The following is a 57671-nucleotide window of genomic DNA, read 5'->3' as shown; positions in this document are numbered from 1 at the left end:
TTACCCGACCTTTCGATTTGGTGAGGTGCCCCATCACTTCAAAAGTGGTAGAAAAAAAGATCGCCTGACGCTGCTGTTGGTTAGCAAACCAGGCCCCGCGACGGCTGCGTGCCTTATCAAACATATGACCGATAAGAAAACCTATCACCACCCCCCAAAAGCCGCCGCCTGAGATTAACCCCAAAGCAACACCGAGTACTTTTCCCCAATACTGCATATACTCCCCAAATCATCATGCTGTCGTCTAGAATTTGCTTTATCATACCCGCCATTGATAGCGCTGCCTAACGGCATACTGCTAATGGGCTGGATTAACACTAGCGCTGTGGTGATGAGTACGTTAGTCTCTGACCGTTTGCCTTCGCTATACCCTGATGACGGAACAACAAATAACACGTATGAAAAAACGTATTCCCACCTTGCTGGCCACACTGATTGGTTCAGCCCTTTATAGCCAACAAGGTATGGCTGCCGACCTTGCCTCGCAGTGTATGCTGGGTATCCCAAGCTACAATCGTCCATTGGTTAAGGACGACGGCAATAGCCAGCCGGTAACAATCCAGGCCGATCACGCCAAAGGTGACTACCCGGACAATGCCGTTTTTACCGGGAATGTTGACGTTCAGCAGGGTAACAGCCGCCTGCAGTCAGACGAAGTTCAGCTTCACCAGAAGCTGGTCGAAGGTCAAACGGATCCCGTCCGCACCGTAGATGCCTTAGGTAATGTGCATTACGACGACAATCAGGTCATCCTGAAAGGTCCTAAAGCCTGGTCAAATTTAAACACCAAAGATACTAACGTCTGGGACGGTAATTACCAGATGGTTGGCCGCCAGGGTCGCGGTACCGCAGACCTCATGAAACAGCGCGGCGACAACCGCTACACGATTCTCGAAAACGGGACGTTCACCTCCTGCCTGCCGGGTTCCAACACCTGGAGCGTGGTTGGTACTGAAGTGATTCAGGACAGGCAGGAAGAAGTGGCGGAGATTTGGAACGCCCGCTTTAAACTGGGCCCGGTACCGGTGTTCTACAGCCCTTACCTGCAGCTGCCTATTGGCGATAAACGCCGTTCGGGCTTCCTGATCCCCAGCGCTAAATACAGCACCAACAGCGGCATTGAGTTCGCGCTGCCCTATTACTGGAACATTGCGCCAAACTTCGATGCCACTATCACGCCTCACTATATTGATAAGCGTGGCGGTATCCAGTGGCAGAACGAATTCCGCTACCTGACCCAGGCAGGTTCAGGCTTGATGGAGTTTGACTATCTCCCGTCGGATGACGAATACAAAAACGAGCAGGGCGTTGCGCCGGGCGAAAAAGATCGCCGCTGGCTGTTCTACTGGAACCACAGCGGGGTCATGGACCAGGTGTGGCGTTTCAACGTCGATTACACCAAGGTCAGCGACTCGCGCTACTTCAACGACTTCAGCTCACCCTATGGTAACAGTACCGACGGCTACGCCACGCAAAAATTTAGCGTCGGCTACGCTAATCAGAACTTTGACGCGACGCTGTCCGCTAAACAATTCCAGGTCTTTGCCAACCAGCTGGGTACATTCACCAGCTCTTACCGTGCAGAGCCGCAGCTGGACGTCAACTTCTACCAGAATGACGTGGGCCCGTTTGATACCCGAATTTATGGCCAGGCGGTGAAATTCACTAACGTGAATGACAACATGCCTGATGCAACGCGTCTGCACCTTGAACCGGTGATCAACCTGCCTGTCTCCAACGGCTGGGCAAGCCTGAACACCGAAGCCAAGCTGATGATGACCCATTATCAGCAAGGTAATCTTGATGAATATAAGCAGAAGATTAACGCCAACAGCACATTAGAAAACACCGTCAACCGCACGCTGCCGCAGTTTAAAATGGACGGCAAGCTGATCTTTGACCGTGATATGGACTCCGTTGCCGGCTGGACACAGACGCTTGAGCCACGCGCTCAGTACCTGTACGTGCCGTATCGCAACCAAAGTGCTATCAACAACTACGACTCATCGCTGCTGCAGTCCGACTACAGCGGCCTGTTCCGCGACCGCACCTATGGTGGCCTGGACCGCATTGCTTCCGCAAACCAGGTCACGACGGGCTTAACTTCCCGGGTTTATGATGACGCATCGGTTGAACGTTTTAACGTATCCGCGGGTCAAATCTACTATTTCACCCAGTCCCGTACCGGGGATGACAACATTAACTGGGAGAAAGATAAGAAAACGGGCTCCATGGTCTGGGCCGGTGACACCTACTGGCGTATGACAGATCGCTGGGGCCTGCGCGGCGGGGTACAGTATGATGCTCGCCTGGGTAGCGTAGCGAACGGCAGCGGCGCCATTGAGTACCGTCGCGATGCCGATCGTATGGCACAGTTGACCTATCGTTATGCCAGCCCGGAGTATATTCAGGCTACGCTGCCGACAGTTTACTCTACCGCCGATCAGTATAGAGAAGGGATCTCGCAGGTCGGTATGGTCGCCAGTTGGCCAATCGTGGATCGCTGGTCCGTTGTCGGGGCCTACTACTACGATACCAATGCCCGACAGTCCGCTGACTCTATGTTCGCCGTGCAGTACAGCTCTTGCTGTTATGCCATTCGTGTTGGCGTCGAGCGTAAGATCAACGGGTGGGAAAATAACATGAGTAAATACGATAACGTAATCGGCTTTAACATCGAGTTACGTGGCCTGAGTTCCAACTATGGCCTGGGTATTCCGCAGATGCTGCGTACTAACATTCTGCCATACCAAAGTTCGATGTAATTCACTTTGACGAATTCTCTAAATAATCCGCTTTGCGGCTAAGTAAAATGGAAAAAGTATGAAGAACTGGAGAACGCTGCTTCTTGGTGTCGCACTTGTAGCGAACACAACTTTTGCAGCCCCGCAGGTTGTCGACAAAGTAGCTGCCGTAGTCAATAACGGCGTAGTCCTTGAAAGCGATGTTGACGGCTTAATGCAGTCCGTCAAAATGAACTCACGCGACGCGGGGCAACAGCTTCCTGACGACGCGACGCTTCGCCATCAAATCATTGAACGTCTGATCATGGATCAAATCATCCTGCAGATGGGCCAGAAGATGGGCGTGAAGATCACCGACGATGAACTCGATCAGGCCATCGCCAACATTGCAAAACAGAACAACATGACCATGGATCAGATGCGCAGCCGTCTGGCCTATGATGGCGTGAACTACAACACCTACCGCAGTCAGATCCGTAAAGAGATGACGATTTCGGAAGTGCGTAACAATGAAGTTCGTCGTCGCGTCTCAATCCTGCCGCAGGAAGTTGATGCCCTTGCACAACAGGTAGGCAATCAGAACGACAGCAGTACCGAACTGAACCTGAGCCACATCCTGATTGCCCTGCCAGAAAACCCAAGCTCTGCTCAGGTTGATGACGCAGAAAAACAGGCACGTAACGTTGTCGATCAGGCACGCAACGGGGCAGACTTCGGCAAGCTCGCGATCAGCTATTCTGCCGACCAGCAGGCGCTGAAAGGCGGCCAAATGGGTTGGGGTCGCATCCAGGAACTGCCTTCTATTTTTGCCCAGGCATTGAGCACGGCGAAGAAGGGCGACATTATCGGGCCTATTCGTTCAGGCGTTGGTTTCCACATCCTGAAAGTTAACGATATGCGCGGTCAGAACCAGAATATTTCTGTGACCGAAGTTCACGCCCGCCACATTCTGCTGAAAACGTCGCCTATCATGAACGATACTCAGGCGCGCCAGAAACTAGAGCAAATTGCCGCTGACATTAAGAGCGGGAAAACCACCTTTGCCGCAGCAGCGAAATCCTTCTCGGACGATCCAGGTTCAGCGAACCAGGGTGGCGATCTGGGCTGGGCGGCAACGGATATTTATGATCCTGCTTTCCGCGATGCACTGCAGAAGCTGAACAAAGGCCAGATGAGCGCCCCGGTGCACTCTTCCTTCGGCTGGCACCTGATCGAACTGCTGGACACGCGTAAAGTCGACAGAACCGATGCGGCGCAAAAAGACCGTGCCTACCGCATGCTGTTCAACCGCAAGTTCTCCGAAGAAGCGCAAACCTGGATGCAGGAACAGCGCGCCAGCGCTTACGTGAAAATCATAGGCAGCAATGGCTAACATCTTTCGTGTGACCATCACTCCCGGCGAACCCGCCGGGATTGGTCCCGACCTGGTCGTCGCGTTAGCGCAACGCGACTGGCCCGTTGAACTGGTCGTCTGCGCTTCTCCAGAATTGCTACTTGCCAGAGCCTCTCTGCTCGGTCTCCCCCTGACGCTCCAGCCTTTCGAGGCAAATCAACCGGCAAAACCACAGGCTGCAGGTACGTTAACCGTGCTGCCCGTTGAGCTACGTGCGCCGGTCATTCCAGGGCAACTGGATGTGCGTAACAGTGCTTACGTCGTCGAGACGCTCGCTCGGGCATGCGATGGCTGCCTGAACGGAGAATTCGCCGCGCTGATTACCGGGCCGGTACACAAAGGCATTATCAACGATGCCGGGATTCCGTTTATTGGTCACACCGAGTTCTTCGAAGAGCGCTCACACAGCGAAAAAGTGGTGATGATGCTGGCCACGGAAGAGCTGCGCGTTGCGCTGGCCACAACGCATCTGCCGCTGAAAGCAATTTCTGACGCCATTACGCCGGATTTACTACGCCAGATTGTCACCATCCTGTATCATGACCTGCAAACCAAATTTGGTATCCCGCAGCCGCATGTACTGGTTTGCGGTCTCAATCCACACGCCGGGGAAGGTGGCCATATGGGCACCGAAGAGATAGACACTATTATCCCGGTGTTAAATGAGATGCGCGCTCTGGGGATGCACCTTTCTGGCCCGTTACCGGCAGATACGCTATTCCAGCCTAAATACCTCGATAGTGCTGACGCCGTACTGGCGATGTATCACGATCAGGGTCTGCCCGTGTTGAAATATCAGGGCTTCGGCCGCGCGGTAAATATCACGTTGGGGTTACCTTTTATCCGTACCTCGGTTGACCACGGCACGGCTCTTGAGCTGGCAGGCCAGGGAAAAGCCGACGTCGGCAGTTTTATTACGGCGCTTAATCTCGCCATTAAAATGATTGTAAATAGTCAATGAATACTCGAGTCCACCAGGGCCACCTTGCCCGCAAACGTTTTGGACAAAACTTCCTTAATGACCAGTTCGTTATCGACAGTATTGTCTCCGCAATTAACCCACAGCCAGGCCAGGCAATGGTCGAAATTGGTCCAGGCCTTGGTGCACTGACCGAGCCTGTGGGTGAACGTATGGATAAAATGACCGTTATCGAACTGGACCGCGATCTTGCCGCACGTTTGCAAACGCACCCGTTCCTGGCCCCCAAGCTGACAATTTATCAGCAGGATGCCATGACCATGGATTTCGGCGATCTTTCGCAGAAAATCGGCCAGCCGTTGCGCGTCTTCGGTAACCTGCCGTATAACATCTCTACGCCGCTGATGTTCCATCTCTTTAGCTATACTGATGCCATTGCAGACATGCACTTCATGCTGCAAAAAGAGGTGGTTAACCGCTTAGTCGCCGGGCCAAACAGTAAAGCCTATGGCCGCCTGTCGGTGATGGCGCAGTACTACTGTAACGTTATTCCTGTGCTTGAAGTCCCGCCAACGGCGTTTACGCCTGCACCAAAAGTGGACTCTGCCGTTGTGCGTCTGGTACCACACGCGACTTTACCGCACCCGGTGAAAGATCTGCGCGTGCTGAGCCGTATCACCACGGAAGCCTTTAACAAGCGTCGTAAAACTATCCGTAACAGCCTTGGTCATCTGTTCAGTGCCGACGTGCTGGCGGAGCTGGGCGTCGATGCGACGCTGCGTGCGGAAAACATTTCCGTTGAGCAGTACTGTAAGCTTGCAAACTATCTGGCTGACAACCCACAACAGCCGTCGGAGAGCTAAACTATGCTTGATTCGCCCCGCGTATGCGTGCAGGTACAAAGCTTTTATATTGAGTCGCAGTCCTCGCCTGAGGATGAGCGTTTCGTATTTGCGTACACAGTCACTATTCGCAATCTGGGGCGAACAGCAGTTCAGCTACTTGGCCGTTACTGGCTAATTACCAACGGCAACGGCCGCGAAACCGAGGTTCAGGGCGAAGGTGTCGTCGGCGAACAGCCGCATATTGAACCGGGCAACGACTACCAGTACACCAGCGGAGCGGTTATCGAAACGCCGCTCGGCACCATGCAGGGCCATTATGAAATGGTCGATGCGCAGGGAGAGGCCTTCAGGGTCGAGATCCCCGTTTTCCGTCTGGCCATTCCAACTTTTATTCACTGATACCATGTCTACATATCTGATTGGCGATGTTCACGGCTGCTACGATGAACTGATCGCGTTGCTGCAGCAGGTTAATTTCAACCCTGAAGAAGATACGCTGTGGCTGACGGGCGATCTGGTGGCTCGTGGGCCAGCTTCTCTGGAGGTGCTGCGCTATGTTCGCAGTCTCGGTGACAGCGTACGAGTGGTACTCGGTAACCATGACCTGCATCTTTTAGCAGTCTTTGCGGGCATCAGCCGCAACAAACCTAAAGACCGCGTTACGCCACTGCTGGAAGCGCCTGATGCCGACGAGCTTCTCAATTGGCTTCGTCGTCAGCCGCTCATTCAGGTGGATGAAGAGAAAAAGCTTGTTATGTCTCATGCGGGGATCACGCCTCAGTGGGATATCAATACCGCGCTGGCCTGCGCGCGTGATGTCGAAGCCGTTCTCTCCAGCGACAGCTACCCGCTTTTCCTGGATGCAATGTATGGCGATATGCCCAACAACTGGTCCAGCGATCTCTCCGGGCTGGCACGCCTGCGTTTCATCACTAACTCGCTCACCCGCATGCGCTATTGCTTCCCTAACGGCCAGTTGGATATGTACTGCAAAGACACGCCGGAAAAAGCGCCTTCGCCGCTGAAGCCCTGGTTTGCGATTCCTGGCCCCGTTACCGCCGAATATTCTGTGGCTTTTGGTCACTGGGCATCGCTGGAAGGGAAAGGCACGCCGGAAGGGATCTATGCGCTGGATACGGGTTGCTGTTGGGGGGGAGAACTAACCTGCCTGCGCTGGGAAGATAAAGCCTGGTTCGTACAGCCTTCAAATCGTCAGCAGGATAGCGGCGAAGATCAAACCGCTGCCGCCTCTTAGAAGTTCCCCCTCTCTCTGTCGAGAGAGGGGTAAAACTTAACGACGCTCCAGAATTTCGAAGCAATAACCGTGGGAGTTATTCTCGTCGGCATCGTGGAATTCACTGAAGGTTGACTGCCACTCATCCGGATCGTAATCCGGGAAATGCGTGTCCCCTTCCACTTCCGCATCAATATGGGTCAGGTAAAGACGCTGCGCCTTGGGCAGGAACTGCTCGTATACGCGTCCCCCGCCAATCACCATGATTTCTTCGGCATCACCGCAGGCTTTAATAGCCTCTTCCACCGATTTCACCCACTCAACGCGATCGTCATTTCCGGCCTGGCTGCTAATAACGATGTTTTTACGTCCCGGCAGCGGGCGGCCAATAGACTCCCAGGTCAGGCGCCCCATAACAACAGGTTTATTGAGCGTATTGCGCTTGAACCAGGCCAGGTCGGCAGGCAAATCCCATGGCATGGCGTTTTCCATGCCGATAACGCGATCCACCGCCAAAGCAGCAATCAGACTGATCATTTATATAACCTAAGGATGATGAAAAAAATTGCCGCCACTATACGGAAAGCGCAATCTTTCGTCGACAGCAGGCGATGGGCGTAACGAGAATTTTTTTTATTCTGCTGCGGCCATCGCGCCCTGATTTTCAACTGCGGGATATGGAACAAGGGGTTAGCGTTAACCCCCGCTCACTATAAGGAAAAGTAAATATTTTTCAGCAAGTTCACTCTGCTGGCCTGACCGGGGGTTCATCGGAAAGTTTACCGCTGTGAAGACCCTCTTTTGTTCCCTGCCAGCCATCACGTTGGATAACGTGCAGGTGCGCACGATCCTCGTTAATAACCTCTGTCAGCATCGCGCTGTTGCGCTTAAAGACATCCGCGCGCTCGGCGGTCTTATCATCAGTCGGCACCATTTCTTCAAGCATTTGCAGGTTAAAACGGCGGAAGTGGTCGGCCCGCTCGCGCGCTTCGTATTTGCCGACGCCCAATCCCTCCAGCGCACGACGGCCAATCTTCAGCGAGCTTTCGAACGTTTCACGTTCCGGCATCTCGACTCCCGCCTGGCGCAGGCGGATGTAGTGATTAATATCGCGCGCGCGGGCAAGGATCTGCAGATGCGGGAAGTGCTCCTTCGCCAGTTCAGTGAGCTGCATGCTGGCTTCAGGATCGTCGATGGCGTTAATCAGCACTTCAGCGCCTGCGGCCCCGGCTGACTCAAGCAGGTCAACGCGGGTGGCGTCCCCATAAAAGACCTTGGTGCCAAATTTTCGCAGCGTCTCTATATGGTCAGGATCGTGATCCAGAATAACCACGTTCACTCCGCTGCTCAGTAACAGACGACCGGCAATCTGCCCAAAGCGTCCGAAGCCCGCGATGATAACCCGGGGCTGCTCTTCATCAATTTCGTCGGCCTCTCCGGCCTGCTCGCTGCCCGTTTTCTCGAGCCTGTTCAGCAGCACCAGCAACAGAGGCGTGGCCGCCATGGATAGCGCCACGGCAAGCGTCAGCGACTTCGACCAGTCGTCGTCCAGCACCTGAGCCATATGAGCCGCGCCGAAGATAACAAAAGCAAATTCACTTCCCTGCCCCAGCAAAACGGCAAACCAGCGTCGCTGCTTACGCGGCACTTTTAAAGGCTTAGCGATCAGCCAGAGCACCAGCGTTTTGATGACCAGGAAACCGACCAGCAGGACGAGAATACGCAGCGGGTTGTCGAGCAAAGTCCCGAAGTCGATAGACATCCCAACCCCGATAAAGAACAGCCCCAGCAGCAGGCCCTTGAACGGCTCAATATCGCTTTCCAGCGCGTGACGATATTCGGAGCTGGCTAACAGCACCCCGGCAAGAAACGCCCCCATCGCCATCGAAAGCCCGGCCTCTTCAAGCAGCAGGCCAAAGCCAAACACCAGGAATAGCGCCACGGCGCTGAACACTTCACGTAACCCCGAGCGCGCCACAAATCGCAGCACTGGCCGGGTGACATAGCGCCCAAGCAGTACAACCAGAGCCAGCGCCGCCGCTACCTTAAGCGCGGAAATTAAAAACGTCGCAAAGGTCATCGTCCCGCCGCTGCTCGCCAGCAGCGGGATCATTGCCACCAGAGGGATCGCCGCGATATCCTGGAACAGCAGCACGGCAAACGCGCCTCGCCCCATCGGCGTGACGGTCAGGTTGCGTTCGTTCATCGCCTGCATAGCAATCGCGGTGGATGAGAGCGCCAGCGTCAGGCCAATAAGCAAGGCGATCTTCCAGTTGAGCCCCATCACGATACAAAATGCGCCGAGCGCCAGCCCGCAGGCCGCCATTTGCAGAAAACCGCCGCCAAACACCGAGGCGCGAAGCGTCCATAGCCGCTGAGGATCAAGCTCAAGCCCGATAACAAAGAGCATCAGCACCACGCCAATTTCAGCAAAGTGCAGAATAGTTTCGGCGTCGGTAACCAGACCCAGCCCCCATGGCCCAATAATGCAGCCGGCAATCAGGTAGCCCAGAACGGAACCTAATCCGAGCCGCACGGCGATAGGCACGATCAGCGCGGCAGAACCAAGGTAAATCAATGCCTGAATTAAGCTGTGGCTATCCACGATGAGCCTCCTGCCAGTCAATTAAGCGTTGCTTATAGTTATCCGCCTGGCGGGCAAGCGTCAATTCATCGCAAACAAAGGTGAAATGAATCGCGAAGACCGGCAGCCACCGCATTCCGCAGTAGAGCGCCGTGGCCTGCAGAGGCTGGGCGAGAACGTCAAATCCAGGGTGATCGCCCAGTTCAAAATGTTTTTCGCTGCCGCCGGTTGTCACGGCCCACATCACTTCTTTACCGTGCAGGGCATTCCCGCCTTTGCCGTATGCCCAGCCGTGCGAAAGCACTTTGTCTATCCACAATTTCATCAGCGGCGGCATGCTGTACCACTGCATCGGATGCTGCCAGATAACCAAATCAGCGCGGCTTAACGCCTGCTGCTCAGCGGCAATGTCGATATTAAAGTCGGGATAAAGTTCATAGAGGGAGCGAATCTCTACCCCCGGAAGCGCTTTGGCTCGATCGAGCATTTGCCGGTTGGCATGGGAATGCTGGGGATAGGGATGCGCATAAATTATAAGAATCATTGTTAAGCCTGTCTTCACTACTGCCTGTAATGACAGTGAGTTTAGTCAGTTAATCGACAGGCTAACAGTCAATATTGCTGAGCGTGTTGTTGGATATTTCTTAACTAGTTATCCAGCTCGCTCATCTCTTTCACCTGATCGCGGTTGATCTGCTCGGTTTTACCCGTTTCGGCATTTTTGTATGACACCAGGCCCGTGTCTTTATCAACCTGCGGTTTGCCGTCGGTGACGATCGTTTTGCCATCACTGGTTTTAACTGCCTGATTGGACGAGCAGCCCGCCACGATCAGCAGCGCTGCGGCAGTGAAGAGGGAAGCAAGTAAAGTTCGTTTCTGCATGGTGTTCTCCCAGCGTGTTTAGTCATTTTCAGTTGTGTGCTGGTTAACTGTAGACTATCTCGCTGGGTATAAAGTAAAACGGCCTCTTTTCAGAGGCCGTTGGCGTTATTTTCGGAACATTCTTTCAGGACAAGAAAGCTTAACCCTTAATTTGGGCATGCATTTCCTGCACCGAAATCACCTTCTCGGTAGCATCGGCATTCAGCGCCATCGCCGTGGCGAAACCCCCGTTCAGCGTGGTGTCATAATGCACTTTGTACTGCAGTGCGCTGCGGCGAATCAGCTTGGAGTCTTCAATCGCCTGGCGGCCCGCGGTGGTGTTGATAATGTAGGTGTATTCGCCATTCTTGATACGGTCCTGAATGTGCGGACGCCCTTCATGCACCTTGTTCACCAGGCGTGGGTTAATACCCGCTTCGCCCAGCACAATCGCTGTACCGTGGGTCGCATCCAGCTCGAAGCCCTGTTTCAGCAGCTTCGCGGCCAGGTCAACTACGCGCTCTTTGTCACCTTCACGCACGGAGAGAAGCGCGCGGCCTGGCTTACGCATGGTGGACTGGCTGCCCAGCATCGCTTTAGAGAAAGCTTCTGCGAAAGTACGCCCCACGCCCATCACTTCCCCGGTAGAGCGCATTTCTGGCCCTAACAGCGGGTCAACGCCCGGGAATTTGTTGAACGGCAGCACCACTTCTTTCACCGAGTAATAAGGCGGGATGATTTCTTTGGTGACGCCCTGCTCAACCAGCGTTTTGCCTGCCATAACGCGAGCGGCAACTTTTGCCAGCGGCACGCCCGTCGCTTTAGAAACGAACGGCACGGTACGCGCGGCACGTGGGTTCACTTCAATCAGGTAAACTTCGTTGTCCTTCACCGCAAACTGCACGTTCATCAGGCCACGCACCTGGAGCTCAAAGGCCAGTTTCTGCACCTGCTGGCGCATCACATCCTGAATTTCCTGGCTCAAAGTGTAAGCCGGCAGAGAACATGCCGAGTCACCGGAGTGAACGCCCGCCTGCTCGATGTGTTCCATGATGCCGCCAATCAGCACGGTTTCACCGTCGCAAATGGCATCCACGTCCACTTCGACCGCATCGTCAAGGAAGCGGTCAAGCAGCACCGGCGCGTCGTTGGAAACGCTAACCGCGGTCTGGAAGTAACGGCGAAGGTCTGCTTCGTCGTAGACGATTTCCATCGCGCGGCCGCCCAGCACATAGGAAGGGCGAACCACCAGCGGATAACCAATCTGGACGGCTTTCTCTACCGCCTGCTCGATAGCCGTTACGGTGGCGTTAGCAGGCTGTTTCAGCTTCAGGCGCTCAACGGCGTGCTGGAAACGCTCACGGTCTTCTGCACGGTCGATAGCATCCGGGCTGGTACCGATAACCGGCACACCAGCCGCTTCCAGCGCACGAGCCAGTTTCAGCGGAGTCTGGCCGCCGTACTGTACGATGACACCTTTTGGTTTCTCAACGCGGACGATTTCCAGCACGTCTTCAAAGGTGACAGGCTCAAAGTAGAGGCGGTCGGAGGTGTCGTAGTCGGTAGACACGGTTTCCGGGTTACAGTTAACCATAATGGTTTCGTAACCATCTTCACGCAGCGCCAGCGAGGCGTGTACGCAGCAATAGTCGAACTCGATGCCCTGACCGATACGGTTTGGTCCGCCGCCCAGCACCATGATTTTGTCACGGTCATGGTTCGGGTTCGCTTCACACTCTTCTTCATACGTGGAGTACATATAAGCGGTGTCGGTAGCGAATTCTGCCGCACAGGTGTCTACGCGTTTGTAGACAGGGTGCAGGTTATATTGCTCGCGCAGTTTGCGAATTTCAGCTTCACGCACGCCAGCCAGTTTAGCCAGGCGTGCATCCGCAAAACCTTTGCGCTTCAGCATACGCAGGAAGTCATGGTTCAGGCCGGTGATGCCCACTTCAGCCACCTGCTCTTCCAGACGCACCAGCTCTTCAATCTGCACCAGGAACCAGCGGTCGATGTTGGTCAGATTGAACACGCCATCTACGGACAGGCCCGCGCGGAATGCGTCAGCCACATACCAAATACGCTCTGCGCCAGCGTCTTTCAGCTCGCGGCGGATTTTGGTCAGCGCTTCCGGGTCATCCAGGCTGACTTTCGGGTCAAAGCCGGTAGCGCCCACTTCCAGGCCACGCAGCGCTTTCTGCAGTGATTCCTGCTGAGTACGACCGATAGCCATGACTTCACCCACGGATTTCATCTGGGTGGTCAGACGGTCATTTGCGCCAGCAAATTTCTCGAAGTTAAAGCGAGGAATTTTCGTCACAACATAGTCGATGGACGGTTCGAAGGATGCCGGAGTACGGCCACCTGTGATGTCGTTCATCAGCTCATCAAGGGTGTAACCGACTGCCAGCTTCGCGGCAACTTTAGCAATCGGGAAGCCCGTAGCTTTAGACGCCAGCGCTGAAGAACGGGACACACGCGGGTTCATCTCGATAATAATCAGGCGGCCCGTTTTTGGGTTCACGGAGAACTGAACGTTTGAGCCGCCGGTTTCCACGCCGATTTCACGCAGTACCGCCATCGAGGCGTTACGCATGATTTGGTATTCTTTATCGGTCAGCGTTTGCGCTGGTGCCACGGTGATGGAGTCCCCGGTATGAATCCCCATCGGGTCGAAGTTTTCGATAGAGCAGACGATGATGCAGTTGTCGTTCTTATCACGCACCACTTCCATCTCGTACTCTTTCCAGCCAATCAGCGACTCATCAATCAGCAGCTCTTTGGTTGGGGAAAGATCCAGGCCGCGCTCGCAAATCTCTTCAAACTCTTCGCGGTTATAGGCGATGCCGCCGCCGGTGCCGCCCATGGTAAAGGATGGACGAATGATGCACGGATAACCCACGTCTGCCGCAACCGCCAGCGCTTCTTCCATATTGTGCGCGATACCGGAACGAGCGGTGTCGAGACCGATTTTTTTCATCGCAATGTCGAAGCGACGACGGTCTTCAGCCTTGTCGATAGCATCGGCGGTAGCGCCGATCATGGTGACGCCGAACTCTTCCAGTACGCCCTGACGCTCAAGCTCCAGCGCGCAGTTCAGCGCGGTCTGGCCGCCCATGGTTGGCAGCACCGCATCCGGACGCTCTTTTTCGATGATTTTGCGTACCACTTCCCAGTGAATTGGTTCGATGTAGGTTGCATCCGCCATTTCCGGGTCGGTCATGATGGTGGCCGGGTTGGAGTTCACCAGAATAACGCGGTAACCCTCTTCACGCAGCGCTTTACAAGCCTGCGCGCCAGAGTAGTCAAACTCACAGGCCTGGCCGATAACAATCGGGCCCGCACCGAGGATCAGGATGCTTTTTATATCTGTACGTTTTGGCATGGTCTTCTCGGCTCCTGATTATTTAGCGGTAGAACGGTATTGCTTAATCAAATCGATAAAGTGGTCAAACAGCGGTGCAGCGTCGTGCGGCCCCGGGCTCGCCTCAGGGTGCCCCTGGAAGCTGAACGCGGCTTTATCGGTACGATGAATCCCCTGCAGGGTGCCATCGAACAGTGATTTGTGGGTTACGCGCAGGTTAGCAGGCAGCGTGGCCTCATCAACCGCGAAACCGTGGTTCTGCGCGGTGATCATCACGCAGTCTTTATCCAGGTCTTTTACCGGGTGGTTGCCGCCGTGGTGACCAAACTTCATTTTTACGGTGTTGGCACCGCTGGCCAGCGCCAACAGCTGGTGACCAAGGCAGATGCCAAAGACAGGAATGTCTGTCTCCAGGAAGGATTTGATTGCGCTGATGGCGTAGTCGCAAGGTGCCGGGTCGCCAGGGCCGTTAGAAAGGAAGATGCCATCCGGGTTCATCTTCAGCACCTCTTCCGCTGGTGTTTGAGCAGGCACCACCGTCAGGCGGCAGCCTCTGTCCACCAACATACGCAGAATGTTGCGTTTCGCGCCGTAGTCATAAGCCACTACGTGGAAAGGTAACTCTTCGGTTTTTGCCGCTTCTGGCAGGTCGCCTTCCAGCGTCCAGCTCCCCTGCTGCCAGGTGTAAGCTTCTTTCGTGGTGACTTCTTTAGCGAGATCCATGCCGTTCAGGCCAGGGAATGCTTTCGCTTTTTCCAGCGCCAGGGCCGCGTCTACGTTATCGCCCGCGATGATGCAGCCGTTCTGGGCACCTTTTTCACGCAGCAGGCGGGTCAGCTTACGGGTATCAATATCGGCAATCGCCACGATGTTATGGCGCTTAAGGTAAGAAGAAAGGTCTTCCTGACTTCTGAAGTTGCTGGCAATCAGCGGCAGGTCACGAATGACGAGGCCTTGCGCATGAACCTGGGAGGATTCTTCGTCGGCTTCATTGGTGCCGACATTACCGATATGAGGATAAGTAAGAGTGACGATCTGGCGGGAGTAGGAAGGATCAGTGAGGATTTCTTGATAACCGGTCAATGAGGTATTGAAAACGACTTCACCCACTGCCGTACCCGATGCCCCAATGGCCCGACCGTGGAATTGGGTTCCGTCTTCCAGAACCAACAGCGCTGACTTAATCAAAACGTCCTCCAGGGAATAAACATTCAATTTATTCGCATATTAATTCAAAACTAACGCCTGAATCAAATGCAAAAAGCGTCTGCCCTACGGATTTTTGGCAAACGGCGGCATTCTAGAGACAAGCCGGGTAAAAGTCTACCTCAAGGCGAAGTTTTTATGTCTCTTTTGCCGCTCAGAGTAAAAATATCTGATTTGAAGGTCAAAATAGCCAACTAACCTGGGGAAAGTAATCGGTTGCTGACCATGAATACTGGGAAAGTGGAGAGAGAGCAGTGAAAAAGTGGACCAAGTGGTCAAAATTAACATTACAACAACACAAAAACAGAGGATAGGAACCAATTTAATGGATTACATAGATAAATTAATATCAAACATTTAAAAAAACAAAAGGGTGAAATTAATCACCCTAAAATCAATCAATTGAAAACATAAAACCACATTTATAAGGATGCGTTTAACTAAAGATTATTGAGATCTAGCACATCTCGCATATCAAAAATACCGTTCTTTTTACCTTTAAGCCATGAAGCTGAACGAACTGCCCCATTAGCAAACGTCATACGGCTGGAAGCCTTGTGGGTAATCTCAACCCGCTCGCCAATATCTGCAAACATCGCGGTATGCTCCCCGACGATATCGCCCGCACGCACGGTGGCAAAACCGATAGTGCCAGGCACACGTTCACCGGTATGGCCTTCGCGGGTATAAACTGCACAATCTTTAAGATCTTTGTCCATCGCCTGAGCAATCGCTTCACCCATCGCCAACGCGGTGCCTGACGGGGCATCCACCTTGTAGCGGTGGTGCGCTTCGATGATTTCGATATCGGTGTAATCGCCCATGACTTTTGCCGCTTTCTCCAGCAGCTTCAGCATGACATTCACGCCCACGCTAAAGTTTGCCGCGAAAACAATCGGGATCTCACGCGCCGCATCGTTAATGGCCTGCTTGCCGGCCTCATCAAAACCCGTCGTGCCGATGACCATGCCTTTGCCATGCTTGAGGCAAAATGCCAGGTGAGCCAGCGTTCCCTCAGGGCGAGTAAAATCAATAAAAACGTCGAAATCGTTAGCGACAGCATCCAGGTTATCGCTTACCAGTACCCCTGTTTTTGCCACGCCGGCCAGCTCACCCGCATCGCTACCGACCAGGGAAGAACCCGGACGCTCAAGCGCCGCCCCGAGCTGAACGCCATCCAGTTGTAAAGCCGCCTGAATTAACTGGCGCCCCATACGGCCGCCCGCGCCCGCGATGGCTACGCGAATCTGTGCATCATGCATATCATTACTCTTTGGTTAAATAATTCGTAAAAACGTTATCAGGTTAACCAGCCCTCTAGCAGGCCGCCAGCCGAAAACACCCATAATTAGAATTTACTGTCATGGCCCGGCAGTTATCAATAACGCAGATAATTCCCCTGCTTTTAATGGGATAATTATTCACGGTGCCAACGCCAGAACTTCAGCAACCCACGCCTGAAAACCTGGGATATCAATATCCAGCGCAACCTGTGCATTGGCCGGACGTTCGAGACGATGTTCGAGATCCACCACTGTCGTTCCGCTGGTATAAGTACCGTGCGTTTCTACCGCGACAAAGCAGGGGAATGTGTGGAACAGCTCGGGCTTCACCAGCCACGCAATGGCGGTCAAATCATGCATTCGCAGCCCGGTATCCATGCTGCCGCTGCGGTAATGACTGAATAGCGCATGCAGCATCTTCCCGGTGCGATTTAAGGCTGGCAGCTGAGCCAGAAATTCAGGCGCAAGCATTGCACGATTTGTCACATCCAGCCCACACATGACGATATCCAGCCCGCTGTCAAAGACGCGTGCTGCCGCCTCGGGATCAATGGCCATATTAAATTCAGCCGTCGGCGTAAAGTTGCCCCGCCCCGCAGAGCCCCCCATCATGACCACGCGTTTAATACGCGTCTTACATTCAGGGTACTGCGTCAGCAGCATGGCAACGTTAGTCAGTGGACCAATGGTAACCAGAGTCACCGGCTCATCGCTGCTTTTCAGACAATCGTACATGGCCTGGAATGCGGGAATTGGCAGTTCACGACGAGATGTTTCGGTGAAGACATACCCTTCCATCCCCGACTCGCCGTGCACGTAAGCTGCATCCCGCAGCGGGCGCAGCAGCGGGACAGAAGCCCCTTTCGCCACGGGCGTCTCTTTCTGCCAAAACTCCAGCAGTTGAAGGGCATTACGCGTGGTTTTGTCCACCGAGACATTTCCAGCCACGGTGGTGATGAGTTTCAAATCTAGCTGGGGTGCAAATAAAGCCGCGGCAAGGGCAACCGCATCGTCGATACCGGGGTCAGTATCAAGAATAATCGGGGTTCTGGTCATGCTGTTCTCCATAAAAAATGCCAGCGGGCATACACCAGCTGGCATCTTCTCATAAACGGAAACCTGCGACGTTAATCCACTTCACGGATGTCCACGCGCAGTTCACGCGGCACTTCAAAGACGATATTCTCTTCGCGCCCTGTCAGCTCCTTAGCTTCGCTCCCGCCAAGTTCGCGCAGGCGAGCAATGACGTTTTGCACCAATACATCAGGCGCAGAGGCCCCGGCGGTAACACCGACGCAATTCACGTCTTTTAGCCAGGACTCCTGAATATCAGAAGCATCATCAATAAGCCAGGCGGCTTTCCCCATCCGCTGCGCCAGTTCGGCAAGACGGTTGGAGTTCGAGGAGTTTTTGGAGCCTACCACCAGCACAACATCAGCTTCCGTGGCCAGCGCCCGAACCGCTTCCTGACGGTTGGTCGTGGCATAACAAATGTCGTCTTTACGCGGGCCGATAATTTTCGGGAAACGCTGACGCAGGGCGTCAATCACATCCGAGGTATCGTCGACGGAAAGCGTAGTTTGGGTCATAAACGACAGATTGCTTTCGTCTTTGACTTCAAGCGTCCAGACATCGTCCGGTGACTCCACCAGGTACATGCCCCCTTTCGGGTTGCTGTACTGGCCCATGGTACCTTCCACTTCCGGGTGGCCAGCATGGCCAATCAGAATAGACTCTTCACCACGGCGGCTGGCACGAGCCACTTCCATATGCACTTTAGTCACTAACGGACAGGTGGCATCGAAAACTGTCAGCTCACGGCTCTTCGCTTCGTTACGCACCGCCTGAGAAACACCGTGCGCGGAGAAAATCAGGATAGCGCCGTCCGGCACTTCGCTAATTTGCTCGATAAAAATCGCTCCGCGCTCGCGCAGGCTGTCCACCACATAGCGGTTATGCACCACTTCATGACGAACGTAGATAGGCGCGCCGTAAATCTGCAGCGCATTTTCCACAATGCTGATAGCGCGGTCGACCCCAGCGCAAAAGCCTCTGGGATTAGCCAACAGGATCTGCATTCAACGCCTCCAGGACCGGATCAACTTCCAGCACTTCAATATCAAAATGGATAGTCTGCCCGGCCAGCGGATGGTTAAAGTCTACGGTGATAGAATCACCGTTAACTTCACGCACCACGCCCGGCATTTCGCTGCCATCCATTGCGGTAAAGAGCATGATAGCGCCCGGCTCCGGTTCGCCCGCTTCGACAAACTCACGGCGCGAGAAGTACTGGATCATATCCGGGCTTGGAATGCCAAAAGCTGCTTCTGGCGCCAGCGAGAACGCTTTTTTGTCGCCAGCTTTCAGGCCAACCAGTTGGTCTTCCAGGCCCGGCGACAATGTTTCATCCCCAAGGCGAAATAGCGCAGGCTTGCCGTTAGCGCGAGTTGACTCCGCGGTGGAGCCATCCTCAAGCTTAAGCGTAAAGTGCACCAGCACCGCGCTGTTGGTTTGTACGGACTCAGCCATGGATTACCCTTTTTGCTTCGCGGGCTTGTCGGAGGAAACAAAGAATCCCTCCAGCACAATCAGCGCCGCACCGATACAAATTGCGGTATCGGCCAGATTGAAGGTGGCAAAATGCCAGTCACCAACGTAGAAATCGATCATGTCGACGACAAAACCGTGCCACAGGCGATCGAACAGATTCCCGAGCGCACCGCCAATGATTAACGCATAGGCGATGTTATTCAGTTTCTGGCTGGCTTTAGCGCGATACATCATCCACACCAATGCCACACAGATACCGATAGCGATACCCGCGAAGAACCAGCGCTGCCAGCCGCCTTTGTCGGCCAGGAAGCTAAACGCCGCGCCATAGTTACGCGCATAGTGCAAATTCAGGGACGGGAACAGGGATACCGTATCCCCCAGCATGAAATGCTGGAGGATCAGATATTTACTGCCCAGGTCCACAATCAGCACTACCACCACCAGCCACAGCCAGCGCAATCCGGTAGAGAAAATGGGTTTCATCAAGCAAACTTACGTTGTTCGCCGTCACCGGCTACGTTGCTGACACAGCGGCCGCAGATTTCTGCGTGTTCCGCTACCTGACCGATATCGGTGGTGTAATGCCAGCAGCGCGGGCACTTCTCACCGTCGGCTTTACGCAGAGCTACTTTCAGCCCTTTGAGGATTTCGCTCTGCTGAGCGTCTTCACTCGCCTGCGCATAATCGGCAACCGCAGCCCCGGAGGTCAACAGGACAAATCGTAATTCGTCGCTCAGGCTGTTCAGCCTGGCCGCCAGCTCTGCGTCAGCGTACAGCGTCACTGCCGCTTCCAGAGAACCACCGATGCGCTTATCAGCACGAGCCTGCTCGATAACCTTGTTCACTTCACCACGAACGGTCAGCAGCGTGTCCCAGAACTCACCGTTCATCGCTTCGCTTTCCGCCAGGCCAAACAGACCTTCGTACCATTCACCGGTGAACACATACTTCTCGCGAGAACCTGGCAGGTAGCCCCAGATTTCATCGGCGGTGAAGGACATGATCGGCGCCATCCAGCGGACCAGCGCTTCAGCAATGTGATACAGCGCGGTCTGGCAGCTGCGACGCGCCACGCTGTCCGCTTTCGCGGTGTACTGGCGGTCTTTGATGATGTCGAGGTAGAACGAGCCCATCTCCACGGAGCAGAAGCGCATCAGGCGCTGCACAACTTCGTGGAAATCGTAGTTTTCGTAAGAGGCGATGATATCCGCCTGAGCTTCTTGCGCACAGCCAACGGCCCAGCGATCCAGCACCACCATTTCTTCCGGTTTCACCATATCGGTTTCCGGATTGAAGCCGTTCAGGTTGGCCAGCAGGAAGCGGGCGGTGTTACGGATACGGCGGTAAGCGTCAGCGGAGCGTTTCAGGATCTCGTCGGAAACGGCCATTTCGCCAGTGTAATCGGTAGATGCCACCCACAGACGCAGAATGTCCGCGCCGAGTTTGTTCATCACGTCCTGTGGGCTAACGGTGTTGCCGATAGATTTGGACATCTTGCGGCCCTGACCATCCACGGTAAAGCCGTGGGTCAGTACCTGACGGTAAGGCGCTTTGCCTTTCATCGCCGTGGAAATCATCAGGGAGGACATGAACCAGCCGCGATGCTGATCCGAGCCTTCCAGGTACATATCCGCCGCGTGGCCGTGGAATTCTGGACGCACGTCAACAACGGAAGAGTGAGTAGATCCTGAATCGAACCAAACGTCCAGGGTATCCGGCACTTTAACGTAGTTGTCTGCGTCATCCCCCATGATGTCGCGCGGATCGAGATCCCACCACGCCTGGATGCCATCTTGCTCAACGCGCTTAGCGACTTCTTCCATCAGCTCGAGCGAACGTGGGTGCAGTTCTTCGGTATCTTTGTGCACGAACAGTGACATCGGCACGCCCCAGGTACGCTGACGCGAGATACACCAGTCAGGGCGATTTGCCACCATGGATTCGATACGCGCCTGGCCCCAGTCAGGGATCCACTGCACGCCTTTGATCTCTTTCAGGGACTGCGCGCGCAGGCCTTTCTGATCCATGCTGATAAACCACTGTGGCGTTGCACGGAAGATGATCGGCGTTTTGTGGCGCCAGCAGTGTGGGTAGCTGTGCAGCAGTTTTTCAACGTGCAGCAGAGCGCCTTTGTCACGCAGGATGTTAACGATCAGGTCGTTCGCTTTGAACACCTGAACACCGTCCAGACCTTCATAGGTCCCTGGCAGATAGCTCCCGTCCGGGCCAACCGGGTTCGCGATTTCCAGGCCGTATTTCTGGCTGATGGTGTAGTCGTCCGGGCCGTGACCACCGGCGGTGTGAACCGCACCGGTACCCGCGTCCAGGGTAACGTGCTCGCCCAGAATAGCCGGGACGTCAAAGCCCATGAACGGGTGCTTAAAGCGCAGCAGCTCAAGCTCAGCGCCTTTCACGGTACCGAGAACCTGGTAATCAGTTACGCCAGCACGCTTCAGCACGCTTTCCAGCAGGTCTTTCGCCACGATCAGCGCCTGGCCTTCAATCTGCACCAGCACGTAATCGAACTCGGCGCCCAGAGAGATAGCGCGGTTAGCTGGCAGCGTCCACGGCGTTGTGGTCCAGATAAGCAGAGAGACCGGGCCATTAACGGCAGAAGCACCAAACTTAGCTTTCACCGCATCGGCATCAACGGCATTGAACGTTACGTCAATGGACGGGGATGTTTTGTCGTAATACTCAACTTCGGCCTCCGCCAGCGCAGAACGGCAGTCCACGCACCAGTGAACCGGCTTAGCACCTTTGTGCAGGTGGCCATTGCCGATGATTTTGCCCAGCGCACGAATGATGTTGGCTTCAGTATTGAAGTCCATGGTCAGATAAGGACGCGACCAGTCGCCCAGCACGCCCAGACGGATGAAGTCTTCGCGCTGACCGTTAACCTGATTAGCGGCGTATTCGCGGCATTTTGCACGGAATTCTGCTGCGGTGAATTTCTCGCCCGGCTTGCCAAATTCCTGCTCAACCTTAAGCTCGATTGGCAGACCGTGACAGTCCCAGCCCGGCACGTACGGCGAGTCGAAGCCGGAAAGCCCTTTAGATTTGATAATAATATCTTTCAGAATCTTGTTAACTGAGTGACCAATGTGAATGCTACCGTTCGCATAAGGAGGGCCATCATGCAAAATAAAGGTTTTTTTGCCTTTTTTCGCATTACGGATGATGCCGTACAGATCGTCATCATTCCAACGCGCCAGCATACCCGGTTCGCGCTTGGCTAAGTCGCCGCGCATCGGGAACCCTGTTTCAGGCAAATTTAGGGTAGATTTAAAGTCACTCATTAGATTCTCGGTTCCGTATTTCGGTTAGCCTTTCAGGCATTTGACTCAAAAAATTCTCGGGCTGACACCACATCTCTGGCGATTTGCGCCTTCAGCTCATCGAGTGAAGCAAATCGCTGCTCATTACGTATCTTTTTACGCAGCACTACTTCTATATGGCGACCATAAAGGTCCATTACAACGTCCAGTAAATGGACTTCAAGCTGCTGGCGTATTCCCGCCACCGTAGGGCGAGTACCGATGTTTGCCACGCCGGCAATCGGCTTTTCACCAAGGCCTGAGACTTCCACCGCATAAACCCCTTTTACCGGGGAAACGTGGCGACGCAGCGGCAGGTTTGCCGTCGGGAAGCCAATAGTACGGCCCAGTTCATCCCCATGCACAACGCGGCCGGAGATCATAAATGGATGCCCTAACAGGTTTTCTGCCTGCTGCAGGTCATCATCGGCCAGCGCCTGGCGCACCGCGGTACTGCTGATACGCACCCCATCGTCACAAAACGTTTGGGTGCTGGTGATATCAAACCCGTATTCGCGGCCAGCCTTCTGTAATAACAAGAAATCCCCCTGGCGACCAGCGCCAAAGCGGAAATCATCCCCCACCGCGAGGAATTGCACCCCGAGCCGGTCAACCAGAAGGTCGCTCACAAAGTTTTGTGCGCTCAGCGCGGCGAAGCGGCGATCAAAGCGCACGCACAGCACGTAGTCCACGCCACACTCGGCCAGGTAGCGCAGCTTTTCTCGCAGGCGAGTCAACCGGGCAGGGGCTTTTTCCGGTGCAAACAATTCGAGCGGCTGAGGCTCAAAAATCATGACCATTACCGGAAGGTTGCGCGCACGCCCCTCTTCGCACAGACCCTTTAATAGCGCCTGGTGGCCACGATGCACGCCGTCGAAATTACCAATGGTGAGTACACACCCGTGGTGCTCCCGGCGCAGATTATGTATACCGCGTATCAGCTTCATGGCTGGCTCAAAACAGTGGAAATTGGCGGATTATACCAACTACCGCGATTAAGGTTAACCGGCGATTAGCGCCTTTAACGTAAAGCTTGAATGAATTCATTGCACTGGGAAGGGCTTTGCGCAGACTTCGCATTTGTCTTGACGAATTTTGATGCGAAAGACTGTATTCCGAAGCCTGATGCTGGTAGAATCCGCGCCATCACACGTAAGAGGTGTCGGAAATTTAACGACGCTTATTTGCACAAATCCATTGACAAAAGAAGGCTAACGGGGCATATTCCTCGGCCTTTGAATTGTCCACATAGATCATATTTGGGAGTTGGACCTTGGCTAATATCAAATCAGCTAAGAAACGTGCCGTACAGTCTGAAAAGGCTCGTAAGCACAACGCAAGCCGTCGCTCTATGATGCGTACTTTCATCAAGAAAGTATACGCAGCGATTGAAACTGGCGATAAAGCTGCTGCACAGAAAGCATTTAACGAAATGCAACCAATCGTGGACCGTCAGGCTGCTAAAGGTCTGATCCACAAAAACAAAGCTGCGCGTCATAAAGCAAACCTGACTGCGCAAATCAACAAACTGGCTTAATCGCCTTTTTGCTGTGAGCTTTGATAAAAAAACCGGCTAACGCCGGTTTTTTTATGCCTGTCATTCAGTCAACTTTAAACAGCGCGGAGTAATCCTTGCTGCAGATGCGCTGCACCGCAGGATGCTGAATCATGCGTTCGGCAAAAATGGCATGGTACTCCTCCAGCACGTTATCCATTCTACCTATCTCGACGATATCGTCATCGCTATAGATATCCTGCGCATACAGCGTCGGTGCCACAAAGATAGCGTTATGTGCGGCGCCAAACGCCTTCATCAGCGCGGCATCATCAAACTCGCCCAGAATCTCAATCTTCAGTCCCTGGATGTTAATCCAGTTAAGCAGTTTGCGGCCCAGCATTGAGCGACGCCCGGGAATAAGCAGACGTCTGGTTTCCAGACAGGCGGGGAAAGGCAGTTCAGGCTTCGGTCCCTGGCACCAGAAACTGATACCGCATTCACCGAGCTTCACCGAGAACAGCCCTTCCTGCTGAGTAGAATCAATCGGGCAGTCCGAGATGATCATATCCAGCTTATGCTGGCTAAGCTGCTCCAGCAGCATTTCATGGGTTGATTCAAAACAGCGCAGGTGGATCTGCTCATCCTCGACCACGGCCGCATCCAGCACGCCGCTAACCAGACGCTTGGATAACGCATCCGCCACGCCAACATCAAATAAAATGTTAGCTTCTTTACGGTAGTTAACGATATCCAGCATTTCCTGGCTCAGGGTAAACATTCTGTCGGCGTAGCGGAACACCAGTTGCCCCAGCTCCGAAGGGACAAGTCCCCTGCCCTGACGGCGGAATAGTTTGCCCTGCAGGCGCTCTTCAAGCGCTTTGATTTGCCCGGTGATCGTTTGTGGGGTCAGGAACAATGCCTCAGCCGCACCGACAACCGACCCTTCTTTGCAAACGTGCCAGAAATAATAAAGATGATTGTAATTGATATGGGACATACCCTTCACTCCCTGAGAATTAATCCATTATCGGGTCATCTGGCGATGACCCGGCAGCCAGTAACGTCATGAAGTCGCCTTAGGCAATCGTACTTTTAGCATCATGAAGCCGACGACAGCAGAGAGTAACGACCCCAGCAAAATGCCCAGTTTTGCCCAGGTAATCAGCTCCGCGTCAACGTCGCCAAAGGCCAGTGAAGCGATGAAGATGGACATCGTAAACCCTATGCCACACAGCACGCCTACCGCCATAATATCCCTGAAGCTTGTTCCCTCTGGCAGTGAGGCAAGCTTAAACTTCAGCGCCAGCCAGCAAAACAGGCTGATACCCAGCGGCTTACCGATGAACAACCCGGCCATAATACCCAGCGGCAGAAGCGACGTTAGCCCCTGCATGGTCACTCCGCTGAGGGAAACCCCTGCATTAGCAAAAGCAAACAGCGGCAGGATCAGGAAGGCGACCCACGGATGCAGCACATGCTCCAGGTCCTGAGCTGGCGAGCGTCCCTTTTCTTCTTTCAGTGGAATGAAGAAGCCAATAATCACGCCTGCAAGCGTGGCATGCACGCCTGATTTCAGTACCGCAGTCCACAATATTACGCCCACCAGAATGTAGACTCCGGTACGACGCACGTTAAACAGGTTCAGCAATGCCAGTGCCACAATGGCCACGGCAGCGACACCTAGCGACATCACCGAAAGATCGCTGGTATAAAACAGCGCGATAATCACAATTGCGCCAAGATCATCAATAATTGCCAGCGCCATCAGGAAAACCTTCAGCGCCAGCGGGACACGGTTGCCTAGAAGCGCAAGGATCCCTAAAGCAAAGGCAATGTCGGTTGCCGCAGGTATCGCCCAGCCTTCACGGGTTACAGGATCAGCATAGTTAAAAACCAGATAAAGCAGAGCCGGTACCACCATCCCACCCAGGGCGGCAATGACCGGGAATGAAGCCTGACGGCGATCGGCCAGTGACCCGATAACCATTTCCCTCTTTACCTCAAGGCCAATCATCAGGAAGAAAATCGCCATCAAGGCATCATTCACCCACAGCAGCAGATTTTTACTGATATCCAGCGGCCCAATTCTCACTTCAACAGGTGTGGCAAGAAAAGCCTCATAGCCAGCGCTGGTCGATCCCATATTTGCCAGTAGCATTGCCAGTGCCGCAGCAACAATCAAAAAAATACCGCCAGCGGCATCATTCTGAAAGAAACGTTGCAGATTTTTAGTCATTATTTCACCCAACTCTCTAAGTAGCGTATTCATCCTGAACACTAATAGGGTAGCCAGAATAGCGACAATGACACATCGTTAAAAACAGCTTATATGGCAAAAAAAGATCGGAAAAACCGACCCATATCAAAAAGCATAAAAAAACCTGAACCGAATGAAGCAGTTCAGGTTTTTTGAAGCATACCAACAGGAAGAAATTACCGAGTTAAATCATCAAAGAATTTCTTCACCCCGTCGAAGAAGCTCTTCGAACGCGGGCTGTTATTCGCCCCGGTAGGGCCGCCGAAGCTCTCTTCTAAATCACGCAGCAGCTTTTTCTGTTTTTCGTTCAGACTAACTGGCGTCTCTACAACGACACGGCACAGCAGATCGCCCTGCGCACCGCCGCGTACGGACTTCACGCCTTTACCGCGCATTCTGAACAGCTTGCCGGTTTGCGTCTCACCCGGAACCTTCAGGTTAACTCGACCGTCCAGGGTTGGAACTTCAATTTCTCCACCCAGCGCAGCCATCGCAAAGTTGATCGGCACTTCGCAGTAGAGGTTATTGCCTTCGCGTTCGAAGATTGGGTGCTGTTTCACCTGAACCTGAACGTACAGATCGCCTGATGGCGCGCCGTGTTCGCCCGCTTCGCCTTCGCCAGACAGACGAATACGGTCTCCGGTATCCACGCCTGCCGGGATTTTCACCGACAGCGTTTTGGTTTTCTCTACGCGGCCGTGACCGTGGCAGCTGTTGCACGGATCTTTAATGATAGTGCCGCGGCCCTGACAGTGCGGGCAGCTTTGCTGTACGGTAAAGAAGCCCTGGCGCATCTGCACCTGGCCCTGGCCGTGACAGGTTGGACAGGTCTGCGGGGAAGATCCTTTCTTCGCGCCGCTGCCGTGGCAAACTTCGCACTCTTCGAGCGTCGGGATACGGATCTCTTTGGTGACGCCACGAACCGCTTCCTCAAGCGTTAAGTCCATGTTGTAGCGCAGGTCTGCACCGCGGGACGCACGCTGGCGGCGTCCGCCACCAAAAATGTCGCCGAATACGTCGCCAAAGATATCGCTGAAGTCGGCACCGCCGCCACCAAAGCCGCCGCCGCCGCCCATACCACCTTGTTCAAACGCAGCGTGACCGTACTGATCGTAGGCCGCACGTTTTTGGTCATCGGTCAGGATTTCGTAGGCTTCTTTGATCTCTTTGAACTTCGCCTCGGCCTCTTTATCGCCCTGGTTACGGTCCGGATGGAACTTCATCGCCAGGCGCTTGTAAGCCTTTTTGATTTCACGCTCTTCCGCTGACTTCGGAACGCCTAAAACCTCGTAATAGTCTCTCTTCGCCATCTCTTTTTTCTGCCCTTAACATACGAGCACGGGCGTGGAGTAAACTCCGCGCCCGTGCCGGTTAATTACCCTGCATCAGGGCGATTATTTTTTATCTTTAACTTCTTCGAACTCGGCATCAACAACATCGTCGTCTTTGCCGGCGTTGGCGTGGCCTGCATCTGCGGCATTGCCAGCCTGCTGCTCAGCGTGCTGCTGCTGAGCCAGTTCCATCAGCTTCTGGGATACTTCAGCCAGAGCCTGGATTTTAGCTTCAATGTCCGCTTTGTCTTCGCCCTTCAGGGACGCTTCCAGCGCGGTCAGCGCAGACTCGATAGCGGTTTTGTCGTCAGCCGGCAGTTTGTCGCCTGCTTCTTCAACCTGCTTACGGGTGCTGTGCAGCAGATGGTCACCCTGGTTACGGGTCTGAACCAGCTCTTCGAACTTACGGTCAGCTTCGGCGTTAGCTTCTGCATCACGAACCATTTTCTGGATTTCGTCTTCGTTCAGGCCAGAAGATGCTTTGATGGTGATCTTCTGCTCTTTACCGCTGTTTTTGTCTTTCGCGGAGACGTGCAGAATACCGTCAGCATCGATGTCGAAGGTGACTTCGATCTGTGGCATACCGCGCGGTGCCGGGCTGATACCATCCAGGTTGAACTGACCCAGTGATTTGTTATCGGATGCGCGTTTACGCTCACCCTGAATCACGTGGATGGTTACCGCAGACTGGTTGTCTTCCGCAGTAGAGAACACCTGGCTGTGCTTGGTTGGGATGGTGGTGTTTTTGCTGATGAGCGCAGTCATCACGCCACCCATAGTTTCGATACCCAGAGACAGTGGGGTAACGTCCAGCAACAGCACGTCTTTTACATCACCGGTCAGCACGCCGCCCTGAACCGCTGCACCGATAGCAACAGCTTCGTCCGGGTTAACGTCTTTACGCGGCTCTTTACCGAAGAACTCAGCAACTTTTTTCTGCACCATTGGCATACGAGTCTGACCGCCGACCAGGATAACGTCCTGGATATCGGAAACGGACAGGCCAGCATCCTGCAGGGCAACTTTCAGCGGCTCGATAGAACGATTGACCAGGTCTTCGACCAGGGATTCCAGTTTCGCACGAGTCACTTTGATGTTCATATGCTTTGGACCGGTCGCGTCTGCAGTGATGTACGGCAGGTTCACGTCGGTCTGCTGTGCAGAAGAAAGCTCGATTTTGGCTTTTTCTGCCGCTTCTTTCAGGCGCTGCATTGCCAGCGGATCGTTACGCAGGTCAATGCCCTGATCTTTCTTAAACTCGTCAACGAGGTAGTTGATCATACGGCTGTCGAAGTCTTCACCACCCAGATGGGTATCACCGTTGGTTGCCAGAACCTCGAAGGTTTTCTCGCCGTCAACTTCGTCGATTTCGATAATAGAGATATCGAAAGTACCACCACCGAGGTCGTAAACCGCGATAGTACGGTTGCCGACTTCTTTATCCAGGCCGTAAGCCAGAGCGGCAGCGGTTGGTTCGTTGATGATACGTTTCACTTCCAGACCTGCGATACGGCCAGCGTCTTTGGTTGCCTGACGCTGAGCATCGTTAAAGTATGCAGGTACGGTGATAACAGCTTCGGTTACCGGCTCACCCAGGTAATCTTCAGCGGTTTTCTTCATTTTCTTCAGCACTTCAGCAGAGATCTGCGGCGGTGCCATTTTCTGACCTTTTACGTCAATCCATGCGTCGCCGTTGTCAGCGCCGATGATTTTGTAAGGCATGATGGCTTCATCACGCTGCACTTCTTCGTCCTGGAAGCGACGGCCAATCAGGCGTTTAATCGCAAACAGAGTGTTTTGCGGGTTAGTCACTGCCTGACGTTTAGCCGGCTGACCTACCAGGATTTCGCCGTCCTGCGTGTAAGCAATGATAGAAGGCGTGGTGCGGTCGCCCTCGGCGTTCTCCAGCACACGAGCAGTTGTACCATCCATAATCGCGACACAAGAGTTAGTAGTCCCCAGGTCGATACCAATAATTTTACCCATCTAAACGTCTCCACTAAAAATTCGTCATCATGTGGTTGTGAACCTGTTATGCGGGCAAAAGCGTCTGTTTCAACTGCCCGAAGCGTTTTTTTTCAGGTCCGCCAACTGCGGTTGCATACAAGATGGGGTCGCAACGCTTGCCATCAAGGGGCAGGTGAAAAAAAATTTTCTGCTTTCCCCCCGCTCAGATCATAGACGCCGACGTGCTGCCTGATTATTATGCCGCGCCCGCAACCGGACTCCCGGCTGCGGGGCCTTAATTAACACTACATTTCAGATGAATTTTTCAGAGGAACTATGGGCAACACTAAGTTGGCTAATCCAGCTCCCCTGGGCTTAATGGGCTTCGGCATGACCACCATTTTGCTCAACCTGCATAACGCAGGTATTTTTGGTTTTGACGTTACTATCCTCGCGATGGGGATTTTCTACGGCGGTATCGCGCAAATCTTCGCGGGCCTGCTGGAGTTTAAAAAAGGGAACACTTTCGGTTTAACCGCCTTCACCTCCTACGGCTCTTTCTGGCTGACGCTGGTGGCGATTCTGCTGATGCCTAAAATGGGCCTCAGCGATGCGGCCAACGGCCACTTCCTTGGCGCGTACCTGGGTCTGTGGGGTGTCTTCACCCTGTTCATGTTCTTCGGCACCCTGAAGTCCCCACGTATGCTGCAGTTCGTGTTTGCCAGCCTGACCGTGCTGTTTGCCCTGCTGGCGATTGGCCACCTGGCAGATAACGAAGGTATGGTGAAAATCGCGGGCTGGATTGGCCTGGTGTGTGGCGCCAGCGCTATCTACCTGGCGATGGGTGAAGTGCTGAACGAGCAGTTTGGCCGCACCGTGCTGCCGATCGGCGAAAAGCACTAATCTTCCTTTAGCGGAAAACAAAACGCGGAGCCCTGCTCCGCGTTTTTTTATTCAGGAAGGCGTAAGCGCCCTTTCTTCTATCTTGTCCTGATGATGAATATCCTTTCTTAGCCAAATCCCCATCACCAAACCCACAACGGCAAGCGCCAGCACGTACCAGGCCGGAGCCATCGGCGAAACGCCCATTAACATGGTGACCGCAATCGGCGTCAGGCCGCCAAAAATGGCATAGGACAGATTGTAAGAAAACGAAATTCCGGTGAATCGCACCTGCGCCGGGAAGGCTCGCACCATAACAAATGGTACCGCGCCAACCACGCCCACGCTCAGCCCGACCAGGCCATACAGCAAGAAGAGATGTTCTGGATGCGTCCCACTCAGGTGATAAAACATCCAGCTACAGATGGCAAGCAAGATGCTGCCGACGGTAAAGGTTTTCCCTGAGCCATAGCGGTCAGCTGACAGCCCTGCCAGCAGGCAGCCCACGCACAGCATAATCGTGGCAATACTGTTTGCCTGCAACGTTAAGGCAGGCGCGATCCCATGCTGTTTTTGCAGCCAGATCGGCGACATCAATATCACCACCACGATGCAGGCGGAGAGCAGCCAGGTCAGCAGCATAGAAACCACCACCGCTTTTTTATGCCCAACCACGACTGACTTAAGCGGCATCTCCTCGGCCAGCGCTTTACGCTGCTGCATTTCGAGGAAGATCGGCGTTTCACGCAGCCAGCGGCGAAGGTACATCGCCACCAGACCAAAAATCCCGCCAAGGAAGAAAGGAATGCGCCAGCCGCCGTCATGAATCGCCTGCTGGGTCATGGAAGTATTAATAATGGTTGCCACCACGGAGCCCAACAGAATCCCGACGGTCAGCCCCATCGTCAAAATGCCGCAGGCAATACCAATCCGCTTATCCGGCACATGCTCAGAGACAAACACCCAGGCGCCCGGCACTTCGCCGCCGATGGCCGCCCCCTGCAAAATACGCATCAGCAGCAGCAACAGCGGAGCCGCAATGCCTAATGAAGCGTACGTTGGCAACAAACCTATGGCCAGTGTCGGTACCGCCATCAGCAGAATACTGAGGGTAAACATCTTTTTGCGGCCGACCAGATCGCCAAAGTGCGCCATCACAACCCCGCCCAGCGGACGCACAAGATAACCGGCCGCGAAAATAGCGAATGTCTGCACCTGGCGCAGCCACTCCGGGATATCGGCTGGGAAGAAGAGCTCTCCCAGCACCGCCGCAAAGAAGACGAAGATAATGAAGTCGTAGAATTCGAGGGCGCCACCGAGGGCTGCAAGCGTCAGGGTTTTGTAATCCTGCCGGTTAAGAGGTCTGGCGTGCTGTTTTGACATAGGGGACCGCTTGTAAAGAGGAGTGTTAATTATTTTTTCCGTTTAGCTGTAAAGCCAGAGTTACTATAACGATAAAATGTTCACACTCCATACCAATTCGATCTTATGTCACAAAAGCTAATTATTCAGGGTTTTGTCTCGCGCCGAGCGCTTTTAGGGCGGAAAGCTGCTACCACATGGTCATGCGTTTCAACATAAGGCCCATCCAGCAGCTGTATACAATACGGTACACTCGCAAAAATTCCCGGCACCACAACCTTGCCGGTTTCATCTTTCACGCCTTCCAGCGTTTCCTGAATAGATTTTGGCTGCCCCGGAAGGTTGAGGATCAAGGCCTGTTTGCGAATGACGCCCACCTGACGCGAGAGGATCGCTGTCGGGACAAAATGCAGGCTGATCTGACGCATCTGTTCGCCAAAGCCGGGCATTAAACGATCGGCGACGGCGAGCGTAGCGTCCGGCGTTACGTCACGACGCGCCGGCCCGGTTCCGCCGGTGGTCAGCACCAAATGGCAGGCCATCTCATCCACCAGCTCGCAAAGTGCTTGTTCAATGAGGGATTGCTCGTCAGGGATCAGACGGGTTTCTATTTTAAATGGCGTCGTCAACGTCTGCTCAAGCCACTCTTGCAGCGCAGGGATGCCTTTATCCTGATAAACGCCGCTAGAAGCGCGGTCTGAAATGGACACGAGTCCAATGCGTAAGGTATTCATATCAATCCCGGAAATCAGCAAGTCTGAGAGGAATGATACACGGGGAAAGGCGTTGCAGACAGGGAAAGCGGTGAAAAGCGTGGCCGACGGAAGCCGGCCACGAGAATGATTACAGCAGGTCGCCGATCATTTTTTCCAGTTTTTCCTGGTCGATAGCAAACTTACGGATACCGTCCGCCAGTTTGTCTACGGCCATTGGATCCTGGTTGTGCTGCCACAGGAACTGGGACTCGGTGATACGCTCAGGACGCGCTTTCACTTCCCCGGTGTAGCTCAGCTTACGCTCGATTGCGCCTTCGCTTTCTGCCAGCTCTTTCAGCAGGGCAGGTGCGATGGTCAGGCGGTCACAGCCAGCCAGCTCGACGATTTCACCGACATTACGGAAGCTTGCACCCATCACCACGGTTTCGTAACCGTGCTGCTTGTAGTACTGGTAGATTTCGGTCACGGAAACCACGCCTGGATCTTCCTGCGGAGCGTACTCTTTCTTGTCGGTGTTAGCTTTGTACCAGTCAAGGATACGGCCAACGAACGGAGAAATCAGGAACACGCCAGCTTCAGCACAGGCACGAGCCTGAGCGAAGGAGAACAGCAGGGTCAGGTTACAGTTGATGCCTTCTTTTTCCAGCTGCTCTGCAGCGCGGATGCCCTGCCAGGTAGAAGCCAGTTTAATCAGGATGCGATCGTTGCTGATGCCCGCGTCGTTGTAGAGCTTGATCAGGTGTTTGGCTTTCGCGATGCTGGCTTCGGTGTCATAGGAAAGGCGAGCATCCACTTCGGTCGAGATACGGCCAGGGATCAGCTTCAGAATTTCCAGGCCGATGTTTACCGCCAGCTTGTCGGAAGCGTCAACCACCTGCTGAGCGCGATCGTTGCTCTGGCTACGAGCCCAGGTAATCGCTTCGTCGATCAGTTTACGGTACTCAGGGATCTGCGCAGCGTTAAGGATCAGAGAAGGGTTGGTAGTAGCATCTTGCGGCTGGTACAGCTTCATCGCCGCGATATCTCCGGTGTCAGCAACCACGGTGGTCAGTTGACGCAAAGAAGTCAATTTATCCGTCATAATGAGTATTTCTCTTCAGGTGTAGCTTGTTAGGGAGATGTAACCGGTCTGGCTTGATGATATCACGCCGCCCATCAGGTGCAACCGCGACAAGTGCTGTCCGTCCAGTGGACGAGAATATGCTAAACTCGACCGCCATTTTATCTGTAACGTAATGGATTGCATGGCCCGGGCCCGTCAACCTCGCCGCCATCACGCATTAACAAGAGGGACGTTAATGACAGATTTTTTATTTTTTATCAATGAGGTACTTTGGGGCTCGGTCCTACTTTGGCTGCTTATTGGCGCGGGCATCTGGTTCACCTTCCGCAGCGGCTTCGTCCAGTTCCGTTACTTTACCCGGCTGCGCCTTTTCCTGCGCAACAGCGGCTCGCCGGATCCTTCCGGAATATCCTCATTCCAGGCACTTTGCACCAGCCTTGCCGCGCGCGTCGGCAGCGGTAACCTTGCGGGCATTGCGCTGGCCATCTCAGCAGGTGGCCCCGGTTCGGTGTTCTGGATGTGGGTTGCCGCCGTGCTCAGCATGGCCACTGCCTTCGCAGAGTGCTCCCTCGCCCAACTCTATAAAACCCGCGACAAAGAAGGAAACTACCGCGGCGGCCCGGCCTGGTATATGGAGCGTGGGCTTGGCATGCGCTGGATGGGGGTGCTGTTTTCCGTCTTTTTGATCGTTGCCTTCGGCATGGTGTTCAACGCCGTACAGGCCAACTCCATCGCGATTGCCACTCACTACGCGTTTGACGTGCCAAAAATCTGGGTAGGCCTATTCCTGGTTACGGTTACCGCGCTGGTCATCTGGCGAGGAATGCGGACCATTGCTCGCCTCTCCCAGTGGCTGGTGCCGCTAATGGCATTACTCTGGGTATGCATGAGCCTGTATGTTGTGGGGCTGCACATTGAACGTTTCCCCGAAGTCATCCGGCTGATTTTCAGCCACGCCTTCGGCTGGCACGAAGCCGTTTCGGGCGCGCTAGGTTATACCGTCAGCCAGGCCATCACCAATGGCTTCCAGCGCGGGATGTTTTCTAACGAAGCTGGCATGGGCTCCACGCCTAACGCAGCCGCAGCGGCGGCCGCATGGCCCCCACACCCGGCCACCCAGGGAGTGGTGCAAATGTTTGGGGTATTAATTGATACTGTGATCATCTGCACCGCGACTGCCGCCATTGTGCTGATGTCCGGCATGATGGATGGCACAGAAACGTCACGCAGCGGCATTATTCTGGTTCAGCAAGCGCTCAGCTCAGCCGTAGGCAGTTGGGGCAGCGGTTTTATCGTGGTTATCGTTTTCCTGTTCGCCTTCACGTCTATCATGGCGAATTACACCTACGCAGAGAACAATTTGCTGTTCCTGAACCAGGACAGCCGCGCGCTGAAATTTTTACTGCGCTTTATGGTGCTCACTATGGTGATGTTCGGTACGCAGGCTGCGCTGCCACTGGTCTGGCAGCTGGCAGACGTGGCGATGGCTATTATGGCGTTAACCAATATCACGGCGATCCTGCTGCTTTCTCCGGTGGTGAAAACGATAGCGGCAGATTATCTGCGCCAGCAAAAGCTGGGCATATCGCCTATTTTTAACCCCAACCGTTTCCCGGAGATTAAGACCCAGCTTGCCCCCGGCGTTTGGGACAGAGACGTGGAAAAAAAACCTTAGCTGATTGCAGCCATAGGCCGCGACAGGCAGGAAATTTGCTAAAGTAACGGCCTAACTATGCAAGGAGTGGACATGCTAATTCTTATCTCACCTGCCAAAACGCTGGATTACCAAAGCGAGCTGCCGACGGACCGCTATACACAGCCGGAACTGTTGGAATATTCACAGCAGTTAATCAGCGTTGCCCGCAAGCTTAGCGCACCGCAAATTGCCTCCCTGATGAGCATCAGCGATAAGCTGGCTTCTCTTAACGAAACCCGTTTCCACGAGTGGCATCCGGCATTTACGCCACAAAACGCGCGCCCGGCTATTCTCGCCTTTAAAGGCGATGTGTATACCGGCCTGCAGGCCGAAGAGTTTAGTGAAGCCGACTTTGATTTCGCCCAACAGCATCTGCGTATGCTTTCCGGGCTGTACGGCGTGCTGCGCCCGCTGGATTTAATGCAGCCTTACCGGCTGGAAATGGGCATTCACCTGGAAAACCCAAAAGGCAAAGATCTGTATCACTTCTGGGGCGATACGATCACCGAGAAGCTCAATCAGGTGCTGGCCACCCAGGGCGACAATATCGTCGTCAATCTGGCGTCTGATGAATACTTTAAAGCGGTGAAGCCGAAGAAGCTGAACGCGGAGATCGTCAAGCCCGTCTTCCTCGATGAGAAGAACGGCAAGTTTAAAGTCATCAGCTTCTACGCGAAAAAAGCGCGCGGGCTGATGAGCCGCTACATCATTGAGAATCGCCTGACGAAGCCAGAACAACTCAAAGCGTTTAATACCGACGGCTATTTCTTTGATGAAGAAGCGTCCCAGAAAAACGAACTGGTGTTTAAGCGCCACGAGCAATAAAAAAACGCCAGCGTTAAGCTGGCGTTTTACTTTGAACTCGCGCCGGTTACCTGTCCCAGCGATTATCATGATGTTCCCGTGGCGGGCCATCAAACCTTGCGTGGCGCTGCCAACGATGTTCACGCCACTCATAATGTCTTACCCACCAGTCGTGGTCTCGCCAGTAATGGCCGTCCCAGTAGCGCCCGTGGTTATCCTGATCGCCGAAGTGCAGCGTCACGGCAGGCACCAGCGTGATTTCTCCCGCCTGTACCGCCAGCGGTGTCACCACCAGCAGGGACAACGCCAGAAAAATGGATTTCAACATAATTTGCTCCTTACTTCTTAAGCCGGCCCAGTGGGCCCGTTAAGATGAGCTTATGTCGGAAATCACACCCGCGTTATTCTCCGCAATCCTAATCTCTAAGCATCCGCATTTTATGGGAATTTCTCCTTTTTTCCTGCTAAATGCCTGCTTATTTTCTCCCTGATTTACAGGGAGAAACGCCCCAGTCTGACAAGCAAAATGGGGCTTCAGAATTACGCTTTAACCATCATAAACTTACGCAGTTCGGCAAAATCAGCTGGGAGGTTGTGGGACAGCAGCGGCAGATCGGCGCGGGAGGCCAGCTCCTCCGGCAGCGGCAGCGCTTCGCCCAGAATCTCTTCTACGCTCTCTTTAAACTTCGCCGGATGCGCGGTCCCCAGGAACAGCCCAAACTCACCTGGCTTCAACTGGTCGCGCAGAGCACGGTAAGCAATCGCCGCGTGTGGTTCAGAAACGTAGCCAATCGCCTTCAGCTCGCGCATCGTGTCTTTGGTGGTTGCGTCGGTCACGGCAGCATAGCCAAGGTCGGTCAGACGCCAAATTTTGCGACGGAAAAGCTCTTCCACACGCGGCCAGTTGTTCGGCTGGCTAACATCCATGGCGTTGGACAGCGTGGCCACGGTCGCTTTAGGCGCCCACTGGCCTTCAGCCAGGAAACGCGGAACGGTGTCGTTGGCATTAGTCGCCGCAATAAAGCGCTTAATCGGCAGGCCGAGGGATTTTGCCAACAGGCCAGCCGTCAGATCGCCAAAGTTACCGCTCGGCACGGAGACCACAAGCTGATTACGGGCTTCCTGCGGCAGCTGGGCTACCGCTTCGAAGTAATAGCAGATCTGCGCCAGCAGGCGGCTAATGTTGATGGAGTTTGCCGAGTTTAACCCCAGCGCCACCTTCAATTCTTCATCATCAAATGCCTGTTTCACCAGCGCCTGGCAGGCATCAAAATCGCCGTCAATCGCCACGGTTTCGATATTTCCACCGAGGGTACAGAACAGTTTTTCCTGCAGCGGGCTGATTTTCCCACGCGGATAAAGAATAACGACGCGCACATTCTTAAGGCCGTAGAACGCATGGGCCACCGCCGCACCGGTATCGCCGGATGTTGCGGTCAGAATGGTTACAGGCTTGTCGCCGCTGATGTGGGTCAGCATCTGCGCCATAAAGCGCCCGCCAAAGTCTTTAAACGCCAGCGTCGGGCCGTGGAACAGTTCCAGGCAGCCCACGTCCGGCTCAACCATATTCACCGGTGCAGGAAACGCGAAGGCCGCACGCACGCGCTCTTCCAGAATCTCCTGCGGGATCTCATCCCCGATAAATGCGGACAAAATTTTGCTGCTACGGCTGACAAAATCCATCTCCAGCATGGCGTCGATTTCAGTCAGTTCAAACTCAGGCAGGTCATGCGGGAAAAACAGCCCCTGCTGTTTGCCCAGGCCCTGGGTAACCGCCTGTGCAAAGGAGACCTGCTCGTTGTGATCTTTAAGGTTGTACAGTTTCATGTCTTATCCCAAAACTCGTGCGCCAGCCGTATCCAGACGGCAAATATGTACAAAACCTTCCTGGTTCTGCAAATAATGTTGGCTGAGCCAGTCAGCCACGCGCTGCGCGGTATCGGTGTTATCGCACAGTGCAAATAAGGTCGGGCCAGAACCCGAAATCCCGCTCGCCAGGGCGCCGATATCCGCCACGGCTTTACGGGACTCATCAAACTTCGGCAGCAGTTTGGCGCGGTAAGGTTCAGCAATCACATCCTTCATCAGCTTCGCCGCGAGTGCAGGCTGGCGGGTATGACAGGCATGAATAAAACCGGCCAGATGGCGACCGTGGCTGATGCAGTCCTGACGGCGATACTGGGCGGGTAAAATCGCACGTGCTTCGGCGGTTGAAACCTTAATCCCAGGGTACGCCAGCACCCAAAGCCACTCATCAAAGCCTGGCACCTGCTGGCTGATGATGCCGTTTTCTTCGATCATTAGCTGCATGCCGCCGAGGAAACAAGGCGCGACGTTATCGTAATGAATGCTGCCGGAAATACGCCCTTCCAGCTCGCCCATCAGCGCCAGCAAGCGTGTGTCGCTCAAAGGCTTACCGCAAAATTCATTCATCGCCATCAGGCCAGCCACCACTGAACAGGCGCTGGATCCCAGCCCGGAGCCGATGGGCATGTTTTTCTCAAGCGTCATCGCCACGGGAATAGTCTTGCCAATTTCCTGGCAGAAACGCTCCCAGCACTGATAAACAATGTTCTCGCGCGGTTCATCCGGCAGCTTGCTGGCGAACCGCCCAAGGTTGGTCAGGCTGAAGCTGTCTGCCGCTTCAACCGTGACGTAATCACCCAAATGTGAGCCATCAACCGGCGACACCGCCGCACCCAGCACATCAAAACCGACGCTCATATTGGCGCTGGAAGCCGGGGCATATACTTTAACCATCTTAAACTCCTAACTTCCATGACAGGGTGCGAAGCAGATCCGCGAAGACACCGGCGGCGGTAACGTCGTTACCTGCCCCGTAGCCACGCAGTACCAGCGGCAGCGGTTGATAATAGTGGCTGTAGAAGGCCAGGGCATTTTCGCCGTTCTTCACCTTATACAGCGGATCGTTGCCGTCTACGGCGTCGATTTTCACTTTGCAGCTGCCGTCTTCTTCAATAATGCCGACGTAACGTAGCACTTTCCCATCGTCACGCGCCTTCCTCACACGAGCCGTAAACTCATCATCCAACTGAGGAAGGCGTGCCATAAAAGACTCGACGTCTCCGCTTGCATCAAAATTTTCCGGAAGTACGGATTCGATCTCGATATCCGAAAGTTCCAGACTGCTCCCGGTCTCACGTGCCAGGATCAACAGCTTACGCGCCACGTCCATACCGGAAAGATCGTCACGCGGATCCGGTTCGGTATATCCCATTTCACGCGCAGTGCTGGTCGCCAGCGAGAAGCTCATTCCCTCATCCAGCTTCCCGAAGATGTAAGAAAGCGATCCGGAAAGAATGCCCGAGAAACGCTGCAGCTCATCGCCCGCATTCAGCAGGTTTTGCAGGTTTTCGATAACCGGCAAGCCTGCCCCCACGTTGGTGTCGTAGAGGAACTTCCGGCGAGAACTCTCCGCGGCATTACGCAACTGGTGGTAATAATTCATGCTCGAGGTGTTGGCCTTTTTGTTTGGCGTCACCACGTGGAAACCTTCGCTCAGGAAATCAGCGTACTGATCCGCCACGGCCTGGCTGGAAGTACAGTCCACAATCACCGGGTTTAGCAGATGATACTCTTTCACCAGGCGGATCAGGCGGCCAAGATTGAACGGCTCTTTGGCCTGCTCCAGCGCCTGCTGCCAGTTTTCGAGATCCAGGCCATGCACGTTAGTCAGCAGGGCTTTAGAATTCGCCACGCCGCAAACGCGCAGGTCGATATGCTTCTCCTTCAACCACGCCTGCTGGCGTTTAACCTGCTCCAGCAGAGCCGCGCCCACGCCGCCAACGCCCACCAGGAAAAGCTCAATAACCTGATCGGTGTTAAACAGCATCTGGTGAGTCACACGTACGCCGGTCACGGCATCGTCGTTATTGACCACAACGGAGATAGAGCGCTCGGAAGAACCCTGTGCGATAGCGATAATGTTGATATTCGCGCGGGCCAGGGCAGCAAAGAACTTGGCGGAGATACCACGCAGCGTTTTCATGCCGTCGCCCACGACGGAGATAACCGCCAGGCGTTCGGTGACCGCCAGCGGCTCCAGCAGCTCCTCTTTCAGTTCGAGATAGAATTCGTCTTCCATCGCTTTGCGAGCGCGACCGCAATCGGCCTGCGGAACGCAGAAGCTGATGCTGTACTCGGAGGAGGACTGGGTGATCAGCACCACGGAGATCCCGGCACGGGACATCGCGGCAAACACGCGTGCAGCCATGCCGACCATGCCTTTCATGCCCGGGCCTGAAACGCTAAACATCGCCATGTTATTCAGGTTAGTGATGCCTTTCACCGGCAGCCCTTCGTCATCGCTCTTGTCGCCAATGAGCGTACCTGGCGCCTGCGGGTTTCCGGTATTTTTAATCAGGCAGGGGATCTGGAACTGGGCAATCGGGGTGATGGTGCGAGGGTGAAGTACTTTGGCGCCGAAGTAGGAAAGCTCCATCGCTTCCTGGTAAGACATCGACTTCAGCAGTCGGGCATCAGGCACCTGGCGTGGGTCGCAGGTATAAACGCCGTCGACGTCAGTCCAGATTTCACAACAGTCGGCTCGCAGACAGGCAGCCAGCACGGCGGCAGAATAGTCGGAACCGTTGCGGCCCAGAACAACCAGCTCGCCTTTGTCGTTCCCGGCGGTAAACCCAGCCATCAGAATCATGTGATCTTCAGGAATGCGGCTGGCGGCAATGCGGCGAGTTGACTCTGCGATATCCACGCTGGAATCCAGGTAATGCCCCACCGCCAGCAGCTTCTCGACCGGGTCGATCACGGTCACCTGGTAGCCACGAGCCTGCAGCACGCCCGACATAATAGCGATAGACAGTTTCTCGCCCCGGCAGATGATCGCCGCATTGATGCTGTCCGGGCACTGGCCCAGCAGGCTGATCCCGTGCAGAACATGTTTAAGCTGAGCAAACTCCTGATTCACTAACCCTTTCAGTTCAGCCAGCGGAAAGCCCGGCTGCGCCTCTGCCAGACCATTCAGCAGTTCAGCAAAAATACGCTCTGCGTCGCTGATATTCGGCACAGCGTCCTGGCCCCCGATGGTTTTCTCAATCATCGCCACAAGGTGGTTAGTAATTTTTGCCGGAGCAGACAACACGGTCGCCACCTGCCCCTGTTTGGCATTACTTTCCAGGATATCGGCAACGCGAAGGAAACGCTCCGCATTTGCCACCGAAGTACCACCGAATTTCAACACTCGCATTGTTGTGACCCCTTGATTTTTTCCCGAAAAAAAAGCCCGCACTGTTTAGGTGCGGGCTTTTTTCATTTTTACCTGTATGCGTCAGCCCGCACCGTTACCTGTGGTAATGGTGGTTGTGATAATTGTGGTAATCAGGCTGAAGCGAAACATGGATGTTGTGTGCTCTAAATTTGTAATAGCTCTATTGGTTAAAGCAATCCCTTTACCAAGTCAATTTTTTTTAGTTCTGTCACAAAAAATCGCCTTGCCCGGTCGAGCTGAAAAACCCACCAAAAATGGGAGTAAAAGCGCGTAAATAGCGCAACAAGTTAGATGAACGTCTCAAAAAGAGTCATTCAAAAACATTTCATTCTGGTAATTTTTTTTCGATGTCATGAAGCAAACGGTGAAGCATTGCCGTGTCTCTCTGCTCCAGTAGCCCCAAACGCTGCTGGACCCAATCGACCATTTTTTGGTCGCCCGCAACCTCAAGACGATGCAAAAGCGCTTCCATTCGCAGACGCAGCGCATTCAACTGCTGCCCGTCACCGGCCACGTTTTCCACAGGCGGTTGCTGCATCAAAGCGGAAAGCTGGTAGCAATAAACCATCACGGCCTGCCCCAGGTTAAGCGATGGGTAATCCGCGACCATCGGCACGCCGGTTAGCACATCCGCCAACTCCAGCTCTTCGTTGGTCAGCCCGGAATCTTCACGGCCAAAAACCAGCGCCACGCATCCTACCCACTGGCGTTTCTCTTCGAGTATAGGCAGTAGCTGCTGCGGCGTCGCATAGTAATGAAACTTCGCCCGACTGCGGGCCGTTGTGGCGATGGAAAAATCCACGTCACTCAGAGCATCCGCGAGCGTGTCAAAGTGGCGAATTCCATCAAGAATATCGCCCGCGCCGTGCGCAACCCAGCGGGCGGCGGGCTGGAGATGCGCATCACTGGCTACGATCCTCATCTCCGTAAACCCCATGGTCTTCATCGCCCGGGCAGCGGCCCCGACGTTCTCTGCTCTGGCCGGTGAAACCAGGATAATTGGCAAACGCATTGGAACTCTCTTCTAAAATTCGTTAAAACGTGCGAAGTGATGCACAAATTTGGATAATACGCATCGCAAATTTACTTTGTTGCAACATATATTGTGGCTATAACTTCTGATGGACTTATAACTTAAGCTTATGCTTTTACGTGATTATATACCATGAAAATAGGGGAAACACGGGTTATATCCACTTGTTTATCATGGTTTATTTTCCCACAAGAGAAACACAGCTGCAGGCCAGATTCAGCGTACTTTATTTGACGCTTTACGATCTTGATTATTAAAAAGTTGTGACAAAAGCTAGCATTGAGCTACGATGATTTATTGAAACTGTTAACGTGCTACAATTGAAATTGATATATGTCAACGAAGCGTAGTTTTATCAGGTGTCTAAAGCGCGTCAGCCTGTTATGTTGCTGTTAAAATGGTTAGGATAACAGCCGTTTTTGACACCGTCGGGTCCAAAGGGAATGCACCCACGACCAAGCTAATGATGTTGTTGACGTTGATGGAAAGTGCATCAAGAACGCAATTACGTACTTTAGTCATGTTAAGCCCGGCATGTTAATTTATGGCATGTAACAGGCAGGTCAGGGACTTTTGTACTTCCTGTTTCGATTTAGTTGGCAATTTTAGGTAGCAAACATGCAGACCCCGCACATTCTTATCGTCGAAGACGAATTAGTAACACGCAACACGCTTAAAAGCATTTTTGAAGCGGAAGGCTATGATGTTTTTGAAGCGACCGATGGCGCAGAGATGCATCAAATCCTTGCCGATAATGACATTAACCTCGTCATTATGGACATCAACCTGCCGGGTAAAAACGGCCTGCTGCTGGCGCGTGAATTGCGCGAGCAGGCTAACGTGGCGCTGATGTTCCTGACGGGTCGTGACAACGAAGTAGACAAGATTCTCGGTCTTGAAATCGGTGCGGATGACTACATCACCAAACCTTTCAACCCGCGTGAATTGACTATTCGTGCACGTAACCTGCTGTCCCGCACCATGAATTTAGGGGCCATCAGCGAAGAACGTCGTTCCGTTGAAAGTTACAAATTCAACGGCTGGGAGCTGGACATCAACAGCCGCTCTCTGGTTAGCCCGAACGGTGAACAGTATAAGCTGCCGCGCAGTGAATTCCGTGCGATGCTGCACTTCTGTGAAAACCCGGGCAAAATTCAGTCTCGTGCCGAGCTGCTGAAAAAAATGACCGGTCGCGAGCTGAAGCCGCATGACCGTACCGTCGATGTGACCATTCGCCGCATTCGTAAACATTTCGAATCCACGCCGGATACGCCTGAAATTATCGCCACCATCCACGGCGAAGGCTACCGTTTCTGCGGCGATCTGCAGGAATAAGTGGTGAGAAATAACGAAAATGGCTGACATCTGTCAGCCCTTTTTTATGCCTGTCTTTCAGCGGGAAATGCGTTCATTCCAGTCCCGGGTAAAAACCACGTCCCCATTGTGTTGAACCGTCATCTTTCCACTGACAATAAAATGCGTCAGGTCACTGCGCATCTCCAGCACAATATCTGTGTCCGTCCACCAGCCTTCCCGGCCGATTTTCATGTTCTGAGTCAGCAGGTAATGCGCCGAGAGAGGATCGCTGTTTTGCACAGTCAACTGGCGCCTAAGGCTATGATCGACGGTGGTATTGATATCATCAAACCGATACACGCCCTCGCCAAAAACACCGCCCACGCCCTGAGTGATGCTCTGCCAGCTGTCTTTCACCACGTCATAGCGCAGTTCGCGATCGACCCGCCCTGGAGAGAGGATTGTCAGCGGCGTATTGGCTGCCGTTTCAGGATGCGGATTCGGGCCAGCAATCGGCTTAACTTCCCGGCAAACCGGCAATTGCAGTTGAGCGCTGGCCAGATCAACACTAAGCGTCGCATTTTCAGCCATCGGCCAGATCATCGGCCAGAAGGTAGTCGCGAGAGAAACCCGTAGCCGGTGCCCGGCAGCAAAGCGCCAGGCGATGCCGTCCAGCTGCACGGTAACATTGACCTTTTCGCCCGGCACCAGCGCGACGTTCTGCTCCTGCCCCTGCAAATGACTCAGATTCACCCAGCCGTGGCTGACGCGGGTTGATGCTCCGTCAGGTGCAATGTCTGACAGGCGGACATACAGCATGGCCGCAGGTTTATCGCTGGAAAGCGTGACGTTAAACTGCGGGAAACCGTAAATCGCCAGGCTTTCGCTCAGCGGGGCGCTGTCGAAACTTTCGGCCAGTCCGTCATCCATTCGCTGATCGCTTGGGCTTTCCCCCAGCACACCCGCGCCCATCCACTCTCCGGCGAACAACCCGTGATTCTGCACACTACGGATGTCCTGCCGGTATTCATCGACTAAAGGCGATGTCACCAGCCGGCCAGGCTGCAGATGCCAGCGCTGAGGGAAGGTTTCAGCGTCGGTATCGTTCTCAATGGCAATCCACTCCCCAAAGGCCTGCGGCCGCTGCGAATCAGGTCGCTGGCTGTCGTTGAGCCAGGCCTGGACGCGCGGGCCATCCAGCACGTCGTTATCGATCTGTTTCAACCAGCGGTCCCACCAGCTCACAGCCTCCTGCAGAAAACCGATGGCCGGCGTAGGCGAGCCATCCTGAGGATAAATATGCGCCCACGGGCCGAGGATCGCCTTGCGCGGGACGTTAAGATTATCCATCAGGCGGAATACCGCGTTGCTGTAGGAATCCGACCAGCCGCCCACTGCCATCACCGGGCAGGTAATGGCCTGCCAGTCTTCCCCCACGGAGCCGTGCTTCCAGTAATCATCTTTCAGCGGATGTTCCATCCACAGCGCCGGGAAGAAAGGCATATTTTCAAGGCGATTCAGCCAGGCCTGATACCAGCCCTCCCCGACCAGCTCCGGATCCTGCGGGCGGCTTTGGTAGGCCAGCATAATGCCGCCCCACCACAAATTGTCATTCAGCAGGCAGCCGCCTTTATAGTGGATATCGTCGTTGTAACGATCGTCCGTCGAGCAAACGGTGATAATGGCTTTCAGTGCCGGAGGGCGGCGAGCCGCCAGCTGCAGGCAGTTAAAGCCGCCCCAGGATTTACCCATCATGCCCACGGCGCCGTTGCACCAGCCCTGACGGCTGATCCAGTCGATCACCTCCAGCGCATCCTCTTGCTCCTGCAAAAGATATTCATCGGCCATCAGCCCATCAGAATCCCCGCTGCCGCGCATGTCTACCCGCAGCACCGCATAGCCATTCCCGGCAAAATAGCCGTGCATCGGCTCATCCCGGGTACGCGTTCCGTCGCGCTTGCGGTAGGGAATGTACTCCAGAATGGCGGGCACCGGCTGCTGCGAAGCCGATAAAGGTAGCCACATACGCGCCGCCAGCCGAGTTCCGTCTTTCAAAACAATCCACAAATGTTCCGTCACGCTCACGCTGTGAGGGAATTGCGTAATAAGAGTTTTCATGAAGCTCCTGCCATCGCGTTTAACTGACGCTGACCCAGCACCTCATCCAGCCAGGAAGGGCGCATTTCCGGCACGGAAGTCAGCAGTTTTTCGGTGTAACTGTGCATTGGTGCGCTGAATACCTGCGCGGTTGGGCCCTGTGCGACGACGTTGCCCTGATACATCACGGCAACCTGCTGAGCAATGCGTTTTACCGTGCTCAGGTCGTGGGTGATAAACAGATAAGACAGCCCCAGCTGTTCCTGCAGGTTTCTCAGCAATTTCAACACTTCTTCCGCCACCAGCGGGTCAAGGGCGGAGGTTGCTTCATCGCAGATGATAAGATCGGGCTTCGCGGCCAGCGCTCGTGCAATACACACGCGCTGCTTCTGCCCCCCGGAAAGCGAGCCAGGATAGCGATCAATCAGATAATCAGGGAGTTCAGTCAGTTTCAGGAGTTCCAGAACCCGCGCGCGAACCTGCTGTTTATCAAGGCCAAAATAGAACGCTACCGGGCGGCCAATCGCCTCCAGCACGGTTTGCCTTGGGTTAAGCGCCACATCGGGCAACTGATAGATCATCTGGATACGGCGCAGCGTCTCTTTATCACGCTGCGGGTAACGGTTGGCCAGCACCTTGCCAGCAAAGGTAACGCTGCCTTTCGTGTCAGTCAGCAGGCCGCAGAGCGCCCGGGCCAGCGTGCTCTTCCCGCTTCCGGACTCGCCGATAATGGCCATCGTTTCTCCTTTGGCAATGCTGAGGGAAACGTTGTGGACGACCGTTTTACCGTTGTAGCCCGTAGAGAGATTATTCAACGCCAGTAGCTGCCCTTCAGGTTTACTTTCGGCATGCACCGGCGTTAAAGCGTGGGCGCGTTCGGACACCAGTCGCTGCGTGTAGCTTTCTGTTGGCTTCTGCAGAATATCGGCGGTGCTGCCGCACTCCACTTCGCTCCCCTGTCGCAGCACCATAATGCGGTCGGCAATCTGTGCGACAACCGCCAGATCGTGAGTGATATACAGCGCGGCGGTATTAAACTCTCTGACCAGTTTGCGCAGCATCACCAGCACTTCGATTTGCGTCGTTACATCCAGCGCGGTGGTCGGTTCATCAAGGACCAGGACATCAGGCTTGCAGGACATCGCCATCGCCGCCATCGCCCGCTGCAGCTGCCCGCCCGAGAGCTGATGTGGATAGCGCTGGCCGATAGCTTCAGGCTCCGGGAGATCAAGCGCTTTAAACAGCGTCACGGCCCAGGCCTGGGCTTCTTCCGGACTCATCAGGCCATGGCGAAGCGGCCCTTCACAAACCTGCTTGCCGATGGTCAGCGCCGGGTTGAACGCGGCGGCGGCGCTCTGCGCCACATAGGCCACGCGCTTACCGCGAAACTCACGTTTCTCTTTGCTGGATAGCGCCACAATATTTTGCCCGCCCACCAGCACTTCACCGCCCGCAATCCGGCAGCCAGGTCGGGCATAGCCCAGGGCCGCAAGACCGATAGTCGATTTCCCCGCGCCGGACTCGCCAATCAGCCCCAGAACTTCGCCAGGCATCAGGCTGAGAGAGACGCCTTTCACCAGCGGCAGCCCCTGCTCGGTTTCAATGCGTAAATCACGCATCTGTAAAATCGGTTGTGTCATCCCTCTTCTCCCAGCGAAAGGTTGTTACGCACCAGCAGCCAGTCGACCACCAGGTTGACGCCGATCGTCAGCAGGGCAATCGCCGCAGCGGGGTACAGCGGAGCAAACTGGCCAAAATTGATGGCCTGCGCGTTGTCACGCACCATGCTGCCCCAGTCCGCCCACGGTGGCTGAATGCCCAGCCCAAGGAAACTCAGCCCGGCAATAAACAGGAAGGTAAAGCAGAAGCGCATGCCGAATTCCGCCAGCAGCGGCGGCATGGCGTTAGGCAGAAACTCTTTACGGACGATCCACCACAGCCCTTCCCCACGCAGGCGCGCCGCCTCAACATATTCAAGGCAAACGATCCCCTGCGCGACCAGACGAGCAAGACGGAAAACGCGAGTCGCGTCTAACAGCGCAATGGTTCCGACCAGCACCGGAATAGAGGTCCCCAGCACGGACAGGACGATCAGCGCCAGGATCAGCACCGGGATCGACATCAGCGTATCGACGATGCGGGTGAGCACGACGTCCACCCAGCGCCCGTAAATCGCGGCGGTAAAACCGGTAATAATGCCCACCACAAATGAAATAGCGGTGATCGCCAGCGCAATCGCAATGGTGGTTCGGGCGCCAAACAGGATACGCGACAGCATGTCACGCCCCAGACTGTCGGTGCCGAACGGCATTGAACTCGACGGCAGCATCCAGATGTCACCCACCTGAGCCGTTTCGCTGTGCGGTGCCAGCCAGGGCGCAAAAAGCGCGGCAATCAAATTGACGGCGATGATGGTCAACCCCAATATTGCCGACAGCGGCACCGTGCGAATTTTGATATTTTTCATGGCCTACCTCGCATGCCGCAGTCGTGGGTTACACCAAATGGCCAGCAGATCTGCCGCCGTATTCAGCAGGATATAAGTCCCGCCAAAAAGCAGCCCGCAGGCCTGCACCACCGGCAAATCTCGTTTTGTCACCGCATCCACCATCAGTTGCCCAATGCCCGGATAAACAAAGACCACCTCAACCAGGATGACTCCCACCACCAGATAGGCCAGGTTAAAAGCAATCACGTTGATGATCGGCGCGAGCGCGTTGGGCAGCGCGTGGCTGAGCACAATGCGCCAGCGGGAGAGCCCTTTTAGCAGCGCCGTTTCGATGTAGCTGCTGGACATCACCGCGCCGACGGAAGCCCGCGTCATGCGCAGCATGTGCGCCAGCACCACCAGCACTAGCGTCAGCATCGGCAACGTACAGGCATAGAGCCTGTCGAGAAGGCTGGCATCCGGGTCGACCAGCGCGAGGCTGGGGAACCAGGCCAGGCGAATCGCAAAGAAGATCACCAGCACGTAGCCGACAAAAAACTCCGGCACCGAAATGCTCATCAGCGTCAGCGTGTTCGCCAGGCGGTCAAACCAGGAACCGCGCCACACCGCAGAAGCAATCCCCAATACGACCGCCAACGGAATCGCGATCAGCGCGGCATATAGCGCAAGAAATAGCGTGTTCGCCAGGCGAGGCAGCAGCTCGGCGCCAATAGGCTGGTTGTTGGCAAGCGAAGTGCCTAAATCACCGTGCAAGACGCCGGACAGCCAATGCAGATAGCGATAAACCGCCGGCTGATCCAGCCCAAGCTGGAGACGCAGCGCGGCGATGGTTTCCGGCGTGCCGTTTTGGCCGAGGATGGCGCTCGCCACGTCGCCGGGCAACAGCTCGGTGCCGACGAAGATCAGAACCGAAACCAGCCACAGCGTCAGCACGCCCAGCAATAAACGATGAAGGATCTGTTTTTTCATTACGACTCCAGCCAGACGCGTTCAGCCAGGCGGCCACCCATGAAGTTGAAGAGCGGATGAGGTTTCACACCGCCGACTTTTTTGCTGGTGGCGTCCAGATAGTCGCCAAACAGCGGGATCATCGCGCCGCCGTCATCCCGGGCAATGCTTTGCAGCTCCCCGTAGATCTCTGCCCGCTTTTGGTCATCAAGCAGCGATCGCGCCTGAATCAGCAGGCTGTCGAACTTGTCATTCTTCCAGTGAGTATCGTTCCATTTGGCGGTGGACTGCCAGGCGGTGGAGAACATCTGATCCGCCGTTGGACGCCCGCCCCAGTAGCCCATGCTAAACGGCGCTTTCATCCAGACGTCATCCCAGTAGCTGTCTGCTGGCTGGCGTTTGATGCTGACCTGAATCCCCGCTGCTGCGGCTTCCCCCTGGAACAATGCGGCGGCATCCAATGCCCCGGCAAAGGCAGCATCAGAGGACGACAGCTCAAGCGGCAGCGCGCTTAGCCCGGCTTTTTTCAGGAAGAACTTAGCCTTGTCAGGATCGTAGGCGCGCTGTTCCAGGCTTTTATTGAAGAAGCGATCGGTTTTCGGGATCGGATGATCGTTGCCCAGCGTGCCGTAACCCCGCAGCACGGTGGCCAGTAATTTCTCGCGATCGATGCCGTATTTAATCGCCGTCCGAACGTCATTATTGTTGAACGGTGCTACGCGGCAGTTCATCAGGAAGGTGAAATGCTGCCCGCCGGCCGCCCGCACGATGTTCAGCGCCGGGCTGCGCTTCAGGAAATCGACGGTCTTAAAGTCCACGCGGTTGATGGCGTGGACCTGGCCCGAAATAAGAGCGTTGGTACGCGCGGTCGCATCGTTGATCACCAGCACTTCAACGGCGTCCACAAACGCGCGGTTTGGCTTCCAGTAATTGGGATTACGTTTGAAGTAGGAACGCACGCCCGGCTGGTACTGATCAAAGACGAAGCCACCGGTGCCAATCGGGTGTTTCCAGTCGCTAAAGCCGTCCGGCACCACCACGAGGTGGTAGTCCGCCAGCAGGAACGGCAAGTCGGCGTTGCCGCTGTCCAGCGTCAGGGTAATTTCGTTCTCACCACTCTTCTTCAGATCTTTGATGGCCGCCAGCTGCGTTTTAATGGCGCTGCGAGACTGATCGCCACGGTGGAGGTTAATCGAGTAAAGGATGTCTTCCACGGTAAGCGCCTTGCCGTTGTGGAAGGTCACGCCCTGACGCACTTTAAAAGTCCACTCCTGCGCGCCCGGCTTCGCTTCCCAGCTTTCCAGTAGCTCCGGCGTGGCCTGGTTATTCTCATCAATTTCCACCAGGCCGTTCATCAGCATGTATGCCTGGTTAAGCGGCACCCAGTCGCTAAAGAGCGTGGGATCCAGAGAATCGCTGGTATTGCCGCCCGAAATGCCCAGCTTCAGCACGCCCCCTTTTTTAGGCGTCGTTTCGGCAGCAAAACCCGCCAGCGGCGACAGCGATAACGCACTGCCCATACCAATCAGCGCCGCCGTATTGATAAATGAACGGCGGCTCATGCTCACGCCTTGCAGGTATTTTTTTTCGTCTGAACGATCGTCTTTCATTTATTTTTCTCCGTTATTATTTGTTTGTCTGACCACCGGCCAGATGCCATAGCACATCTATTTATGATTTATATCAAAACAGCTAAACACTGAGGCATGAGTTTTTCGTATCAGACTATGAAAAAAATGCACGGCAGAACCACGGCAAAAAAGATAATTTCCCGTTCACGGAGTCACATCAGGAAAGAAAAAGTGGAACTGCATACCCTTGTAGGTTTAATTGGCGTGTTTTGTTACCTGCTGGCATACGCCCTGGTCCAAATGCGAAGACTATCAATAGATTCAAATGGTTATGCTGTACTCAACATCGCAGGCTGCGTGGGCGGGCTGTATTCTCTTAGCCATGATTTTAATTTAGCGTCGGTAATATCGCAGTCGATGTGGCTGGTTTTCACACTTGTAGGTATGCATACTTCTTATCGTCGACGCGCAGAGATGAAAAATAAAATAGTGCCTTTGGATTTAGAGACGATAAATAAACCAAAGGATTAAATGTGATTCATCACTTATTTCCCGTCGTATTATATAAGAAAATGTTATGGCTAATAAAATAAGCAGATAATTTATTGATGACCAAAATATTAAAATAATCGTCTTTTGTGATTTACATCTATTTTCTGTTTATTCCGCCAAAGGTTGGCGCTGCAGCCAGCTCATCACATGGCGAACAATCGGCTTCATGTAGCGATCCTGGGGGATAAGCAGGAAACATTTACTGGCGGCGGCCAGCTTGCCAGGGTGCGCCGCGACAAGCTCGCCCCGGTTAAGATAATCCTGCACCAGCCCTTCCCAGCCGAGTAATATCCCGTCGCCGCGCACCGCCGTCTCCACCAAAAACGGATAGTTATTGGCTCGCCAGGTTTGCCCTGGCACAAAGCTCAAAACATTTTGCGAAGCAAACCAGTCGCTCCACCCGGTCCACTCCCGCTGGGGATCGTCCTGAATCAGCAGCGTGTGCTGCAGCAGCGCTTCCGCCGGTGCGTCTGAACCAATGCGGGACAGAAAAGCCGGGGAGCACATGGGGTAACAGACTTCATCGAAGAGCGGCGTGGCGTGAAAACCGACGGGCACGCTTCGCAGGTAAAAAATAGCCAAATCAAATTCCGATGAGCGCAGCTCCGAGAAGTTGTCGGTAATTTTCATGCGAATCTGCAAATCTGGCAGCTCACGATGCAGGGCAGAAAGCCGGGATGACAGCCACAGCGAACTCATAGCGCTGGTACAGGCGATAGTGACCTGTGGCAACCCGGTCCAGCCCATCACTTCTGCCGTGGCATGCGACAGGGCCGCCAGCTGCTGCCTGACCCGCTCGGCATAAGCTTCACCGCGTGGCGTGAGCAGCACTCGCCGCTGGGTTCGGGTAAATAGCTTGCAGCCGAGCATCTCTTCCAGCTGCAGAATTTGCCGGCTGGTCGCGCTTTGCGTCAGGTTTAACTCCTCCGCCGCACGAGAAATGTTGCCATAGCGGGCCACGCATTCGAAGGCGATAAGGGTATTCAGGGGCGGTAGAGGCTCGATCTGCATCAAAGAAGCCTTAGAAGGCAACGGCACGGTCATAACACACTAATAAGGAAGGTAAGAACTGACAAGCCTGATGCATTAGAAATACATCAGGCTTCTCATGCGGCCATGCGTGAATGCATCCGCTCAGCGCCAGTGCACAGATTATTTACTCCACGGAATAATCGGCACCGCGCTGATGGCGTTCTTCGGCGATCCTTCAACAACGCGGTCAGAGTAGGCAAGGTAGGCCAGCGCATTGCGCTTCGCATCATAGAAACGCACCACCTGCAGCTTTTTAAACACCAGCGAAGTTCGCTTCTGGAACACTACATCGCCCTGCGCTTTACCCGCTTTTATCTTATCGCTGAGCTCAACCGGGCCTACCTGCTGGCAGGAAATGGCCGCATCAGACGTGTCTTCAGCTAATCCGAGGCCGCCCTTGATACCCCCGGTTTTTGCGCGACTGATATAACAGGTCACATTCTTCACATCAGGATCGTCAAACGCCTCGACGACAATCTTGTGGTCGGGACCAAAGACTTTAAACACGGTGTCCACCGATCCGATCTGCTCCGCGCTCGCACCGTAGCTTACGGCCAGAAGCGCACTGCAAAGTGCTAAAGCTTTATATTTCATATTGTTACCATTGTATAAAAATTACCCTACGGGATTATTCAACAATTGGACAAAAAACCGTTGAATATCACATTATTAGCAAAACCTGCCTCCATAATCGGCAAATTTGGCACAACTTGTTAAATAAAAACGGTGAATGCATAAACTACAAAAATGCTATTATCCGCTACCTTAGTAAACAGGCATTCGCTTGTATGGATGAGGATATTTTATGGATCAGGCTGGGATCATTCGCGATCTTCTTAGCTGGCTGGAGGGCCACCTCGACCAGCCTCTCGCCCTTGATAATGTGGCGGCAAAAGCAGGTTATTCCAAGTGGCATTTACAACGGATGTTTAAAGAGGTTACCGGGCACGCTATTGGTGCCTATATTCGCGCCCGCCGACTCTCCAAATCCGCCGTTGCTCTGCGCCTGACTGCGCGCCCTATTCTCGATATTGCGCTTCAGTACCGCTTTGACTCGCAGCAGACGTTTACTCGTGCGTTTAAAAAGCAGTTTGCTCAAACGCCGGCACTCTACCGTCGTTCTCCTGACTGGAGCGCCTTCGGTATGCGCCCGCCGCTGCGTCTTGGCGAGTTTACGCCGCCGCAGGCCCACTTCATCACGATGCCGGAAACGCATCTGGTTGGGGTCACGCAAAGCTACAGCTGCACGCTGGAGCAAATCTCCGACTTCCGTAATGAGATGCGCATCCAGTTCTGGACGCAGTTCCTCGGCAACTCACCGACCATCCCGCGGGTGTTATACGGCCTGCATGAGCCTCGCCCAAGCTCGGAAAAAGACGACGAGCAGGAAGTCTTCTACACCACGGCGCTCACGCCTGAGCTGGCGAATGGTTTCCTGCCGGATTCACATCCGGTGGTGCTGGAAGGGGGGGATTATGTTCAATTTAACTACGAAGGGCTGGGCACCGGGCTGCAGGACTTTATCCTGACGGTTTATGGCACCTGCATGCCATCACTCAACCTGACGCGCCGTAAAGGTCAGGACATCGAACGTTTCTATCCTCAGGATGAAACGCGGGATCAGGATGTGCCGATGCATATTCGCTGTGAATACCTGATCCCGGTTCGCCGTTAACGCTGGATTTCATCCAGAGCAGGGGCATCAAGGTGCGAGATGTCTCCTGCTGTTTCAACCACCCATCCAGACGCCAGCCACGGGCTGTGCTGATAATCCACGCGGGAAATCGAGCAGTTGCGCAGACGCAGTCGACGTTCCGCCCACGCCGGTAAACCAAGAATCGTACTCACCAGCCCACCCAGCGCCATACCGTGACTCACCAGCAGCGGTCGGCTTCCGGCCGGCAGCTCCCGGCAGGCGTTCAGCGCTTCGTGCATGCGGTTACTCAGTTCCAGCATGCTTTCGCCTTCGGGAATACGCCCGTCCGGCGTGCCGTCAACTAAGCGCCGCCGCCAGCCCTCTTCCTCTTCGGTTAGCGAGTCCATTTTGCGGCGTTCAAGCACGCCCATATTGAGCTCACGCAGGCGGGAATCCAGGATAATCTCGCAGCCGCAGGCTTCGGCGATGATCTCTGCGGTGCGGCGAGTACGGCCTAAATCGCTGCTGATAATGTGGGTGATGCCAAGGGCTCTGGCTCGTTCGGCCACTTGCCAGGCCTGACGCTCTCCGTTCTCAGTCAGCGCGCTGTCTGACTGCCCCTGAATGCGGCGCTCAGCATTCCACTGCGTTTCGCCATGACGAACAAGGTATACCTGTAACATGCGTTTTTTCCGTTATACTCCGGTCACGAAATATCGAGAGTTCTGACTTATTATGAACCATGTCGTAGCTGCAACAACCAATCCCGCCAAAATTCAGGCGATTCTGCAGGCGTTTAGCGAGATTTATGGCGAAGGATCCTGCCATATTGAGCCCGTGGTCGTCGATAGTGGCGTGCCGGAGCAGCCCTTTGGTAGTCAGGAAACGCGAACTGGCGCACGATGCAGAGTAGCGAATGCCCGGGAGATCAGACCAGATGCCGACTTTTGGGTCGCTATTGAGGCCGGTATCGACGAAGGGAGTACCTTCAGTTGGGTGGTGATCGAGAATCGGCAGCAGCGCGGCGAAGCCCGTTCGGCGACCCTGCCGCTGCCAGACATCATTCTGCAAAAAGTCAGCGCAGGCCACGCTCTGGGGCCGGTGATGTCCGACTATACGGGTATCAATGAGATTGGGCGTAAAGAGGGAGCGATTGGGGTGTTCACCGCCGGAAAGCTCACGCGTAGTAGCGTTTACCATCAGGCGGTGATTCTGGCGCTAAGTCCATTTCATAACGAAATTTACTGCTGGGAAAATATTTAGCGGTTTGAGCTGCCAACCTGCAGCAGCTCTTTTTCCAGCCACGCTCGTAGCTCCGTCGGCGCAGCTTTCAGGCTGTTAGAGCCGCGGGTGATGGTTGCAATCCCCGCGCCCAGTTCATTCTTCAGCTCACGCTGGCTAAGCTCACCGCGCAACAACTCTTCGATGATGCGTACTCGCGTGCCTAACGCCGTACGCTCATCCGGCGTCAACAGCAGCGTCAGCAGAGGCATGTGAAGCTCCTGCCCAAAAGCTTGCTGTAACAGCCCCACAAAGCGGAGCCACTCTTTATTACTTTGCTCGGCCTGTTCCGCCGAATACTGAGAGAGCTGAGTCATGTCAGGCCACCATACTCTTTAACTAGTACGGCAGCATAACATACTCTCTGCGCAATCAGTAACGCCGCTGCCACTCGCTGTCAGACAGAATCTTGTCCGGCTGCCCCATGAAATGGCGGTAATAGGCATCGTAGGCCAGCACGTTTTTCACATAGCCACGCGTCTCAGAGAACGGAATGCTTTCCACGAATGCGATGGCGTCAATCCGCCCTGCGCTGTTACCCAGCCAGGTCCGCACGCGCCCCGGCCCTGCGTTATAGGCGGCGGAAGCAAAGATACGGTTGTTCTCAAACTGCTGGAACACATACTGCAGGTAGCTGGTGCCAATATTGATGTTGGTGTCAGGATCCAGAAGCTGCACCGGGCTGCTGTAGCCTGGAATACTGAACATCTTCACCGTATGGGTGGCGGTGCCCGGCATGATCTGCATCAGGCCGCTTGCCCCCACCGGGGAACGCACTTTCGGGTTCCAGGCACTTTCCTGGCGGGCAATCGCCATGGCATAACTTTGTGGCACAGTTTTGCCGCTAACGTAGCGGGCAAAGGTGTCTTTATAAGCCAGCGGGAAGCGCTCTTCGAGGTTGTCCCATAGCTTGCCGGCAATGGTTGCCTGCACGCTGAGATCCCACCAGTCCTGCTCAAAAGCATAGCGCGCCAGCCCGGCCTGCTCCTGCTTGCTGCGGCTGGTGACCAGATTTGCCCATTCGCTCCGCGCGGTGTTGTCCATATTCCAGTACATCAGCTCGCGGACGCGGGCCATTTCAGGCCCCTGCACCAGCGCAGGATTAACAGGCTCGGCTTTATCCACGCGCAGGGGGTATTCTTCCCCAAGCCGCTGGGCGGCAACCATCGGATAGAAACCACGCTGCTGCATCAGGGCACGAAGAATACCTTTCGCTTCGTCTTCACGTCCCCGCTCCAGCAGTAAATCAGCCTGCCAGTAGCGCCATTCGTCTTTCTCTTTGGCTTCCATTGGCAAACGCGCCAGCCAGGTATTCAGGCCTGTGCGATCGCCCACACCCAGCGCCATGCGCACGCGCCGCTCAATCAACGAGGTGGACTGGGAACGCATAATGGCGTCATCCCGCCAGCGAGCCTGTTCATCCGTTACGTCGCTGCCCATCAATCGCCAGGCCACAACGTCACGCAATTCCTGCACCTGCTCCTCGGTCAATTTCTGTGCCTGAGCCAGGGACGGGATCATCAGGCGAGCATTCTCTACATCCTGACGCGCAACGCTTGCAAAGGCGATAGCGGCCGCCTGACGAGTGAAATCCGTCGCCCCCACCGTATTAGCGAAGGTCAGCACCGTGCCAGGATTATTTTGCAGGCTAACCAGGGCGCTGGAGATGGTCTGATATTCCGCTGGCATCTGGTTCGCCAGCGCGTTCACCAGCGAGGTATTCCCCTCTTTCATCGCCAGGCGGATTCGCTCAAGGTAAGCCAGCGGATCCTGCGTGCCGGAAGCTCGCCACGCCGAAAACAGCGCATCACAGCTTGATGGCTGGCTCTTTCCCGTCAGCCAAAGTTCTTTCGCACCGGCCCAGGCGGCATCCGCTTGCCCGGTATTCCATTTGGCAAAGTAGTAATTACATTTTGCTTCGTTAGTGGCAGGCGGCTCGGGGCTAAAGGCCAGCAAACCTTGCCAGTCCTGCCGCCTTGCCAGCTCGTTAACAAAGCGGGAGCTTAAGGTTCGCGCCGGAGGCAAAGTTGGGTTCGCCTGGATAAATTGGGCCACCGCCACGGTCGGCTCGTTCATCAGGTCATCGGTGAGCTGGCGGTATTCAAGATAAGGATAAAGGGGATAGGTCTGCAGCGTGGGCATGAGCTGCTGCACCACGTCCATTTGCTTGTTATCCCAGGCCTGTTTAATTTGCGCGTAGCGGTTGCGCTGCTCATCGAGAGAATCTGCACGTACCGCACCGTTTAACATCACCAGGCTAACGCCCGCGGCAAGCAACTGCCATACGACTTGTTTGGCTTTTACCACACCTTCTCCTCATTATTTTCCTGACGGCATCATGCCTGCGCTGCAATAAGCGAATGCATTCATGCTAACCAGGGGAGACGCAATACGCCACGTCCGGAAGGGATATTTTGGTCATGAAGCGTATAAAGGCGCCCTGCGCGGCAGAAGCACGATACCCCGCTGGGATTAGACCGTGAAAACGGCTACACTTCGCCTTTGTTAAGTACCATCTTACATCACGATAAAAGAGGCAAAGTCGCACTGTGGCTCAATTCGTTTATACCATGCATCGTGTCGGCAAAGTTGTCCCGCCGAAACGACATATTCTGAAAAATATTTCGCTCAGCTTCTTCCCTGGCGCCAAAATCGGCGTACTGGGTCTGAAC

Annotated in this window: 53 protein-coding genes and 1 other annotated feature (2 of these 54 cut by a window edge); of the genes, 15 read left to right on the top strand and 38 right to left on the bottom strand. The window is 54.6% G+C overall.

Annotated features, from left to right (window positions below; genetic code table 11):
* Nucleotides 1–217: the start of a co-chaperone DjlA gene (gene djlA / locus F3J26_RS09745; RefSeq protein ID WP_166993515.1), read on the bottom strand. 596 nt of this gene lie to the left of the window's left edge; only the first 217 of its 813 coding nucleotides appear in the window; it begins with the start codon at nt 215–217; the stop codon falls past the left edge of the window.
* Between the two features lie 181 nt (nt 218–398).
* Between djlA and lptD the strand changes: the two genes are divergently transcribed.
* Genes lptD through apaH form a run of 6 tightly spaced genes read left to right on the top strand, consistent with a single transcriptional unit; the run spans nt 399 to nt 7156 of the window.
* On the top strand, nt 399–2765 hold the full coding sequence (lptD, locus tag F3J26_RS09740; RefSeq protein ID WP_166993513.1) for an LPS assembly protein LptD: 2367 nt from the start codon (nt 399–401) through the stop codon (nt 2763–2765).
* 58 nt (nt 2766–2823) lie between these two features.
* The gene (gene surA, locus F3J26_RS09735; RefSeq protein ID WP_008461725.1) at nt 2824–4116 is read left to right on the top strand and encodes a peptidylprolyl isomerase SurA; all 1293 of its coding nucleotides are present in this window, start codon (nt 2824–2826) and stop codon (nt 4114–4116) included.
* Nucleotides 4109–5098 (top strand): 4-hydroxythreonine-4-phosphate dehydrogenase PdxA, encoded by a 990-nt coding sequence (gene pdxA, locus F3J26_RS09730; RefSeq protein WP_008461723.1) that lies wholly within the window; start codon nt 4109–4111, stop codon nt 5096–5098. The genes surA and pdxA overlap by 8 nt, the downstream gene beginning before the upstream one ends.
* On the top strand, nt 5095–5919 hold the full coding sequence (gene rsmA / locus F3J26_RS09725) for a 16S rRNA (adenine(1518)-N(6)/adenine(1519)-N(6))-dimethyltransferase RsmA (protein ID WP_039300352.1): 825 nt from the start codon (nt 5095–5097) through the stop codon (nt 5917–5919). The genes pdxA and rsmA overlap by 4 nt, the downstream gene beginning before the upstream one ends.
* A gap of 3 nt (nt 5920–5922) precedes the next feature.
* Entirely contained in the window at nt 5923–6300 is a 378-nt protein-coding gene (apaG, locus tag F3J26_RS09720) for a Co2+/Mg2+ efflux facilitator ApaG/CorD (protein WP_008461718.1), read from the top strand.
* A gap of 4 nt (nt 6301–6304) precedes the next feature.
* On the top strand, nt 6305–7156 hold the full coding sequence (apaH, locus tag F3J26_RS09715) for a bis(5'-nucleosyl)-tetraphosphatase (symmetrical) ApaH (protein ID WP_166993511.1): 852 nt from the start codon (nt 6305–6307) through the stop codon (nt 7154–7156).
* 36 nt (nt 7157–7192) lie between these two features.
* Here the strand turns inward: apaH and folA are convergent, their stop codons facing one another.
* From folA to ribF, 13 genes are all read right to left on the bottom strand, one after another.
* Nucleotides 7193–7672, bottom strand: a complete 480-nt coding sequence (gene folA, locus F3J26_RS09710; protein ID WP_008461713.1) for a type 3 dihydrofolate reductase — start codon at nt 7670–7672, stop codon at nt 7193–7195.
* A gap of 205 nt (nt 7673–7877) precedes the next feature.
* Nucleotides 7878–9740: a glutathione-regulated potassium-efflux system protein KefC gene (gene kefC / locus F3J26_RS09705; protein ID WP_166993509.1), complete on the bottom strand. Its 1863-nt coding sequence runs from the start codon at nt 9738–9740 to the stop codon at nt 7878–7880.
* Nucleotides 9733–10263 (bottom strand): glutathione-regulated potassium-efflux system oxidoreductase KefF, encoded by a 531-nt coding sequence (kefF, locus tag F3J26_RS09700; protein ID WP_166993507.1) that lies wholly within the window; start codon nt 10261–10263, stop codon nt 9733–9735. The genes kefC and kefF overlap by 8 nt, the downstream gene beginning before the upstream one ends.
* A gap of 104 nt (nt 10264–10367) precedes the next feature.
* Nucleotides 10368–10601 (bottom strand): YgdI/YgdR family lipoprotein, encoded by a 234-nt coding sequence (locus F3J26_RS09695; protein WP_166993505.1) that lies wholly within the window; start codon nt 10599–10601, stop codon nt 10368–10370.
* 139 nt (nt 10602–10740) lie between these two features.
* On the bottom strand, nt 10741–13965 hold the full coding sequence (gene carB, locus F3J26_RS09690) for a carbamoyl-phosphate synthase large subunit (RefSeq protein ID WP_008461705.1): 3225 nt from the start codon (nt 13963–13965) through the stop codon (nt 10741–10743).
* 18 nt (nt 13966–13983) lie between these two features.
* Entirely contained in the window at nt 13984–15132 is a 1149-nt protein-coding gene (gene carA / locus F3J26_RS09685; RefSeq protein ID WP_166993503.1) for a glutamine-hydrolyzing carbamoyl-phosphate synthase small subunit, read from the bottom strand.
* A gap of 458 nt (nt 15133–15590) precedes the next feature.
* Nucleotides 15591–16412 carry a 4-hydroxy-tetrahydrodipicolinate reductase gene (dapB, locus tag F3J26_RS09680; RefSeq protein ID WP_166993501.1) on the bottom strand — a complete coding sequence of 274 codons (822 nt, stop codon included), beginning with the start codon at nt 16410–16412 and terminating at the stop codon, nt 15591–15593.
* Between the two features lie 159 nt (nt 16413–16571).
* Nucleotides 16572–17489, bottom strand: a complete 918-nt coding sequence (gene rihC / locus F3J26_RS09675; RefSeq protein ID WP_166993499.1) for a ribonucleoside hydrolase RihC — start codon at nt 17487–17489, stop codon at nt 16572–16574.
* Nucleotides 17490–17560: 71 nt separating this feature from the next.
* Nucleotides 17561–18511, bottom strand: coding sequence for a 4-hydroxy-3-methylbut-2-enyl diphosphate reductase (gene ispH, locus F3J26_RS09670; protein WP_008461701.1), 951 nt, complete (start codon nt 18509–18511; stop codon nt 17561–17563).
* Nucleotides 18492–18962, bottom strand: a complete 471-nt coding sequence (gene fkpB / locus F3J26_RS09665; RefSeq protein ID WP_039300323.1) for an FKBP-type peptidyl-prolyl cis-trans isomerase — start codon at nt 18960–18962, stop codon at nt 18492–18494. The genes ispH and fkpB overlap by 20 nt, the downstream gene beginning before the upstream one ends.
* Before the next feature lie 3 nt (nt 18963–18965).
* Complete coding sequence (lspA, locus tag F3J26_RS09660) at nt 18966–19472, bottom strand: signal peptidase II (protein WP_039290186.1); 507 nt, start codon at nt 19470–19472, stop codon at nt 18966–18968.
* A complete protein-coding gene (ileS, locus tag F3J26_RS09655; protein ID WP_166993497.1) occupies nt 19469–22285 on the bottom strand; it encodes an isoleucine--tRNA ligase in 2817 nt (938 codons plus the stop codon). Before ileS ends, lspA begins: the two co-directional genes overlap by 4 nt.
* A gap of 32 nt (nt 22286–22317) precedes the next feature.
* A complete protein-coding gene (gene ribF / locus F3J26_RS09650) occupies nt 22318–23250 on the bottom strand; it encodes a bifunctional riboflavin kinase/FAD synthetase (protein WP_008461695.1) in 933 nt (310 codons plus the stop codon).
* A gap of 326 nt (nt 23251–23576) precedes the next feature.
* Between ribF and rpsT the strand changes: the two genes are divergently transcribed.
* The gene (gene rpsT / locus F3J26_RS09640; RefSeq protein ID WP_008461694.1) at nt 23577–23840 is read left to right on the top strand and encodes a 30S ribosomal protein S20; all 264 of its coding nucleotides are present in this window, start codon (nt 23577–23579) and stop codon (nt 23838–23840) included.
* A gap of 64 nt (nt 23841–23904) precedes the next feature.
* Here the strand turns inward: rpsT and nhaR are convergent, their stop codons facing one another.
* The 4 genes from nhaR to dnaK form a co-directional block, all read right to left on the bottom strand.
* Nucleotides 23905–24798, bottom strand: a complete 894-nt coding sequence (gene nhaR, locus F3J26_RS09635; protein WP_008461693.1) for a transcriptional activator NhaR — start codon at nt 24796–24798, stop codon at nt 23905–23907.
* Nucleotides 24799–24864: 66 nt separating this feature from the next.
* Nucleotides 24865–26037, bottom strand: a complete 1173-nt coding sequence (gene nhaA / locus F3J26_RS09630) for a Na+/H+ antiporter NhaA (RefSeq protein WP_008461692.1) — start codon at nt 26035–26037, stop codon at nt 24865–24867.
* Between the two features lie 197 nt (nt 26038–26234).
* Nucleotides 26235–27368, bottom strand: a complete 1134-nt coding sequence (gene dnaJ, locus F3J26_RS09625) for a molecular chaperone DnaJ (RefSeq protein ID WP_008461691.1) — start codon at nt 27366–27368, stop codon at nt 26235–26237.
* A gap of 84 nt (nt 27369–27452) precedes the next feature.
* Nucleotides 27453–29375 carry a molecular chaperone DnaK gene (gene dnaK / locus F3J26_RS09620; RefSeq protein WP_008461689.1) on the bottom strand — a complete coding sequence of 641 codons (1923 nt, stop codon included), beginning with the start codon at nt 29373–29375 and terminating at the stop codon, nt 27453–27455.
* Nucleotides 29376–29672: 297 nt separating this feature from the next.
* Here dnaK and satP point away from each other — a divergent pair, with 297 nt between their 5' ends.
* On the top strand, nt 29673–30239 hold the full coding sequence (gene satP / locus F3J26_RS09615) for an acetate uptake transporter (RefSeq protein ID WP_166993495.1): 567 nt from the start codon (nt 29673–29675) through the stop codon (nt 30237–30239).
* Nucleotides 30240–30290: 51 nt separating this feature from the next.
* On the opposite strand, the gene F3J26_RS09610 is transcribed toward satP, so the two are convergent.
* The 3 genes from F3J26_RS09610 to tal all read right to left on the bottom strand — a co-directional run bounded on the left by F3J26_RS09610 (nt 30291) and on the right by tal (nt 33377).
* Nucleotides 30291–31601: an MFS transporter gene (locus F3J26_RS09610; RefSeq protein WP_166993493.1), complete on the bottom strand. Its 1311-nt coding sequence runs from the start codon at nt 31599–31601 to the stop codon at nt 30291–30293.
* A 125-nt stretch (nt 31602–31726) separates the two neighbouring features.
* Nucleotides 31727–32314 carry a molybdopterin adenylyltransferase gene (gene mog / locus F3J26_RS09605; protein ID WP_008461683.1) on the bottom strand — a complete coding sequence of 196 codons (588 nt, stop codon included), beginning with the start codon at nt 32312–32314 and terminating at the stop codon, nt 31727–31729.
* A 109-nt stretch (nt 32315–32423) separates the two neighbouring features.
* The gene (gene tal, locus F3J26_RS09600; protein ID WP_008461680.1) at nt 32424–33377 is read right to left on the bottom strand and encodes a transaldolase; all 954 of its coding nucleotides are present in this window, start codon (nt 33375–33377) and stop codon (nt 32424–32426) included.
* A 217-nt stretch (nt 33378–33594) separates the two neighbouring features.
* Between tal and F3J26_RS09595 the strand changes: the two genes are divergently transcribed.
* Both F3J26_RS09595 and yaaA read left to right on the top strand, forming a co-directional pair.
* On the top strand, nt 33595–35034 hold the full coding sequence (locus tag F3J26_RS09595; RefSeq protein WP_166993491.1) for an alanine/glycine:cation symporter family protein: 1440 nt from the start codon (nt 33595–33597) through the stop codon (nt 35032–35034).
* A 72-nt stretch (nt 35035–35106) separates the two neighbouring features.
* The gene (yaaA, locus tag F3J26_RS09590) at nt 35107–35880 is read left to right on the top strand and encodes a peroxide stress protein YaaA (RefSeq protein ID WP_166993489.1); all 774 of its coding nucleotides are present in this window, start codon (nt 35107–35109) and stop codon (nt 35878–35880) included.
* 46 nt (nt 35881–35926) lie between these two features.
* Here the strand turns inward: yaaA and F3J26_RS09585 are convergent, their stop codons facing one another.
* From F3J26_RS09585 to yjjY, 7 genes are all read right to left on the bottom strand, one after another.
* Entirely contained in the window at nt 35927–36187 is a 261-nt protein-coding gene (locus F3J26_RS09585) for a DUF2502 domain-containing protein (RefSeq protein ID WP_008461673.1), read from the bottom strand.
* 212 nt (nt 36188–36399) lie between these two features.
* Nucleotides 36400–37686 carry a threonine synthase gene (gene thrC, locus F3J26_RS09580; RefSeq protein ID WP_166993488.1) on the bottom strand — a complete coding sequence of 429 codons (1287 nt, stop codon included), beginning with the start codon at nt 37684–37686 and terminating at the stop codon, nt 36400–36402.
* A gap of 3 nt (nt 37687–37689) precedes the next feature.
* Entirely contained in the window at nt 37690–38619 is a 930-nt protein-coding gene (thrB, locus tag F3J26_RS09575; protein ID WP_008461668.1) for a homoserine kinase, read from the bottom strand.
* Nucleotide 38620: 1 nt separating this feature from the next.
* Entirely contained in the window at nt 38621–41083 is a 2463-nt protein-coding gene (gene thrA / locus F3J26_RS09570) for a bifunctional aspartate kinase/homoserine dehydrogenase I (RefSeq protein ID WP_166876899.1), read from the bottom strand.
* A 25-nt stretch (nt 41084–41108) separates the two neighbouring features.
* Nucleotides 41109–41226 (bottom strand) — a sequence feature (Thr leader region).
* Nucleotides 41165–41233: a thr operon leader peptide gene (thrL, locus tag F3J26_RS09565; RefSeq protein ID WP_071530522.1), complete on the bottom strand. Its 69-nt coding sequence runs from the start codon at nt 41231–41233 to the stop codon at nt 41165–41167. It overlaps the preceding feature by 62 nt.
* Before the next feature lie 196 nt (nt 41234–41429).
* A complete protein-coding gene (locus F3J26_RS09560) occupies nt 41430–42116 on the bottom strand; it encodes a tRNA/rRNA methyltransferase (protein ID WP_008461665.1) in 687 nt (228 codons plus the stop codon).
* A gap of 402 nt (nt 42117–42518) precedes the next feature.
* Complete coding sequence (yjjY, locus tag F3J26_RS09555) at nt 42519–42659, bottom strand: YjjY family protein (RefSeq protein WP_085938930.1); 141 nt, start codon at nt 42657–42659, stop codon at nt 42519–42521.
* Nucleotides 42660–42755: 96 nt separating this feature from the next.
* On the opposite strand from yjjY, the gene arcA reads away from it, so the two are divergent.
* The gene (arcA, locus tag F3J26_RS09550; RefSeq protein WP_008461663.1) at nt 42756–43472 is read left to right on the top strand and encodes a two-component system response regulator ArcA; all 717 of its coding nucleotides are present in this window, start codon (nt 42756–42758) and stop codon (nt 43470–43472) included.
* Nucleotides 43473–43529: 57 nt separating this feature from the next.
* On the opposite strand, the gene F3J26_RS09545 is transcribed toward arcA, so the two are convergent.
* Genes F3J26_RS09545 through F3J26_RS09525 form a run of 5 tightly spaced genes read right to left on the bottom strand, consistent with a single transcriptional unit; the run spans nt 43530 to nt 50537 of the window.
* Entirely contained in the window at nt 43530–45551 is a 2022-nt protein-coding gene (locus tag F3J26_RS09545; RefSeq protein WP_166993486.1) for a CocE/NonD family hydrolase, read from the bottom strand.
* Nucleotides 45548–47170: an ABC transporter ATP-binding protein gene (locus F3J26_RS09540; RefSeq protein WP_166993484.1), complete on the bottom strand. Its 1623-nt coding sequence runs from the start codon at nt 47168–47170 to the stop codon at nt 45548–45550. Before F3J26_RS09540 ends, F3J26_RS09545 begins: the two co-directional genes overlap by 4 nt.
* Nucleotides 47167–47997, bottom strand: coding sequence for an ABC transporter permease (locus tag F3J26_RS09535; RefSeq protein WP_008460123.1), 831 nt, complete (start codon nt 47995–47997; stop codon nt 47167–47169). Before F3J26_RS09535 ends, F3J26_RS09540 begins: the two co-directional genes overlap by 4 nt.
* A 3-nt stretch (nt 47998–48000) precedes the next feature.
* Entirely contained in the window at nt 48001–48948 is a 948-nt protein-coding gene (locus F3J26_RS09530) for an ABC transporter permease (RefSeq protein ID WP_008460122.1), read from the bottom strand.
* Nucleotides 48948–50537 carry an ABC transporter substrate-binding protein gene (locus F3J26_RS09525; protein ID WP_166993482.1) on the bottom strand — a complete coding sequence of 530 codons (1590 nt, stop codon included), beginning with the start codon at nt 50535–50537 and terminating at the stop codon, nt 48948–48950. Before F3J26_RS09525 ends, F3J26_RS09530 begins: the two co-directional genes overlap by 1 nt.
* Nucleotides 50538–50729: 192 nt before the next feature.
* Here F3J26_RS09525 and F3J26_RS09520 point away from each other — a divergent pair, with 192 nt between their 5' ends.
* Nucleotides 50730–51029 (top strand): CBU_0592 family membrane protein, encoded by a 300-nt coding sequence (locus F3J26_RS09520; RefSeq protein ID WP_008460118.1) that lies wholly within the window; start codon nt 50730–50732, stop codon nt 51027–51029.
* Between the two features lie 129 nt (nt 51030–51158).
* Here F3J26_RS09520 and F3J26_RS09515 read toward each other — a convergent pair whose 3' ends face one another.
* Together F3J26_RS09515 and creA are read right to left on the bottom strand one after the other, a co-directional pair.
* A complete protein-coding gene (locus tag F3J26_RS09515) occupies nt 51159–52061 on the bottom strand; it encodes a LysR substrate-binding domain-containing protein (RefSeq protein ID WP_166993480.1) in 903 nt (300 codons plus the stop codon).
* 141 nt (nt 52062–52202) lie between these two features.
* The gene (gene creA / locus F3J26_RS09510; RefSeq protein ID WP_008460116.1) at nt 52203–52676 is read right to left on the bottom strand and encodes a protein CreA; all 474 of its coding nucleotides are present in this window, start codon (nt 52674–52676) and stop codon (nt 52203–52205) included.
* A 211-nt stretch (nt 52677–52887) separates the two neighbouring features.
* Between creA and robA the strand changes: the two genes are divergently transcribed.
* On the top strand, nt 52888–53757 hold the full coding sequence (gene robA / locus F3J26_RS09505) for an MDR efflux pump AcrAB transcriptional activator RobA (protein WP_008460114.1): 870 nt from the start codon (nt 52888–52890) through the stop codon (nt 53755–53757).
* On the opposite strand, the gene gpmB is transcribed toward robA, so the two are convergent.
* Nucleotides 53754–54401, bottom strand: a complete 648-nt coding sequence (gene gpmB / locus F3J26_RS09500; protein WP_008460113.1) for a 2,3-diphosphoglycerate-dependent phosphoglycerate mutase GpmB — start codon at nt 54399–54401, stop codon at nt 53754–53756. The genes robA and gpmB overlap by 4 nt on opposite strands.
* Before the next feature lie 52 nt (nt 54402–54453).
* On the opposite strand from gpmB, the gene yjjX reads away from it, so the two are divergent.
* Nucleotides 54454–54981: an inosine/xanthosine triphosphatase gene (yjjX, locus tag F3J26_RS09495; protein ID WP_166993477.1), complete on the top strand. Its 528-nt coding sequence runs from the start codon at nt 54454–54456 to the stop codon at nt 54979–54981.
* Here yjjX and trpR read toward each other — a convergent pair.
* Nucleotides 54978–55316, bottom strand: coding sequence for a trp operon repressor (gene trpR / locus F3J26_RS09490; protein WP_166993475.1), 339 nt, complete (start codon nt 55314–55316; stop codon nt 54978–54980). The two genes, yjjX and trpR, sit on opposite strands and share 4 nt — an antisense overlap.
* Before the next feature lie 55 nt (nt 55317–55371).
* Nucleotides 55372–57306, bottom strand: a complete 1935-nt coding sequence (gene sltY, locus F3J26_RS09485; protein WP_166993473.1) for a murein transglycosylase — start codon at nt 57304–57306, stop codon at nt 55372–55374.
* Nucleotides 57307–57548: 242 nt separating this feature from the next.
* Between sltY and ettA the strand changes: the two genes are divergently transcribed.
* Nucleotides 57549–57671 carry the 5' end (the start) of an energy-dependent translational throttle protein EttA gene (ettA, locus tag F3J26_RS09480; protein ID WP_008460109.1) on the top strand. 1545 nt of this gene lie beyond the right edge of the window, so 123 of the gene's 1668 nt are visible here — the first part of the coding sequence; the start codon lies at nt 57549–57551; the stop codon falls past the right edge of the window.

Origin of the sequence: Enterobacter sp. Ap-867 (assembly GCF_011752855.1) — a bacterium.
Lineage (GTDB): Bacteria > Pseudomonadota > Gammaproteobacteria > Enterobacterales > Enterobacteriaceae > Cedecea.
This window is presented reverse-complemented; position numbering and strand designations above follow the sequence as displayed.

Excerpts from the sequence above, each read along its gene's own strand:
- surA (WP_008461725.1), top strand. The coding sequence starts at position 2,824 with ATGAAGAACTGGAGAACGCTGCTTCTTGGTGTCGCACTTGTAGCGAAC.
- dapB (WP_166993501.1), bottom strand. The coding sequence starts at position 16,412 with ATGCATGATGCACAGATTCGCGTAGCCATCGCGGGCGCGGGCGGCCGT.
- rsmA (WP_039300352.1), top strand. The coding sequence starts at position 5,095 with ATGAATACTCGAGTCCACCAGGGCCACCTTGCCCGCAAACGTTTTGGA.
- mog (WP_008461683.1), bottom strand. The coding sequence starts at position 32,314 with ATGAATACCTTACGCATTGGACTCGTGTCCATTTCAGACCGCGCTTCT.
- lptD (WP_166993513.1), top strand. The coding sequence starts at position 399 with ATGAAAAAACGTATTCCCACCTTGCTGGCCACACTGATTGGTTCAGCC.
- arcA (WP_008461663.1), top strand. The coding sequence starts at position 42,756 with ATGCAGACCCCGCACATTCTTATCGTCGAAGACGAATTAGTAACACGC.
- thrA (WP_166876899.1), bottom strand. The coding sequence starts at position 41,083 with ATGCGAGTGTTGAAATTCGGTGGTACTTCGGTGGCAAATGCGGAGCGT.
- gpmB (WP_008460113.1), bottom strand. The coding sequence starts at position 54,401 with ATGTTACAGGTATACCTTGTTCGTCATGGCGAAACGCAGTGGAATGCT.
- F3J26_RS09540 (WP_166993484.1), bottom strand. The coding sequence starts at position 47,170 with ATGACACAACCGATTTTACAGATGCGTGATTTACGCATTGAAACCGAG.
- ribF (WP_008461695.1), bottom strand. The coding sequence starts at position 23,250 with ATGAAGCTGATACGCGGTATACATAATCTGCGCCGGGAGCACCACGGG.
- F3J26_RS09610 (WP_166993493.1), bottom strand. The coding sequence starts at position 31,601 with ATGTCAAAACAGCACGCCAGACCTCTTAACCGGCAGGATTACAAAACC.
- F3J26_RS09525 (WP_166993482.1), bottom strand. The coding sequence starts at position 50,537 with ATGAAAGACGATCGTTCAGACGAAAAAAAATACCTGCAAGGCGTGAGC.
- ileS (WP_166993497.1), bottom strand. The coding sequence starts at position 22,285 with ATGAGTGACTTTAAATCTACCCTAAATTTGCCTGAAACAGGGTTCCCG.
- dnaK (WP_008461689.1), bottom strand. The coding sequence starts at position 29,375 with ATGGGTAAAATTATTGGTATCGACCTGGGGACTACTAACTCTTGTGTC.
- F3J26_RS09695 (WP_166993505.1), bottom strand. The coding sequence starts at position 10,601 with ATGCAGAAACGAACTTTACTTGCTTCCCTCTTCACTGCCGCAGCGCTG.
- tal (WP_008461680.1), bottom strand. The coding sequence starts at position 33,377 with ATGACGGATAAATTGACTTCTTTGCGTCAACTGACCACCGTGGTTGCT.
- yjjY (WP_085938930.1), bottom strand. The coding sequence starts at position 42,659 with ATGACTAAAGTACGTAATTGCGTTCTTGATGCACTTTCCATCAACGTC.
- rihC (WP_166993499.1), bottom strand. The coding sequence starts at position 17,489 with ATGACCAGAACCCCGATTATTCTTGATACTGACCCCGGTATCGACGAT.
- nhaA (WP_008461692.1), bottom strand. The coding sequence starts at position 26,037 with ATGACTAAAAATCTGCAACGTTTCTTTCAGAATGATGCCGCTGGCGGT.
- F3J26_RS09545 (WP_166993486.1), bottom strand. The coding sequence starts at position 45,551 with ATGAAAACTCTTATTACGCAATTCCCTCACAGCGTGAGCGTGACGGAA.
- dnaJ (WP_008461691.1), bottom strand. The coding sequence starts at position 27,368 with ATGGCGAAGAGAGACTATTACGAGGTTTTAGGCGTTCCGAAGTCAGCG.
- thrB (WP_008461668.1), bottom strand. The coding sequence starts at position 38,619 with ATGGTTAAAGTATATGCCCCGGCTTCCAGCGCCAATATGAGCGTCGGT.
- yaaA (WP_166993489.1), top strand. The coding sequence starts at position 35,107 with ATGCTAATTCTTATCTCACCTGCCAAAACGCTGGATTACCAAAGCGAG.
- pdxA (WP_008461723.1), top strand. The coding sequence starts at position 4,109 with ATGGCTAACATCTTTCGTGTGACCATCACTCCCGGCGAACCCGCCGGG.
- F3J26_RS09585 (WP_008461673.1), bottom strand. The coding sequence starts at position 36,187 with ATGTTGAAATCCATTTTTCTGGCGTTGTCCCTGCTGGTGGTGACACCG.
- creA (WP_008460116.1), bottom strand. The coding sequence starts at position 52,676 with ATGAAATATAAAGCTTTAGCACTTTGCAGTGCGCTTCTGGCCGTAAGC.
- yjjX (WP_166993477.1), top strand. The coding sequence starts at position 54,454 with ATGAACCATGTCGTAGCTGCAACAACCAATCCCGCCAAAATTCAGGCG.
- F3J26_RS09530 (WP_008460122.1), bottom strand. The coding sequence starts at position 48,948 with ATGAAAAAACAGATCCTTCATCGTTTATTGCTGGGCGTGCTGACGCTG.
- F3J26_RS09535 (WP_008460123.1), bottom strand. The coding sequence starts at position 47,997 with ATGAAAAATATCAAAATTCGCACGGTGCCGCTGTCGGCAATATTGGGG.
- nhaR (WP_008461693.1), bottom strand. The coding sequence starts at position 24,798 with ATGTCCCATATCAATTACAATCATCTTTATTATTTCTGGCACGTTTGC.
- apaH (WP_166993511.1), top strand. The coding sequence starts at position 6,305 with ATGTCTACATATCTGATTGGCGATGTTCACGGCTGCTACGATGAACTG.
- trpR (WP_166993475.1), bottom strand. The coding sequence starts at position 55,316 with ATGACTCAGCTCTCTCAGTATTCGGCGGAACAGGCCGAGCAAAGTAAT.
- kefF (WP_166993507.1), bottom strand. The coding sequence starts at position 10,263 with ATGATTCTTATAATTTATGCGCATCCCTATCCCCAGCATTCCCATGCC.
- apaG (WP_008461718.1), top strand. The coding sequence starts at position 5,923 with ATGCTTGATTCGCCCCGCGTATGCGTGCAGGTACAAAGCTTTTATATT.
- F3J26_RS09515 (WP_166993480.1), bottom strand. The coding sequence starts at position 52,061 with ATGCAGATCGAGCCTCTACCGCCCCTGAATACCCTTATCGCCTTCGAA.
- robA (WP_008460114.1), top strand. The coding sequence starts at position 52,888 with ATGGATCAGGCTGGGATCATTCGCGATCTTCTTAGCTGGCTGGAGGGC.
- F3J26_RS09560 (WP_008461665.1), bottom strand. The coding sequence starts at position 42,116 with ATGCGTTTGCCAATTATCCTGGTTTCACCGGCCAGAGCAGAGAACGTC.
- thrC (WP_166993488.1), bottom strand. The coding sequence starts at position 37,686 with ATGAAACTGTACAACCTTAAAGATCACAACGAGCAGGTCTCCTTTGCA.
- satP (WP_166993495.1), top strand. The coding sequence starts at position 29,673 with ATGGGCAACACTAAGTTGGCTAATCCAGCTCCCCTGGGCTTAATGGGC.
- carB (WP_008461705.1), bottom strand. The coding sequence starts at position 13,965 with ATGCCAAAACGTACAGATATAAAAAGCATCCTGATCCTCGGTGCGGGC.
- folA (WP_008461713.1), bottom strand. The coding sequence starts at position 7,672 with ATGATCAGTCTGATTGCTGCTTTGGCGGTGGATCGCGTTATCGGCATG.
- F3J26_RS09595 (WP_166993491.1), top strand. The coding sequence starts at position 33,595 with ATGACAGATTTTTTATTTTTTATCAATGAGGTACTTTGGGGCTCGGTC.
- fkpB (WP_039300323.1), bottom strand. The coding sequence starts at position 18,962 with ATGGCTGAGTCCGTACAAACCAACAGCGCGGTGCTGGTGCACTTTACG.
- ispH (WP_008461701.1), bottom strand. The coding sequence starts at position 18,511 with ATGCAGATCCTGTTGGCTAATCCCAGAGGCTTTTGCGCTGGGGTCGAC.